The 57,671-nt window shown below is 49.3% G+C and carries 52 protein-coding genes, 4 tRNA genes and 1 other RNA gene (1 of these 57 running past the window's edge); 24 read left to right on the forward strand and 33 right to left on the reverse strand.

From position 1 onward, the window contains the following. From cydB to BZG83_RS00830, 3 genes are all read right to left on the reverse strand, one after another. The coding region (cydB, locus tag BZG83_RS00820; protein WP_108744042.1) for a cytochrome d ubiquinol oxidase subunit II at positions 1-684 on the reverse strand (684 nt) is incomplete at its 3' end. Between the two features lie 2 nt (positions 685-686). Continuing rightward, positions 687-2,030 carry a cytochrome ubiquinol oxidase subunit I gene (locus BZG83_RS00825; RefSeq protein WP_077478999.1) on the reverse strand — a complete coding sequence of 448 codons (1,344 nt, stop codon included), beginning with the start codon at positions 2,028-2,030 and terminating at the stop codon, positions 687-689. A gap of 18 nt (positions 2,031-2,048) precedes the next feature. Continuing rightward, entirely contained in the window at positions 2,049-2,612 is a 564-nt protein-coding gene (locus tag BZG83_RS00830) for a GbsR/MarR family transcriptional regulator (protein ID WP_069588024.1), read from the reverse strand. Between the two features lie 422 nt (positions 2,613-3,034). Here BZG83_RS00830 and BZG83_RS17080 point away from each other — a divergent pair, with 422 nt between their 5' ends. From BZG83_RS17080 to BZG83_RS00845, 3 genes are all read left to right on the forward strand, one after another. Next, positions 3,035-4,330, forward strand: a complete 1,296-nt coding sequence (locus BZG83_RS17080; RefSeq protein WP_077479000.1) for a methyl-accepting chemotaxis protein — start codon at positions 3,035-3,037, stop codon at positions 4,328-4,330. 168 nt (positions 4,331-4,498) lie between these two features. Next, positions 4,499-5,815, forward strand: coding sequence for an HD-GYP domain-containing protein (locus BZG83_RS00840; RefSeq protein WP_241825788.1), 1,317 nt, complete (start codon positions 4,499-4,501; stop codon positions 5,813-5,815). 156 nt (positions 5,816-5,971) lie between these two features. Next, positions 5,972-6,448 carry a Dps family protein gene (locus BZG83_RS00845; RefSeq protein WP_069588020.1) on the forward strand — a complete coding sequence of 159 codons (477 nt, stop codon included), beginning with the start codon at positions 5,972-5,974 and terminating at the stop codon, positions 6,446-6,448. 74 nt (positions 6,449-6,522) lie between these two features. Here the strand turns inward: BZG83_RS00845 and BZG83_RS00850 are convergent, their stop codons facing one another. The 7 genes from BZG83_RS00850 to BZG83_RS00880 all read right to left on the reverse strand — a co-directional run bounded on the left by BZG83_RS00850 (position 6,523) and on the right by BZG83_RS00880 (position 13,364). Continuing rightward, positions 6,523-8,784 carry a glycoside hydrolase gene (locus tag BZG83_RS00850; protein ID WP_108743618.1) on the reverse strand — a complete coding sequence of 754 codons (2,262 nt, stop codon included), beginning with the start codon at positions 8,782-8,784 and terminating at the stop codon, positions 6,523-6,525. Positions 8,785-8,857: 73 nt separating this feature from the next. Beyond that, positions 8,858-9,736: a DUF2861 family protein gene (locus BZG83_RS00855; RefSeq protein ID WP_077479003.1), complete on the reverse strand. Its 879-nt coding sequence runs from the start codon at positions 9,734-9,736 to the stop codon at positions 8,858-8,860. After that, positions 9,733-10,377, reverse strand: a complete 645-nt coding sequence (locus tag BZG83_RS00860; protein ID WP_077479004.1) for a response regulator transcription factor — start codon at positions 10,375-10,377, stop codon at positions 9,733-9,735. Before BZG83_RS00860 ends, BZG83_RS00855 begins: the two co-directional genes overlap by 4 nt. Next, positions 10,374-11,771, reverse strand: a complete 1,398-nt coding sequence (locus BZG83_RS00865) for an ATP-binding protein (RefSeq protein WP_077479005.1) — start codon at positions 11,769-11,771, stop codon at positions 10,374-10,376. The genes BZG83_RS00860 and BZG83_RS00865 overlap by 4 nt, the downstream gene beginning before the upstream one ends. 178 nt (positions 11,772-11,949) lie before the next feature. Then, positions 11,950-12,046, reverse strand: an RNA gene (gene ffs, locus BZG83_RS00870) — signal recognition particle sRNA small type. Between the two features lie 128 nt (positions 12,047-12,174). Next, positions 12,175-12,903 carry a hypothetical protein gene (locus BZG83_RS00875; protein WP_077479006.1) on the reverse strand — a complete coding sequence of 243 codons (729 nt, stop codon included), beginning with the start codon at positions 12,901-12,903 and terminating at the stop codon, positions 12,175-12,177. Positions 12,904-12,944: 41 nt separating this feature from the next. Continuing rightward, positions 12,945-13,364, reverse strand: a complete 420-nt coding sequence (locus tag BZG83_RS00880; RefSeq protein ID WP_077479007.1) for a YbaY family lipoprotein — start codon at positions 13,362-13,364, stop codon at positions 12,945-12,947. A gap of 99 nt (positions 13,365-13,463) precedes the next feature. Here BZG83_RS00880 and tesB point away from each other — a divergent pair, with 99 nt between their 5' ends. Continuing rightward, positions 13,464-14,327 (forward strand): acyl-CoA thioesterase II, encoded by an 864-nt coding sequence (gene tesB / locus BZG83_RS00885; RefSeq protein ID WP_077479008.1) that lies wholly within the window; start codon positions 13,464-13,466, stop codon positions 14,325-14,327. Positions 14,328-14,416: 89 nt separating this feature from the next. On the opposite strand, the gene BZG83_RS00890 is transcribed toward tesB, so the two are convergent. Genes BZG83_RS00890 through BZG83_RS00900 form a run of 3 tightly spaced genes read right to left on the reverse strand, consistent with a single transcriptional unit; the run spans position 14,417 to position 18,440 of the window. Then, positions 14,417-16,177 carry an ABC transporter transmembrane domain-containing protein gene (locus BZG83_RS00890; protein WP_069588012.1) on the reverse strand — a complete coding sequence of 587 codons (1,761 nt, stop codon included), beginning with the start codon at positions 16,175-16,177 and terminating at the stop codon, positions 14,417-14,419. Beyond that, a complete protein-coding gene (locus BZG83_RS00895; RefSeq protein ID WP_077479009.1) occupies positions 16,170-17,930 on the reverse strand; it encodes an ABC transporter transmembrane domain-containing protein in 1,761 nt (586 codons plus the stop codon). Before BZG83_RS00895 ends, BZG83_RS00890 begins: the two co-directional genes overlap by 8 nt. A 42-nt stretch (positions 17,931-17,972) precedes the next feature. Next, positions 17,973-18,440, reverse strand: a complete 468-nt coding sequence (locus BZG83_RS00900; protein ID WP_077479010.1) for an Lrp/AsnC family transcriptional regulator — start codon at positions 18,438-18,440, stop codon at positions 17,973-17,975. A 133-nt stretch (positions 18,441-18,573) separates the two neighbouring features. Between BZG83_RS00900 and BZG83_RS00905 the strand changes: the two genes are divergently transcribed. Continuing rightward, positions 18,574-19,635, forward strand: coding sequence for a PLP-dependent cysteine synthase family protein (locus tag BZG83_RS00905; RefSeq protein ID WP_077479011.1), 1,062 nt, complete (start codon positions 18,574-18,576; stop codon positions 19,633-19,635). Between the two features lie 42 nt (positions 19,636-19,677). On the opposite strand, the gene BZG83_RS00910 is transcribed toward BZG83_RS00905, so the two are convergent. From BZG83_RS00910 to dbpA, 4 genes are all read right to left on the reverse strand, one after another. Further along, positions 19,678-20,175, reverse strand: coding sequence for a DUF1003 domain-containing protein (locus tag BZG83_RS00910; RefSeq protein ID WP_077479012.1), 498 nt, complete (start codon positions 20,173-20,175; stop codon positions 19,678-19,680). Between the two features lie 79 nt (positions 20,176-20,254). Further along, entirely contained in the window at positions 20,255-21,058 is an 804-nt protein-coding gene (locus BZG83_RS00915) for a phosphotransferase family protein (RefSeq protein ID WP_108743619.1), read from the reverse strand. Then, complete coding sequence (locus tag BZG83_RS00920) at positions 21,051-21,434, reverse strand: nuclear transport factor 2 family protein (protein WP_077479014.1); 384 nt, start codon at positions 21,432-21,434, stop codon at positions 21,051-21,053. Before BZG83_RS00920 ends, BZG83_RS00915 begins: the two co-directional genes overlap by 8 nt. A gap of 39 nt (positions 21,435-21,473) precedes the next feature. Beyond that, entirely contained in the window at positions 21,474-22,856 is a 1,383-nt protein-coding gene (gene dbpA / locus BZG83_RS00925; protein WP_077479052.1) for an ATP-dependent RNA helicase DbpA, read from the reverse strand. Positions 22,857-23,100: 244 nt separating this feature from the next. On the opposite strand from dbpA, the gene BZG83_RS00930 reads away from it, so the two are divergent. Next, the gene (locus BZG83_RS00930) at positions 23,101-23,535 is read left to right on the forward strand and encodes an acyl-CoA thioesterase (RefSeq protein WP_231637397.1); all 435 of its coding nucleotides are present in this window, start codon (positions 23,101-23,103) and stop codon (positions 23,533-23,535) included. A gap of 2 nt (positions 23,536-23,537) precedes the next feature. Here the strand turns inward: BZG83_RS00930 and BZG83_RS00935 are convergent, their stop codons facing one another. After that, on the reverse strand, positions 23,538-24,062 hold the full coding sequence (locus tag BZG83_RS00935) for an RES family NAD+ phosphorylase (RefSeq protein ID WP_077479015.1): 525 nt from the start codon (positions 24,060-24,062) through the stop codon (positions 23,538-23,540). A 181-nt stretch (positions 24,063-24,243) separates the two neighbouring features. On the opposite strand from BZG83_RS00935, the gene queC reads away from it, so the two are divergent. Then, the gene (gene queC, locus BZG83_RS00940) at positions 24,244-24,939 is read left to right on the forward strand and encodes a 7-cyano-7-deazaguanine synthase QueC (RefSeq protein ID WP_077479016.1); all 696 of its coding nucleotides are present in this window, start codon (positions 24,244-24,246) and stop codon (positions 24,937-24,939) included. Between the two features lie 73 nt (positions 24,940-25,012). On the opposite strand, the gene BZG83_RS00945 is transcribed toward queC, so the two are convergent. Continuing rightward, the gene (locus BZG83_RS00945; RefSeq protein ID WP_077479017.1) at positions 25,013-28,162 is read right to left on the reverse strand and encodes a multidrug efflux RND transporter permease subunit; all 3,150 of its coding nucleotides are present in this window, start codon (positions 28,160-28,162) and stop codon (positions 25,013-25,015) included. After that, positions 28,162-29,283, reverse strand: coding sequence for an efflux RND transporter periplasmic adaptor subunit (locus BZG83_RS00950; RefSeq protein ID WP_077479018.1), 1,122 nt, complete (start codon positions 29,281-29,283; stop codon positions 28,162-28,164). The genes BZG83_RS00945 and BZG83_RS00950 overlap by 1 nt, the downstream gene beginning before the upstream one ends. Positions 29,284-29,639: 356 nt before the next feature. Here BZG83_RS00950 and BZG83_RS00955 point away from each other — a divergent pair. From BZG83_RS00955 to BZG83_RS00970, 4 genes are all read left to right on the forward strand, one after another. Continuing rightward, positions 29,640-29,724, forward strand: a tRNA-Tyr gene (locus BZG83_RS00955). 22 nt (positions 29,725-29,746) lie between these two features. Next, positions 29,747-29,831: transfer RNA gene (locus tag BZG83_RS00960), tRNA-Tyr, on the forward strand. 22 nt (positions 29,832-29,853) lie between these two features. Next, positions 29,854-29,938 (forward strand) — tRNA-Tyr (locus tag BZG83_RS00965). 19 nt (positions 29,939-29,957) lie between these two features. Next, a tRNA-Tyr gene (locus BZG83_RS00970) sits at positions 29,958-30,042 on the forward strand. A 57-nt stretch (positions 30,043-30,099) separates the two neighbouring features. Here the strand turns inward: BZG83_RS00970 and BZG83_RS00975 are convergent. Then, positions 30,100-31,074, reverse strand: a complete 975-nt coding sequence (locus BZG83_RS00975; protein WP_077479019.1) for a glutathione S-transferase family protein — start codon at positions 31,072-31,074, stop codon at positions 30,100-30,102. A 242-nt stretch (positions 31,075-31,316) separates the two neighbouring features. On the opposite strand from BZG83_RS00975, the gene BZG83_RS00980 reads away from it, so the two are divergent. Continuing rightward, on the forward strand, positions 31,317-33,245 hold the full coding sequence (locus BZG83_RS00980; protein ID WP_077479020.1) for a methyl-accepting chemotaxis protein: 1,929 nt from the start codon (positions 31,317-31,319) through the stop codon (positions 33,243-33,245). Positions 33,246-33,292: 47 nt separating this feature from the next. Here the strand turns inward: BZG83_RS00980 and arsJ are convergent, their stop codons facing one another. The 5 genes from arsJ to BZG83_RS01005 form a co-directional block, all read right to left on the reverse strand. Beyond that, positions 33,293-34,522, reverse strand: a complete 1,230-nt coding sequence (arsJ, locus tag BZG83_RS00985; RefSeq protein ID WP_077479053.1) for an organoarsenical effux MFS transporter ArsJ — start codon at positions 34,520-34,522, stop codon at positions 33,293-33,295. Between the two features lie 73 nt (positions 34,523-34,595). Beyond that, positions 34,596-35,603 carry an ArsJ-associated glyceraldehyde-3-phosphate dehydrogenase gene (locus BZG83_RS00990; protein WP_077479021.1) on the reverse strand — a complete coding sequence of 336 codons (1,008 nt, stop codon included), beginning with the start codon at positions 35,601-35,603 and terminating at the stop codon, positions 34,596-34,598. A gap of 11 nt (positions 35,604-35,614) precedes the next feature. After that, positions 35,615-35,956 carry a metalloregulator ArsR/SmtB family transcription factor gene (locus BZG83_RS00995; RefSeq protein WP_077479022.1) on the reverse strand — a complete coding sequence of 114 codons (342 nt, stop codon included), beginning with the start codon at positions 35,954-35,956 and terminating at the stop codon, positions 35,615-35,617. 225 nt (positions 35,957-36,181) lie between these two features. Further along, positions 36,182-36,751 carry a PIN domain-containing protein gene (locus BZG83_RS01000; protein ID WP_077479023.1) on the reverse strand — a complete coding sequence of 190 codons (570 nt, stop codon included), beginning with the start codon at positions 36,749-36,751 and terminating at the stop codon, positions 36,182-36,184. After that, a complete protein-coding gene (locus tag BZG83_RS01005; protein ID WP_077479024.1) occupies positions 36,751-37,200 on the reverse strand; it encodes a helix-turn-helix domain-containing protein in 450 nt (149 codons plus the stop codon). Before BZG83_RS01005 ends, BZG83_RS01000 begins: the two co-directional genes overlap by 1 nt. Before the next feature lie 568 nt (positions 37,201-37,768). Between BZG83_RS01005 and BZG83_RS01010 the strand changes: the two genes are divergently transcribed. The 5 genes from BZG83_RS01010 (at position 37,769) to BZG83_RS01030 (ending at position 41,456) form a co-directional block, all read left to right on the forward strand. Beyond that, positions 37,769-37,969, forward strand: a complete 201-nt coding sequence (locus BZG83_RS01010) for a hypothetical protein (RefSeq protein WP_046073639.1) — start codon at positions 37,769-37,771, stop codon at positions 37,967-37,969. An 845-nt stretch (positions 37,970-38,814) separates the two neighbouring features. Continuing rightward, entirely contained in the window at positions 38,815-40,047 is a 1,233-nt protein-coding gene (locus BZG83_RS01020; protein ID WP_077479025.1) for an ISL3 family transposase, read from the forward strand. Between the two features lie 221 nt (positions 40,048-40,268). After that, positions 40,269-40,622: a helix-turn-helix domain-containing protein gene (locus BZG83_RS01025; protein WP_077479026.1), complete on the forward strand. Its 354-nt coding sequence runs from the start codon at positions 40,269-40,271 to the stop codon at positions 40,620-40,622. Positions 40,623-40,791: 169 nt separating this feature from the next. Further along, positions 40,792-40,962, forward strand: a complete 171-nt coding sequence (locus BZG83_RS16685) for a hypothetical protein (RefSeq protein WP_158011493.1) — start codon at positions 40,792-40,794, stop codon at positions 40,960-40,962. 2 nt (positions 40,963-40,964) lie between these two features. Beyond that, positions 40,965-41,456 (forward strand): hypothetical protein, encoded by a 492-nt coding sequence (locus tag BZG83_RS01030; RefSeq protein ID WP_077479027.1) that lies wholly within the window; start codon positions 40,965-40,967, stop codon positions 41,454-41,456. Between the two features lie 42 nt (positions 41,457-41,498). On the opposite strand, the gene BZG83_RS01035 is transcribed toward BZG83_RS01030, so the two are convergent. Further along, a complete protein-coding gene (locus BZG83_RS01035; RefSeq protein WP_274532428.1) occupies positions 41,499-42,218 on the reverse strand; it encodes a phage antirepressor N-terminal domain-containing protein in 720 nt (239 codons plus the stop codon). Between the two features lie 148 nt (positions 42,219-42,366). Between BZG83_RS01035 and BZG83_RS01040 the strand changes: the two genes are divergently transcribed. The 5 genes from BZG83_RS01040 (at position 42,367) to xthA (ending at position 47,360) form a co-directional block, all read left to right on the forward strand. Then, positions 42,367-42,861 carry a helix-turn-helix domain-containing protein gene (locus BZG83_RS01040; RefSeq protein ID WP_077479029.1) on the forward strand — a complete coding sequence of 165 codons (495 nt, stop codon included), beginning with the start codon at positions 42,367-42,369 and terminating at the stop codon, positions 42,859-42,861. A gap of 800 nt (positions 42,862-43,661) precedes the next feature. Then, complete coding sequence (locus tag BZG83_RS01050) at positions 43,662-44,636, forward strand: hypothetical protein (RefSeq protein ID WP_077479031.1); 975 nt, start codon at positions 43,662-43,664, stop codon at positions 44,634-44,636. After that, positions 44,633-45,385, forward strand: a complete 753-nt coding sequence (locus BZG83_RS01055; protein ID WP_077479032.1) for an HIRAN domain-containing protein — start codon at positions 44,633-44,635, stop codon at positions 45,383-45,385. The genes BZG83_RS01050 and BZG83_RS01055 overlap by 4 nt, the downstream gene beginning before the upstream one ends. Further along, entirely contained in the window at positions 45,386-46,495 is a 1,110-nt protein-coding gene (locus BZG83_RS01060; protein WP_077479033.1) for a phage integrase, read from the forward strand. It begins immediately after the preceding gene. A gap of 61 nt (positions 46,496-46,556) precedes the next feature. Further along, positions 46,557-47,360, forward strand: coding sequence for an exodeoxyribonuclease III (gene xthA, locus BZG83_RS01065; RefSeq protein ID WP_077479034.1), 804 nt, complete (start codon positions 46,557-46,559; stop codon positions 47,358-47,360). A gap of 84 nt (positions 47,361-47,444) precedes the next feature. Here xthA and BZG83_RS01070 read toward each other — a convergent pair whose 3' ends face one another. The 5 genes from BZG83_RS01070 to BZG83_RS01090 form a co-directional block, all read right to left on the reverse strand. Further along, positions 47,445-48,122 carry an ABC transporter permease gene (locus tag BZG83_RS01070; protein WP_077479035.1) on the reverse strand — a complete coding sequence of 226 codons (678 nt, stop codon included), beginning with the start codon at positions 48,120-48,122 and terminating at the stop codon, positions 47,445-47,447. 6 nt (positions 48,123-48,128) lie between these two features. Continuing rightward, positions 48,129-48,869: an ABC transporter permease gene (locus BZG83_RS01075; protein ID WP_077479036.1), complete on the reverse strand. Its 741-nt coding sequence runs from the start codon at positions 48,867-48,869 to the stop codon at positions 48,129-48,131. 38 nt (positions 48,870-48,907) lie between these two features. Further along, positions 48,908-49,684: an ABC transporter substrate-binding protein gene (locus BZG83_RS01080; RefSeq protein ID WP_077479037.1), complete on the reverse strand. Its 777-nt coding sequence runs from the start codon at positions 49,682-49,684 to the stop codon at positions 48,908-48,910. A 76-nt stretch (positions 49,685-49,760) separates the two neighbouring features. Next, the gene (locus BZG83_RS01085; RefSeq protein WP_069589359.1) at positions 49,761-50,531 is read right to left on the reverse strand and encodes an ABC transporter ATP-binding protein; all 771 of its coding nucleotides are present in this window, start codon (positions 50,529-50,531) and stop codon (positions 49,761-49,763) included. Positions 50,532-51,104: 573 nt separating this feature from the next. Beyond that, positions 51,105-52,406, reverse strand: a complete 1,302-nt coding sequence (locus BZG83_RS01090; protein ID WP_077479038.1) for a tetratricopeptide repeat protein — start codon at positions 52,404-52,406, stop codon at positions 51,105-51,107. Between the two features lie 353 nt (positions 52,407-52,759). Between BZG83_RS01090 and BZG83_RS01095 the strand changes: the two genes are divergently transcribed. Next, complete coding sequence (locus BZG83_RS01095) at positions 52,760-54,271, forward strand: DUF3360 family protein (protein ID WP_077479039.1); 1,512 nt, start codon at positions 52,760-52,762, stop codon at positions 54,269-54,271. Positions 54,272-54,407: 136 nt separating this feature from the next. Then, positions 54,408-56,684, forward strand: a complete 2,277-nt coding sequence (gene pflB / locus BZG83_RS01100; protein ID WP_077456182.1) for a formate C-acetyltransferase — start codon at positions 54,408-54,410, stop codon at positions 56,682-56,684. Between the two features lie 168 nt (positions 56,685-56,852). Here the strand turns inward: pflB and BZG83_RS01105 are convergent, their stop codons facing one another. Further along, on the reverse strand, positions 56,853-57,671 hold the 3' portion of the coding sequence (locus tag BZG83_RS01105; protein WP_077479040.1) for a methyl-accepting chemotaxis protein. 804 nt of this gene lie beyond the right edge of the window; only the last 819 of its 1,623 coding nucleotides appear in the window; the start codon falls outside the window, past its right edge; its stop codon occupies positions 56,853-56,855.

Genomic DNA, 57,671 nt, shown 5'->3' on the forward strand with positions numbered 1-57,671 from the left:
CAGTGGCACGGGTGCCAGTAATAAAATCTCAGGGAAGCCAAACCAACGCTCGGCTACTGTCTCACTCACCAGCGGATTGACAATACTGATAGCTAATACGCCAAGCGCCGCAAGCCAGCCACCGCGGCGAGACCATTTCGCCGCGCGCTTTTGCAAGTCCCCTTCCGTTTTCATCACCAGCCAAGTGCCACCAATATAGATGTAGGCGGCGGTCACACAAAGGCCACTTAACAGTGCGAACAAATACGCCCCTGTGCTGTCATCAAACGCCAGTACATAGCGGCCAATCATGTAGCCTTGTGTCATCGACGCGATAAACGAGCCCGCTTTAAAGCAGCGATCCCAAAGGTCTTTGCGCTCTGGTTTCACTTTGGCACGAAAATCAAACGACACACCACGTAGAATAAGACCCGCCAGCATCACGGATGTAGGCAAATACAACTCGGTCAAAATCATGCTGTGTGCCGCAGGAAAGGCAATCAACAACAAACCTACCGCCAGTACCAACCACGTCTCGTTCGCATCCCAGAATGGGCCAATCGATGCAATCATACGGTCTCGCTGCGCTTGGTTGCAGCTCGGCAACAGCATCCCCACTCCAAGGTCGTAGCCATCGAGCACGGCATACATAAATACCGAGAAGCCAAACAGCAGCAGATAAATTTCAGGCAGATAAGGAGTTATGCTCATGCGTTCACCTCTTTATTCGGCTGAGCGTGGTTGTCTGACTGGTACTCGGGCAGACGTTTTTTGGCTAAGAAGAACAAGGTACGGATATACGCCACCATCAACACCGCGTAGAGCGTAAGGTAGATAGTTAACGTAATGCCGACATGCGAGCTTGCCACGGGTGTCACCGCATCCGCGGTTTTTAGCACCCCCTGCACTAGCCAAGGTTGACGACCGATCTCTGTGACATACCAGCCTGAAAGCGTGGCTACCCAACCCGAGAATGTCATGGCGACCAGCCCCATCAGATGCCACTTCGGCATCGGTTGATTACGCCATACGCGATAAGCGGTAAACCAGCTCACCACCAGCATAAGCACACCCACTCCGACCATAATGCGGAAGCCGAAGAACAATGGCTTCACCGGCGGATGATACTCAAAGCTTTCTAAGCCTTTGATCTCACCGTCGAGTTTGTGAGTCAAAATCAAGCTCGCCAGATTCGGGATCCCCACTTCAAAGTCGTTAGAGCGTGTTTCTTCGTTTGGAACCGCAAACAGCAGCAAAGGCGCGCCCTGCTCGGTTTCCCACACACCTTCCATCGCCGCGATTTTTTGTGGCTGATGCTCGAGTGTGTTTAGGCCGTGCATGTCACCAACAAGCACCTGCAATGGGATCAGAATTGCTGCAGCGGTAATACCCACTTTCAAAGGCTTGTCCGATACGCCTGAAGTCGGTGACTTTAATTTCTGATAAGCAGAGATCCCCGCGATTAAGAAAGAAGCGGTCAAACCAGACGCTAATAGCATATGGCTTAAGCGGTATGGCATCGACGGATTGAAAATCACTTCAAACCAGCTAGTTGGGTGCACCACACCATCAATGATTTCAAAACCGGTTGGGGTATGCATCCAGCTATTGAGCACCAAAATCCAGAATGCAGAAATGGTGGTACCAATCGCCACGAGCAGGGTTGCGAGGGTATGAACCCAATTCGGCACACGGTTCTTACCAAACAACATAATGCCAAGGAAGGTGGCTTCCATGAAAAATGCCGTCATCACTTCATAACCCAATAATGGGCCAGCGATGTTGCCGACTTTCTCCATAAATCCGGGCCAGTTGGTCCCGAATTGGAAGCTCATCGTGATGCCGGACACTACGCCCAGCGCGAAGGTCAACGCAAACACTTTGACCCAGAAGTAATAGGTATCTAGCCAGATTTGCTCACCGGTACGGTTATATCTGAACTTGAAAAACACCAGCATCCACCCTAAGGCGATCGTTATAGTGGGAAAAAGGATGTGAAAGCTGATGTTGGCCGCAAATTGGATCCGCGACAACATTAAGGTATCTAACATGACATTACCCTCAGGAGTTTAACTGCCCGATTGTTCGTTGGACTTACTGTGAAACAACTTGCCAGACAGCTCGAGAAGCTTGCCGACACTGCTGCCCAGTTTCATCAGGTTCTTCAAATGCTCAGGTTTCATTTGCTGAACATCGTCAAACCAATGGTTAAACAGCTCGAGAAGATCGTGGATCTCATGCAACTGCTTAACCGAATGACTCTCAGCGTCATCTTCACTTCGCATAAAGTGTGCACGCAGCATAGATAAGGTGGGATCCACCTCTCGCTTCTTCCTCTCAGCGAGTACCTGCTGCGCCAACTCCCAGATGGTGCCGTTAGGCACAAAGTAATCCTTTCTATCTCCGGGGGTACGCTGTGAGCGAATCAAGTTCCAGCCGTGCAATTCTTTGGTTGCCATGCTGACATTGCCACGAGATATATTGAGCGCCGACACAATGTCATCGGCACTTAACGGTTTTTCACTCAACACAATCAGTGCCAGCATTTCGCCGACCGAGCGGTTAAATCCCCACCGACTTCCCATTTCGCCGAAATGCATCACCACATTTCTTAGCTCTTGCGACAGCTCCATCTTGATCTCCCTCACAGTGCTTCTGGGGAATGATACGGAGTTTCTTTGCTGAGGATCAATGAATATTTCGAATTTTCAGAAATTATTGAAAATAAAAAAGTCGATTTGTAACAAGGAATGAAGGAGAGTTATGAATACGTTACRTTTGCGGGAAGGAGAATCGACTAAGACTGCATAGGTTAAGCGCTTTCGCCGCACAGCGAAAGAGCGATGACATACTCAGATACATATTTGATAGATTTATAAACAACGGTAGTCATTTGAATCACCAACAAATAAGGTAGCTATCATTATGAGCGATGAATAATTTTCTGGAAAAACTGCGCCTAGCCTTACTCGGACATCTACACTTTTACGAGCATATGTGGAGTCTATAAAAAGGTAATGACTCCGCGGGTTTGGACAACGGGAAGTAAGTAGTTATGTTCAAAAAGACTCAACGCGCGCTAGACGCTTGCCAGAAAGAAAAAGCAGAGCTTCAAGCAGAGCTTAATGCTCTCCAACAACACATCGCCTCAATTTTATTTACGCCCGACGGGACGGTCATCGATGTGAATGATCGTTTACTTGCCATTATCGGTTACCAGCGAGACGAGGTAATCGGTCAGCATCACCGCGCAGTCTGTTTTGAGGACACGGCAAACTCGTCAGAATATCGCCAATTCTGGCAAGCACTGGCGCAAGGAAAATCTCAGCAAGGCGTGTTTAGACGCCGCCACAAAGAGGGGCATGAAATCTGGATGGAAGCAACCTATGTGCCCATCAAAGATGAAAATGGGAAAGTCACCAAGATACGTAAACTTGCCGCTGACGTTACCCAGCGATACCAACAATCAAAGCGTCAAGACGCTATATTGGAAGCCATTGATCGCTCATTGGCAGTAATAGAATTTGAGCCGGACGGTACTATTATTCGCGCCAATAAAAATTTTCTTAGTACGGTCCACTATAAAGACAGTGAGATTATCGGTCAGCATCACCGTATTTTTTGCGACCAAGACTTCTACGATGAGCTCCCCCACTTTTGGCAATCACTGGCAGACGGTCAATTCACCGCAGGACAATATTTACGCCGCGATAAATACGGCAATGAGGTATGGCTAGAAGCCACGTACAACCCTGTGTTCGATGCCAATGGACGAGTAGTGAAAGTGATTAAATTTGCTACTAACATCACAGATACCGTCAAGAAAAATCAGGCTGTGAATCATGCAGCTGAACTGGCTCAAGCGTCGTCTGAGCAAACGCTAAAAGACAGTGAAAGCGGTAGCGTGCTATTGCAAGAAGCGGTGCAGCTATCGCAAAACGTTTCTGAACAAGCAATAGAAGCCTCCAACCAGGTCAATCAGCTGAACCAACATGCGCAAAGCATTGAAAACATCGTCACCACCATCAAACAAATTGCCGAGCAAACCAATTTGCTCGCATTGAATGCCGCTATTGAGGCTGCTCGAGCCGGTGAACAGGGACGTGGTTTTGCGGTCGTGGCAGATGAAGTACGCGGTTTATCACAGCGAACCAGTAAATCGACCACCGAAATCGCGGATGTGGTTGATGAAAACCTGCAACTGATTAAGGGGGTCAGTGAGGCGATGGAAAGAGTAAGTGAACAGTCCACGCTCGGACAAGAAAAAGTCACGGCGGTGGATGAAGTGATGAAAGATATCCATGCCGGTGCGCAAGAAGTCTCGGATACGGTTCGAGGACTGACTCACTGAATAAAATACACATCGTCAACGGCCGTATAGATAACTAATAACCTAACACCGAGCCATTGGATTATGCGTCAACAATCAGATGAGATTAGCGTGCCAGATATACCTTGCCAGCCATCGTCCGAGTTACGCCTATCGGAGCTCATTGTCGCGCTGAGTACGGCGCTCGACATGACCGAAGGTCAACCTCCCGAGCACTGTATGCGTTGTGCTTGGATGGGCATGAAGCTGGCCGATGCGCTCGATTTTTCGCCCCAGCAGCGTCACGATCTTTTCTATGCCTTGCTGTTAAAAGATGCGGGGTGCAGTAGCAATGCCGCACGGATCTGCGAGCTTTATCTCACTAACGATTTATCCTTTAAGCAACGCTATAAAATTGTCGATGGCAGTTTATCTAGCGTGCTCAATTTCGTGCTCAAAAATACCGGTGTTAAACGGAGCTTCATGGAAAAGCTTTCCACGACGTTAGATATCATACGAAACGGGGATATGTATGCCCAGGAGCTGATTGAAACCCGTTGTACGCGTGGTGCAGAAATTGTGCGTGAACTAAGGTTTAGCGAGGCAGTTGCCAACGCGGTTTACGCCCTAGACGAGCACTATGATGGAGGTGGACGCCCTGACAGTTTAAGCGGTGACGCGATCCCTCTTTATGCACGTATCGCTTTGATGACCCAAGTTATTGATGTTTTTCGCACCGAATCCGGCATTGAAGCGGCACTACAAGAAATCAAAGCGCGGCGAGGAACTTGGTTTGACCCTCACCTGGTAGATACATTTATTGAATGCGCTAACGCCCCCCACTTTTGGCAGCACCTTGATGCCCCCCAACTGAAAGAACAGGTCCTATCGATGGCTCCTGCTACCGCAACGGTGTGGGTGGATGACAACTACCTTGATGCGATAGCCGCTGCCTTTGGCCGTATTGTCGATGCCAAGAGCCCGTTCACGTCCGGCCATAGCGAGCGAGTAGCTGTGTATGCAAGCTTGATCGCAGACGAGCTTGGCGTGAGCGAGCAGGACAAAAAGTGGCTCAAGCGCGGCGCGTTGCTCCATGACGTCGGTAAACTGGGTGTTAGCAACGATATTCTTGATAAACCCGGTAAACTTGACGACGACGAGTGGGAGCAGGTCAAGCAACATGCCGCATTGAGTAAAACGATTCTCTCGAAGATCCAGCAATTCCACGATCTCGCCCAATTCGCGAGCGCGCACCATGAGAAGCTCGATGGTACCGGTTACCCCGATGGAGTACAGGGCGGGGATATATCACTTCTAACACGCATCATTACTACCGCGGATATATTCGACGCCATCACTGCAGAGCGGCCGTATCGTGGTCCTATTCCCGTGGATAAGGCGCTGAGTATCATGCGTGAAGAGGTGGATACGGCAATCGACCAACGGTGTTTGGATGCGCTCATTGCTGGACTCGATACCCTTCCCGATCACTTTATGGTCCACGACGCTACGTCGATCACATCATAGGCACGCCCTATCAGGTATATAGGTTTAACCCATTTTCTTTTTTGATATCGGGCAGTTATCCTATTTCCATCATTTGAAGCGACACCGTTTCCAGTGCTTGGCGTTTGCTATCTGTAGACGTCAAACACATTGATTTTGCCACTAAGGAGGCATTAGATGAGTAAACAAGCAGCATTGATTGGACTAGACAGCAGCAAAGCCGCCGAGCTAGGCGCGCGTTTGGACACACTATTGGCGAACTATCAAGTGCTTTACACCAATGTGCGTGGCTTTCACTGGAACATCAAAGGTAACGACTTTTTCGAGTTGCACACTAAATTTGAAGAAATTTACACCGATCTTCAAACCAAGATTGATGAAGTCGCTGAACGTATTCTCACTATCGGTGGTACTGCTGAGCACCGCTTTAGCGAGTATTTGAAAGTCAGTGAGATCAAAGAGCACGATCCTGAAGCGAATGGCCAAGCTGGTGTCCGCGCACTGGTTGAAGGCTTCAGTGTTTTGATCGCCCTGCAGCGCGACATCATGAACCTTGCTGGTGATGCAGGCGATGAAGGGACATCTGCGCTAATGAGTGATTACATCCGCGAGCAGGAAAAACTGATGTGGATGCTCAACGCTTACTTAAACTAACCATGAGTCAGTAGGATTCAGCAAAAAGCCCGCGTGATGCGGGCTTTTTTATATTCTGTTAGCGCACCTTAACCCTACTCAGACACAGACCAAACCACTTGCGTTCCATCACTCAACTGCGCCATCAAGCCTTTTGCGGGCACAGTGATGCCCGACATACCGACTGGTTGGTCGGTAAAGTTGGCGGTTAGCGTCGACCCATCGCTAAATTGGGTCTGCTGCACGCGTCCGCGTTCGTCCAACCAGCGAAAGTCCACCAAGGCTTTGTCCCAAAGGGCTTGATGAATTGGCATAAAGCCCTGTTGGTAATGTTTAATCGCACGAATCCGAGGTTGCGATGGCGACGTTGCTTCATCACGACTTAAATGCACCATGGCGGGTACATTATAGAGCATGGCCAATAAATCTCGCTCGGCTCGGACATTGGTAAACTTTAGGCTATCGCTATGCCAATGGTGGCTATTGATCACCTCATCATGGAACACCGCTTGATAAAGCGGGATACGAAATTGGGGCGCAAATAACAATGCTTGGTACAGCGGCTTCACTTTCGCCGGCTGAAAGAAAAAAGCGGGCTTGTTATCCGGATACCAAGGACCGAGATAATAGGGAGATGCACGATTAGACTTCATGTCTTTATCTGTCCATCCAAAACCAATCGTTTCTAGGCCATGAGCAAAAGCGATGCCCTGCGTGGTCAAACTGTTGCCATCTTCCGAGCCCAACACGACAGCCTGACGATCTACGATCGATTTCATCCGTTGATTGAACGCCGCCAGCATATCGACTTCGCGAGTATCCCGGCGATAATCTTCTCGCGCCATCGCAGTCGCATCCACATCAATAAACAAGCTATTGAAATGTCCATATTTAATGATATCGGCGATACGCTGAGCGACATAATCAACATCACAGGCAGGATTGAGATAGAAGCCGTTGCCGCGAAACCCTTTTTTCAATTTGCCATTGCGCTGTTCAATCGCACACGATGTGCGCATCACATCCGGTAATTGTGCAGTCAGCCAGCTATCGTTCACGCCACGTGGGATCGCGGTATTGTAGGAGTCATAGGGGCCAATTAAATAGCCCGCTTGCTTGGCTTTTTCGACGACATGCGGCTGATAAAATGCCGGCATCCAATTGTCCAAGCCTAACCACAATTGACGGATACCCGCTTTGTGTAAACTGTCGAGCATCTCAGTGGAAAGCCCCTGCCCCCACTGGTCTGCCGGTTTAAGGTACTGTCCTGCCCTCGAAGCTAACCACTTTTTACGTTGCTGCGCGGCCTGATACTGCTGTTTGATGGTATTGTCTTTTTCGGTGGGAGCGGTCGCCGAAAAGATCTCTGCCAATGCACGATTAATGCCATTCACCAAAGTGTTTTTATGATATTTGCTAAACCAGCCTTGGTCACCGGAAAGCTCTCGGAGCACCGCTTTGGTCTCATCATCAAGCGGCAATGGTGACGTATTCAGCGCCCAATGTTTAAGTCCCCACCAATCCTTCACATCATCACGCGCAAGCGGTCCTTGACCAAATAAATACACATGGGTCGCGCCAATTAGCTTGGCCGTTTCAGGGTTTTGTTGCACTTTTTTCGCCAACGAGGTTGCTTGATGCTGCCCTTGCCGCCACTGGCGATACCATTTAGCCCCATCCAATGGATGCTGACCCGGTTTAATCCTTACCACAAAGGGGTCATGGCGATTTAACGGCGTAAAGGTATGAACCGCGCCCGTCGCAAGTTTGTCATGTTTGCGAGCAAAACTCAGTCGGTTATTGGTGGCGGTGACTAGATGGTAACTGACATATTGACGACCTATCTGAGCTGTCCAAAACGGCATTTTTAGATCTTGCGTGGTATTCGCACCATCTCGGCTTGCCTGCAGATAGTCAATCCATTGCGGATGATCCGTGGGTATTCGCATTCCTTCGCTAAACGGCAATAATAAGGCTTGGGTGTCCTCGACCGGTAAATTAAACCAATTCACTGAAACGGGGCGTTGGCGTGTCACTTTAGCGTTGTCATCCAACGACATAGACAACGTCAACACGTTATCCAAGGTGGCAGATACCTCGATATTGGCAGGTACCCAGCGCCAGTTAACTTGATTTGGCGCTAGGTGACGTATATTCACCACCTGCTGGGGCTGCTGACCCACCGCCAAATTAGCGTCATTAATGGGTAGGCTGTCCCAGTGCATCCTCAGATCGCTAGGGTTAATGGTGACGTGTGTATCTTGATGGGTCAAAGTGAGAGGCGCTGCGTAGGGAGTTAAGCTGAATAGCGTTAGGCTCAACGCAACACAAGAACAATAAAAAGATGATAGGTTCACGCGATGTCTCCAGTTGATGTCAGCGCGCTATTAGATGTCAACTTCCTCCCTTATTTGTCACCTCGCTGTCTCTTTATTCGCTATTCACTGCGTCAGTGCGCTCGACAGCATTGGGTAGGGGTAGTGCTAATCGCTCAACATAGCTCACCTTGATCGAGCCTTGGTATTCAAAGTGACTCACGGTTGCACTCAAGTGGCTTGCAGTAGCAGGCGGAGACGTCGGCAAATCAACCTTAACGGGTAATGCACCCTCAGCGGTTCGTCCAGAGGCATAAATTGGCGCTTGATCCACCCAACGATAGGCATCGTCCAACCATAGCCAATACGCCGTGGCAGGGGCACAGCTTTGTGGCGTTGTCGGTAAATCAATCGCCAGTTGCATATCAGGATGGCCGGTGAGTTGTACCCAAGGACGACGCGGTAGTCCGTAAATCACCAAACTGTAATGCTGATCGCCAAGTTTGAGTTCGTAAACGCCCGGATCCACTTGGGTAAACAATTGGCCAGACTCAATCTCTTGATAGCTGGCTTGCGCCGTAAGTGTGGCGCTTAACACCGTTTGCCCACTAGGATCCATAAGTGTGACTCGCGTTGTTTTTACCACCTTCTCCGCCGAGAGCTTGATTTCATAGCCAAGGCTCGACGCCCCCGCGCGACGTACAAAAGAAATGGTCAAACCATGAGGGATCCCTTTGCCATTAGGCTCGGTCAAACGCTGTCCGCAATCAGTTTGATTAATAATGGCGTGTTTTAGTGCCGCCCAGTGCGACTCGTCAACGGGCGCTTGCGTCAGCGCAAACATCAACTCTTGCCAAGCTAATGTGGGCTGTTCGACCAACAGCGCCTGATAAGCCTCGCGCATGGGCGTATCCATAAACCAAGATTGTTCAGCCTGCGCGCTGATACTAGTCAAGCCCCAAAGGGCTGCGATACCGATACGGTGCCACATCATTGTGCTATCAACCTATACCCCACCCCACGGTGAGTTTCGATGGCAAGATCAGGGAGTTTTTGCCGTAAACGCAAGACATGATTATCCACGGTTCGAGTTGTCGGAAAGGCTTGATAACCCCAGATTTTATTAAGCAGCTCCTCGCGGTGAAACACCCGACCTTGGTTTTGTAAAAGCAACAATAATAAATCAAACTCTTTGGGCTTTAGCGTGACCGCTTCATTTTGCCAATATACCGCGCGTGAACCGGGCTCGACCTTGATACTGCCATACAGCAGTTGACTCTCTCCCAAGGGACGAAGCTGGGCATAAATACGGGCCAACAGTTCCTGATGTGCAAATGGCTTGACCACATAGTCTTTAGCGCCCGCCATCAAACCTTCAACCCGTTGCTCCACTTCAATTTTAGCGGTTAATACAATGACAGGTAACGCTTTCAATGCCAGCCAAGTAGGGAGATGCGCCAAGCTGTCGCCGTCTGCCAATTGGCGATCCAAGATCACTAAGTCCGCGTGATACCAATGCTTCTCAACCTTTGCGCTTTCCATCAACCAAGTACAGTTAAAACCTTGTGTTTCTAAAAACTGACGTAGGCCCTCACCCAATAATTTATCGTCTTCAATCAATAATAAGTGGCTCATTGGGGTAACTCCAAGATACAGCAAGTCGGGTGCCGTTTTATCAATAGCTTTCCGCCCATTTGACGCATTAAACGCGCCACCAAGAACAATCCAATGCCCATATTGTGTTCCGAGGTTGGCGCTTGACAGCGCCGCCATAATCGCTGCCACCATGACGGAAACACGCCATCATCGTAAACACAAACACGGACACGTTTTCCCACACACACACGAATCCATACGGTTTCCCCACCATGTTGATGCGCGTTTTTAATCAAATTTTCCAAGCAAATCGATAACCAATAGAAGGGTAACGTCAGCGTGCGATCGTCCTCGAGGGTATAGTCAATATCAAAGGGGTCACATACGTGATCGAGCCAATCAGACAGCGATGCCGTTTGGGTCTTAAACTGCTCACTCTTATCCGTACTCAAGTAGCCTTTGCTGGTTTCGGTCAATTGACTCAACCTTTGATGATCGGCCAACAGTCGCCACAATACATCTTGCGCATCTTCGCTGAGTTGGTCGAATTGATTACGCAGCATTTCGACGGTTAACCCCAAGCTGGCAATCGGCGTGCGTAACTCATGCGTCAGCAGTTGAAGTATAAATTGTCGCTCTCGACGCTGTTGATAACGATCATACACACTACGCGCTAGCCCGATCACTAAAGCAATACAGACCAGCACGAGTATCGCGGTAAATACACCTTGATAAGCCGGGTGGAGTTGGTTGCAAATATTGCCATAGCGATAGTCACAGCCGGTCGACTCAGTCGACAAACTGAGTCGATAATGCTCCGCAATCGGCGACCACACAGATTGAGGCAATACCTTCCACCCCAATTCGCCATTCAACCACAACTGGTGATTATCTAGATAGGCACGATAACCACTCAGTAACGCGTCACGCCCTTGCGCACTCAGGTCATTCAATGACTGGTGTAGGGGGTGCTGTGCGTTATCGAGTGTCAGCCGTTGGATAATTTCAGGTGGTGGTGATGTCATCGGATAAGCGGCAAGATAACGGTCCGCATAACTGCCTCCCGCTGGATGCAATAACGGATTTTCCACAAACCATGCTGGCGGTAATGATTGACCGTTACACAAAGCAAGTTCAAAGCGCTGCGCAATCAATAACTGGGGATCGACAATGCGGGGATTGGCTTGACACCGCTGCGCCGCCTGATGCAATGCAGCCAGATCTTGCCAGTTAAAATGCGTAAAATCGGGGTACTGTGCTTGGCTTTGCAGCAGGTTTTGCGAGTATGCATTGAGCGAAGGCTGAGCCACCACCAAATGACCGGCCTGCCACGCTTCATCATAAAAGCCCTTGAGTTGCGTTTGTAGCTCACTGGCCGCCACTTGACTGCTTAGTAAAGCGAACAGTAACGCGGCTAACGCTCGAAAACCCAATCGATTCTCCCCAGACCTATCATTGCGACTAATGATTAAATCATAGCTAAGCGGTAAGGGGCTGTGTCACCCGAGTGTCAACATCAACGTTATCAATGAAGCGTGTCGCATAAATGGATTAAAAGAAGGGTACGCGACGAAGAATAAGAGAAAAAGCGAAGAGCAGAAAGGGCGGAGGCCTCCCCAGCTGCATCCCGGCACACACGTCCCAAGCGCGGGCTGCTTCCTTCCGGACCTGACCCAGTACACAAGATAGTGTTGCGGGAGAACCAAGGAGGCCTCCATCGATATGTCGTTAAGCTTGCTTAACTGCGGGGCATTATGTGGCATGGCTGGATGCAATGCAAGGAGGATTGATAGCTTCGCCGCTTAACTGTTGATCTTATGAGCAATATCCACCCAGTCAGTCGTCCGGCTCTTCCAAAAACAAGTATTCCCCGATCCAAATTGCCGCTAGCATCGTTGCCCACGCGACCAAAAGCGACATGGTAAGTTGTGAGGGTGTCACTAGCGTGATCACCAAAAAAGGAACGCAAGGTAATACATGTAAAGCGATGGGACGCGAGGAGGCAAACCGTGGAGTCAGCCCTATCCACTGCAATAACCAGATCACCGCCACAACAGAAACACACCAAAGCGCAGTCGGCCAACCAAGCAGCACGGCAAGCACTGGTAGCAAAAGCCATGCACTTTGCCGAGGTGGCATGTACGAGCGCCATTGCTGTAGCGCGCCCCATGCCACGACTAATCCCAGCAATAAGACAGTGAATAGCCAAGGTGAACCGGCGAGTTTTGCCTCCGATTGCAGTGCCATAATGCCGGTCAACATTGCAACCATCACTGAACCCAGCAATAGTTTGACATGTATATGACGCAAGGGGTTCATCAACAATGACAAGGCGGGCAGCATCAGTAAACTGGTTGCACTGAGCAATGCAGGCAGCTGGGGCATGGCATAGGCAAACGCCCCCATCGCCAACACAAGTAACCAACTCGTGAGTGTCTCGGGGTAAAAGAAAAAAACAGCCGGGACGAAAATCGCCCAACTGGATAACGAAAAACCGGAGACCAAACTGGCTGCCGCTGCAATAGCGACAAGCAACGCAGGCCAAAGCAAAGAAGAGATCCGCATGCACACTCCTTGTGCTCCACTGACTCTTCTCAGTGTAGTGATTAGTTGCCGACTCGCACCAGTGTCAGGGTGGGATCAAAGGTATGATTCGTATCCGTGATCACCTTATTGACGGTATTGGTGATAAACAGCGGGCGTTCGTTCACATCAATTTGTGCCGTGACGACGTATGTGTGTATTGGAGAAATTTGGCTCGGATCGTAATTCAGTGAAAAGAGAATAGGCACTTGCTGGCCTTCGGTTACGAATGATTGTCGGCTAATCTCTTTACCGGGTGAACCCATTTTTTTCATTTCTACCAAACGGACCGTGACGCTGGCATTCTCAGGTAAAGCAAGTCGCTCACGATACACTAAAGTGCCGGAAACACTCGCTAAATCATTAGGTTGGCTATTCCCTGAACAGGCAGTAAACACTAAGGCAGTGAATAAGGCGAACAACAGAAACGATAGTTTCTTCATTAAAGAATCCTCACTGGTACGCGTTTGAATGCGGCAAAAACGCTAAGGTTATGATAGCTTGATCAATAACACTGGAAGCATAGCACGTATCAAAGACTTATGAGCCAACCACTGACAGAACTCTTACAATTACTGCAGCTTGAGCGGTTAGATACTGGCCTTTACCGAGGTCAAAGTGAAAACCTTGGACTGCCACAGGTGTATGGTGGGCAGGTCATTGGGCAGGCCCTATCGGCCTCTAAAACCTCGGTCGACCCTGATCGCTTTTTGCATTCATTCCACAGTTATTTTCTGCGCCCAGGCGATCCTGAGCAGCCGATCATCTACGACGTTGAGATACTCAGAGACGGAAAAAGTTTCAGTACGCGACGGATCAAAGCGGTGCAAAACGGCAAACCCATCTTCTATTTGACGGCGTCTTATCAAGAGGAGGAAGAAAGCTTTGAGCATCAAAACACCATGCCAACCGACGTGCCAGCGCCCGAGACCTTGCGCTCTGAGCAGTCACTTGTCAATGATATCGCTCACAAGCTTCCCCCCAATGTGGTCAAAGCCTTTGGGGGTGACAAGCCAATTGAAGTGCGACCTGCCACGGTGATCAACCCACTTAAGCCCCATGCCGCGCCGGCTAAGCAATATCTATGGATCCGCGCCAATGGTGAAGCGGGAGACGATTTTCATGTCCATCAGTATTTACTCGGCTATGCCGCCGATTGGGGCTTTTTGGTCACGGCCTTGCAGCCTCACGCAGTGACGCTGCTTACGCCGGGCATGAAAGTGGCCACCATTGATCACTCCATGTGGTTCCACCGTCCGTTTAGAATGGATGAGTGGCTGTTGTTTGCGATTGAAAGCCCCTCCGCCAGTGGTGCGCGTGGCTTTGTACGCGGCGAACTTTTCAATCAGCAAGGCGATCTTATCGCCTCAGCCACCCAAGAAGGCTTGATGCGTAAACTCTCCTAGCCATCAACGTCTCGAGTGTGAACGAGTCTGAGCAATACAAAAAAGGGGCATTGCGCCCCTTTTTATCTGTTTCACCCATGACTGGACCGCTACACCTGCGCCTCTTCCTCTAATGCGGCTAAATGCGCGCTGGCTTGCTGGAGTTGATACATCTGCCAGTAGCGGCCTTGCTGACGCAGCAGGCTTTGATGACGTCCTTGCTCAATCACGCGGCCACGATGCAAGACAAGGATGTTATCGGCCTCGGCAATGGTCGATAAGCGGTGCGCAATCACCACCACCGTCATCTGTTGGCGTAACCGATTCAGCGCCTGTTGTACAAGCTCTTCAGTACCGGAGTCGATATTGGCGGTGGCTTCATCAAGGATCAGAATTTTAGGCTGACGCACCAACACGCGCGCCAGAGCCAACAACTGGCGCTGACCGGCAGAAAAGGTCATCCCGCCCTCGCCAAGTAAGGTATCCAGCCCCGCTGGCAACCCTTTCACGTAATCTGCCAGCGCCACTTGTTCGAGCGCATGCCAGATTTTTTCATCGTCCAGCGTCTGCCCCAGCGCGATGTTTTCTCGCAAACTCCCCGTCAGCATGTGCGGATCTTGTTGCACCATGGCAACGCCCTCACGCAAGCTTTGATGACTCAAGCTTTCAATTGGTAATCCACCCAGCGTCAGCGTCCCCTCACCTGCGCGATAAAATCCCATCAGTAACGACGCCAAAGTTGATTTACCGCTGCCCGTATGTCCCACCAACGCCAGAAAGCCGCCGGCCGGGACGTCTACATTCACGTCTGACAACACCGGTGTTTCACCATCATAGGAAAACGACACATTCTGCAGTGCAATGGCACCATCAGGGATCGGCGTGGTGTCATGACCATATTGCTCAGGCGGCGTATCCATCATTTCGAAAAGCCGCTCACCGGCCGAGATAGCCTGCTGAAGCAGTGACAGTTGCTGCATCATTTCAATTAATGGCTCGGTGATCCGCCCCAAATAGCTTAAAAAGGCGTACAGCACCCCAACACCAATCACTGCTGTGCCGCTAAAGCCGAAGATAGCCACCAAAGACAGCAAGGCGGCCCCCGCCAATAAATCAATCAAAGGGCGGAGATAGATCCCGTTCAGGCGCTGAATGGTGACCATGGCATCCAAGTGATCCGCAGTCATATCACTGAATCGCGAGGAGAACGCCCGCTCTTGCTGCATTAGCTGGATCAAATTCATACCGAGCACAGATTCATTCATCACCCCGTTGATATCTGCTAGCCGATCTCGCGCCCGACGATACGCAGGCGCTGAGCGTTTTTGATAGCGCGCCATCACCAGCACCACACACGGCAGTAGCACCAAAACCACCATTGTCAGTTGCACACTGAGCATCAGCATCGCCACCAGCATCACACCAATCAGTGCGATGTTGCGTAAAAAGGTAGAAAGCACCGACACATACAGCTCTTTCAACGACTCGGTGTCATTGGTCAAGCGCGATACAATCCGCCCCATTGGCACATAATCAAAAGCTGACAGAGGCTGTTTAATCACATTGGCGAACACCGCTTTGCGAATACGTTGAATGATGGCCACCGCCATAGTGTTAAAACGCAGCTCGTACTGATACTGAAAGCCCGCGGAGACAATGGTCGATACGATATAACCGACTGCCAGTGCCCACATGATCATCGCCGGATAATGGTCTTTGGCGACATAATTATCGAGAAAGATTTGCACCAAATAAGGCCCTGTTACTTCGGCCACAGCCGCCACCAGCAAGAAAATCGTGGCAATCACAAATTGACGCCTGTCGCGGCGCATGTAGCTTAGCAATCGAAATAAGATCTCTCGCTTAGTCATGGCGCGGCTCCTCATCGGCTTCCAATGCCGCTTCCAGCTGCTGATATTGGTGCATTTCTTGATACCATCCTGGCTGTTGAATCAATTGGCGATGCTGGCCACGCTCTCGGACTTGCCCGTGGCTGAGTACCACAATTTCATCGGCGTTTTCGAGTGCCGATAAGCGGTGGGCAATCACTATCGTGGTACGGGTATGCTGATGCTGTTGCAGGTTCTGCAAAATGCGGTGCTCGGTGTCACCATCAACCGCCGACAAGGCATCATCCAAAATCAAGCACTCCGCTTCCACCAACAAGGCGCGGGCAATGGAAATACGCTGCTTTTGACCGCCAGATAAGGTGATCCCTTTTTCACCCACCGCGGTTTCATACCCGTGCGGCAGCTGACGGATGTCTTCATCAATGCAGGCAAGTGTCGCCGCCTGCTCGATTTCTGCTTGGGTCGCATCCGGACGACCAAGGGCGATGTTTTCCGCAATCGAGCGCGAAAACAAAAACGGCGTTTGCGTCACCACCGCGAAACGTTGTCGCCATGACGACAAGTCAGCCTCCGCTATCGACACATCACCATAGCGAATATCGCCCTTTTCAAGCTGGGTCAGATGAAGCAGCAATTGCAATAAGGTTGATTTACCACTGCCGACTGGGCCGGCAATCCCCAGCATGGCCCCAGGCGGAAGCGTCACATGGATATCTTTGAGGGCAAAACTGTCAYCCGGTTGCCACTTAAACTGCTCAATGGCCAGTGCTAGCGGCTGCATGGTGTCAGGCAGCGGCGTGTCACCGCCAACAATGTCTGGTTGCTCTTGCAGCAACGCATCAATCCGCGTCCAAGCCGCGCGCCCACGCTCAATGATATTAAACAGCCACGCCACCGCGAGCATCGGCCAGATCATCAAGCCTTGATACAAGGTAAAYGCGGTAAGATCCCCAAGCGAAATCTCACCGTTAGCGACCAAGTAGCCACCGCCAGACACGGTTAGGAAAAACGAGGCGCCAATGGTGCCTTGGATCACCGGCGAAAACAGCGCATCAACCCGTGCCACCGCGAGGTTTTTCTCCCCAGTACGATCGGCAACTTGATCAAACTGATTCATCTGGTGCTGCTCTAAGCCGAATGCACGTACCATACGCACCGCCGACAGTGAGGACTGACTCACCTCTGACAGCTCAGAAAACGCAGCTTGTGATTCGGTGAAGGTATGGTGCAAACGACGGCCAAAGCGATTGACCAGTACTGCCATTACCGGCATCGGTAACAGGGCTAAGAGTGTGAGCTGCCAGCTAATTTGGCTCACCATCACAATGAGCACGGCCGCACCTGTGATAATAGAATCCCCAGCGGTCAGGACTCCTTCACCGGCGGTCATTACCACTGCTTTTACATCATTGGTAGAGCGAGCCATGATATCGCCACTCGGATAGCGACGGAAAAAATGCGGTGATTGGCGAGTAAAATGATCATAAAGCCGGTTGYGCAGCACAGTACCTAGCTCGGCCGCGGCACCAAATAGCCAGACTCGCCACACAATGCGTAGCACATATACCACCACCCAAATGGCTAGCATACCCGCAAGTAACCACATCAATAGCTCAGTGGAAATCTCGCCCGCGACCACGCCATCGACCACATGGCCCACAGCCATCGGTGGAATGAGCTCGAAGACAGAGACAAATACCAAAATAATCATGGCGCCGACATAACGACGCCATTCACGTTTAAAAAACCAGCCTAACTGCCAAAACACCTTCATGAGGTCTCCTTTTTATCCCCGCCTTTTTATCATCAGAACGACCTATCGGATCGGTAAGGCGGTGGTGTACTTAAGCGCTTCCATGGCGAATGTTGATGTCACATTATTCAGACTTGGCACAGAATTGACCAGCTTTTTATAAAAATGATCAAATCGAGTCATATCAGCCACCTGCACCTTCATCATGTAATCATATTCTCCCGCCATACGGTAGAATTCCATCACCTCAGGGAACTCGGTCACCACCTCGGTAAAGGTCTTGTACCACTGCTCACTGTGGTCATTGGTTTTGATATGGACGAAAGCGGTAAATGCGAGGCCAACGGTTTCGGGGTCAAGCAATGCCACCCGCCCGCGGATCACCCCTTGTGATTCCAGCCGTTTCAGCCGCTTCCAACAGGGAGTCGTGGTTAAATTCACCCGTTCGGCCAACGCAGCCACAGACCAGTTGGCATCTTCCTGTAGCGCCGCGAGTAAAGTGCGATCTATCTCATCTAAAGTGACAGTCATGAAAAATTATTTCCATTAAGTGCTATACGTGAGTTTATTTTTCTCTTTTGGTGGCATTATAGAGCAAAAATAGCAAGGTTTTTATCCCACACTTTACGTAAACTGGTGCTAATTACGCATTCGGAGACGCATGATGACAACCTCACATCCTTGCCATACTTGGGTCGGTAACGCGATTCGCCTGATTGAAGCCGACTTTAAACGCTCTGCAGATACCCATTTAATTAAGCTCGATCTCCCTAGCTTTACAGACATTGATATTTATCTGAAAGACGAAAGCACCCATCCAACCGGTAGCTTGAAGCACCGCTTGGCGCGTTCTTTGTTTTTGTACGGCTTGTGTAATGGTTGGATTGATGAGCACACCACCATCATTGAAAGCTCGTCAGGCAGTACTGCCATTTCCGAAGCGTATTTTGCCCGTCTGCTTGGCTTACGTTTTATTGCCGTAGTGCCCAAAAACACCGCGTGTAAGAAGATTGAGCAAATCCGTTTTTATGGCGGTGAAGCGCACTTTGTCGAGCGGTCAGATCAGATCTATGCCGAGTCTCGTCGCCTTGCTAAGGAGCTCAATGGCCATTACATGGACCAGTTTACCTATGCCGAGCGAGCGACCGACTGGCGTAGCAATAACAACATTGCCAACCGCATTTTTGATCAAATGCAGTACGAGCGCTTTCCGATCCCTAGCTGGATTGTGATGAGCCCGGGCACCGGTGGCACCTCAGCGACCATTGGCCGCTACATTCGTTATCGTTGTCAACCGACTCAGCTGATGGTGGCCGATGCTGAGCATTCGGTGTTTCACGATTACTACCTCACTGGCGACAGTGCATTAACCACCGATAAAAGCAGCCGCATTGAAGGGATTGGACGGCCACGTGTCGAGCCCAGCTTTATTCCCGGCGTGATTGATAGAATGACCACAGTGCCGGACACTCACAGTATCGCCACCATTCACTGGCTAGAAAGCCAGCTTGGCCGCAAAGCCGGCGCGTCTACCGGTACCAACCTGTACGGCGTCTTGATGTTAGCAAATGAAATGCGCGCCAACGGCGAGAAAGGCTCTATTGTCACCTTGCTGTGTGACAGCGGCGAGCGCTACCTAGACACCTATTACAACCCTGATTGGGTACGCGAGCACATTGGGGATCTCGACCAAGCGACCCATGATTTGCAGACGGTGTTGGGGTAACGCGTCATCGTCTCCAACTAGGTTCACAAAAAGGCGAGTGAATTATTCTCGCTCGCCTCGACGGACATCGGCCTGCAAGGCATCAAATTTGTCGTGCAGGCGCATTAGTTCAAGCTCGAGTTTTAGATTGATCTCGTAGGTGGCTTTTTGCTCCATCCTGTCTTTTGCCGCTTGGCGGTTTTGCGACATCATGATGATCGGCGCTTGGAAAGCCGCCAGACTGGATAACCCAAGGTTCAGTAAAATAAAGGGATAGGGATCGAATGACGCGTCTCCCACTAACCAAGCCGTATTCACGACAATCCAGCCAATGATGAATGCGAAGAAAAGCCCGATAAATGACCAAGAGCCACCAAATGAGGCAATTTTGTCCGCCACCATTTGCCCAGTGGTCAAACTTTCGTGGAAGGACTTGTTGACGTTCTCAGACACTGCGGTGTTATTGGCAATGCTTTCAATAACTTTTTGTTCTCCCGAACTAAGGCTACCAAATGGCTGGCCGAGCAAAGCTTTGGCTAAGTTCTCAAAATATTTTTTCATCTATGACTCCATGCCAACACGCACAATACCAACGGGGTATGATGCAGCGCTTATCATTAAGCGATTGAAATAGAGTAGATTARCGTAGGGACTCCGCAAGTGATGCCCACCCGAAAGCCTGAGGCAACCACTGCGGTAAGACTGAATTATACCAATTAAAATAGCGGTCGCGATTGGGTGTGCCACGCTGGGTCAATAGGTTAACGACTTCTACAACTATCCATGCTTTTGCCAAGACAAGCTCAACAAACAGTGAATGACTATCCACACTTGGAATTGCTGCTTTGTAGAGCGCGATTATCGCTTGATAGGCTGTTTTATCTCCCATTCCCGCGACCAAAGGTGCTAAATCAATCACTGGTGAACCTTGCCCAAAGCGCTCCCAATCAAACAGCACTAATGTACCGTCTTCACGTCTTCCCCAGTTGCCCGGATTAGTATCACCAGAGAGTACACAACGGGGCGTGAACAATACATCGCTGTGATGTTGTAACTGATACAGCATACTTTCAAGCTCGGGAGTCAAGCTGAGCTGTTCAAGCGCGAATTGTGTTTGCGGTAAAGACCATTGGTGGTGTTTGAAGTGTGGCTGGATAGGTAGCTCGATACCATGTAGGCGAGCTAATTGCTCAAACGTATTGGTATCTTGCGCAAGTTCTTCTATYGAAACCGCATGTGGAATCCATTCCATACAGAGAGTCGTCTCACTCACCTCGAACAAGGCTGGCGTGTTCACACCGACTTCGTTGATATAAGGCGCAACGGATAGGTAAAAGTCCCGCTCAACTGAGGTTGCATGAGTTTTGGTGATACAAGCCCGACCCTGATACGTTGAACGGCAGACCGACGCCTCCCCCATTTGAGCTAGGTTTTGTCTATTCATTGCCAACACACCTCACCCAGTTGGATCGCCATTCAGGTGCTGGCATGTCGTCAGGCCAAAACTCTTGTTGATACGCGATACGACCAGCCTTCAGTGTATGAAAAGTAATTACTCGATCGTTAACAACACCATCAGTCACTCCAACATCTGTCACCACCCTATCGCCTTCAGCAATACAAGAGTAAACGGAGAATGTCCATAGACCATTTGCAGGATAGGCCGTGTTTAGTGCGACAAAGTCATCGCGCCCAACGATCAATTCTCCTGACTGAGGCCAGAAGCATTGATAGTCATCACTGAAGTACTCACTCGCTTTTGAGAAGTCATTTCGTTGCATGGCTTCCCAAAACGCGAGAACAACATCCTTGTTCGTCATGCTTATTCCTTGGTTATGTCTTTGATAYGTCCTTACAAACTAAATCCGGCGGGCGCGGATGGTGCGGCCTTTCACTTTTCCATCATTGAGCTTACGCAATGCAGCTTTAACGCAAGATTGTGACACGGCAATAAACGCCACATTGTCGAGTACATTGATTTTGCCGACCTGCTTACCATCAATGCCCGCTTGGCCCGTCAGCGCGCCCAAAATATCACCCGCGCGTACTTTTTGTTTTTTACCTGAGTCAATCATCAAGGTTGCCATTTCAGGCTGGTAAGGCGCAGTGTCGAGCAAATCTTGCGGCGGCAGGGCTTCGGGGAGAAAATCACGATCATATTGATCGCCAATCATCGCCAATTTATAGTGCTCGGCATCGTTATATAACGAACACGCCACCCCTTTTTTGCCAGCGCGACCGGTACGGCCGACACGGTGTACATGAGTTTGTGGATCGTGGGCGAGTTGATAGTTGATCACCATATCCATGTCATCAATGTCTAAGCCGCGCGCGGCCACATCAGTGGCCACCAGCACAGACGCACTTTTGTTGGCAAATTTTACCAAGGTGCGCTCACGGCCACGCTGTTCAATATCGCCATGCAAGGCAACGGCGCTAAAACCATCATCTTCTAGGTTATCGCAAACTTGTTGTGTTTGAGCTTTGGTCGTACAGAACACCACGCAGCTTTGCGGCTGAAAGTGCAATAACAGTAGCTTTAACGCTTGATAACGTTGCTTATTGTCATCGACTTTATAAACGTGTTGCGAGATTGTACTTTGCGTTTGCACCTCATCCACTTTAACGGAGACAGGGTGGCTCAGCACTCGCTGGGYAATCGCATTGATCGAGCGCGGGAAAGTGGCGCTAAATAACAAGGTTTGGCGATGAGCTGGAACACGCGCAATGATAGCATCCAAGGTATCTTGGAAGCCCATATCCAGCATCTGATCGGCTTCATCCAACACCAAGGTCTCAACATCATCAAGGCGCAAGGTGCCTTTGCGTAAATGGTCATCCACACGCCCTGGAGTGCCGACAATAATGTGTGCACCATGCTCCAATGAGCCAATTTGTGGGCCAATCGATACACCGCCACACAGCGTCAGCGCTTTGACATTATGGCGACCACGCGCCAACTTACGCATCTCAACCGCCACTTGCTCGGCCAGCTCACGGGTTGGACACAGCACCAAAGATTGCACGCGAAAGCGTTTTACGTTCAGTTTGGCTAACACACCTAAGCTAAATGCCGCCGTTTTCCCCGAGCCAGTTTTAGCTTGGGCAATAATGTCTTTGCCACTGAGCACAGACGGTAAACTCTGCGCCTGAATGGGCGTCATCTGCGTATAACCCAAGGTTGCCAAGTTATCGAGTAAATCAGCAGGTAACGCGAGCGAGGAAAAAGCGGTATCAGTCAAAGTCGTATCCACAGCAAAAGTAAATCATGCCGCGCCCAAGCACGGCCAAAAAGGGGGCGTATCATACCAGAGTCTGATTGCTGCCACATTAACCAATTAGCGCCACACTCTTGATAACCGCTTTGTCGCCTCATGTATTTTGTTGCGTAATTGTTAGACCAAGCTCCGTATTTACCTTTGCGCGGCTTGTCTTGTCATTGTGCTTGGTGTGCAATCAAGACACACAATTAAGGAGGATTGTCTTGTGGCAAATATCCCAGTAGAAAACTACCCGCTCTCTCATACGCAGGCGATTGTCTGGAACGACATGGATGCCCTGCAACACATCAATAACACCGTGTACTTTCGCTATTTTGAAGATGTGCGTGTGGTGATGCTTGAAAAACTGGAAGTATTCGAGCTAGCCAAACGGCTGCATGTAGGCCCCGTGGTCGCCTCAACTCGCTGCGATTATCGCGCCCCTTTGGTGTATCCAGATACCATCACCACCGTCGCTTGGGTCGAGGATATTCAAGAAAAGCGCTATGCGATGAAGTATGAAATCTACAGTCACAATCAAGAACGCTGTGTGGCCGAGGGCGAGGCCTTGATTGTCTATTGCGATTTTAAAACCGGTAAAAGCTGCCCTATCCCAGCCGAGACGCTCGAAGGGTTAAAAGCTTTTGTGGCGAAACAGTAACTTTATTCCAAACTAACCTCTTCAGGCTCGCCCACTCTGGTTACAGACGGCGCGCCTGGGGCGTTCCAGCGAAACAAGGTGATATGCCAAGTGCTGGGATCTTTTCGCGACGGGTCAATCAAGCCAATTTCATTACCACTTCTCAGCGTATCGGCCACCAACCAACTGGATGGTGATTCGCCTTTTGCTAAGGCCGCTTGCCAATCAACGCTGGATAAGATTTTGTATTGCTGGAGTTCAGGATGACGCAAATCTACCAGCTCACAGGGGTCAACCTGATACCGCACAAGCACGCGTGGCGTTGTGATCTGGCTGGCGTACTTTTGCATGGCTACGCGCGCACTCTCTGCACTCTCGGTTAAATACAGCGCACTTTCACCCTGACGATTATACCGACCGTTCGGTCTGTATTTACTTTCTCGCATCAAGGCAGCGTCGATATGCTCAGGGTGACATACTCTGACAAAAATACCCGAGATAGGTGTGCGGCACAGGYGGGGGATTGCTTGCGGTTCAAGTACGTCCATAACTTGTGAATGTCCTTTATAAATCAACCATCAAGGCGTAGCTTAGCAAACAAAGAGGACGCAAATTGCGTGCCGACTAACGGATTGCATCATCGCATCTGGCTTGCTGTCGATACCGCACAGGGGTACCATCCGTGCTCTGTGTAACACTGGGTAAGTAGCACCGCCAAAGGACAAACCAATGAAAAAAGCCGTTGTGGTATTTAGCGGAGGACAGGATTCAACCACCTGTTTGATTCAAGCGCAGGCAGAATACGACGAAGTGCATTGCCTCACTTTCGACTATAACCAGCGCCACAAGCAAGAAATTGATGTTGCCCGTGAGATTGCTGCAAACCGCAACGTCAGTGCGCACAAGGTACTGGATGTTGGTTTGCTCAATGAATTGGCGATTAGCTCGCTCACACGCGACAATATTCCTGTTTCCAATGCACTGAACGAAAACGGCCTGCCCAATTCCTTTGTGCCGGGTCGTAATATCTTGTTTTTGACTTTGGCGGGCATTTACGCCTATCAAATTGGCGCTGAGGCGGTGATCACCGGTGTCTGCGAAACTGACTTTTCTGGCTACCCAGATTGTCGTAACGATTTTATTCAATCAATGCAGCAAGCCCTTGAGCAAGGCATGGATAGAAAACTCGCCTTAGTCACACCACTGATGTGGCTGAATAAAGCCGAGACTTGGGCACTGGCCGACCAGTATCACGCCCTCGATTTTGTACGCGACCACACCCTAACCTGTTATAACGGCATTAAAGGCACTGGCTGTGGCGAGTGTCCAGCCTGTCACTTGCGTCAGCGTGGCTTAGATGAGTACCTCGCCAACCAAGCAGACGTACAAGCCGCGCTGCAACGCAAACAAGCCGAAAACGCGTAATAGCGCAGCGACAAGAAATAAAAAACCGCCTCATTATGAAGAGGCGGTTTTTGTATCGAGAATACAACAGCGGTTATTTATGCGGCTCATCATGCGGATGGGTATCAAACTCACCATGACTGGCCCGATGCACAGTTTCCACCGCGAGCGCTTTATCCAATTGCTGCGCCACATACTCAGGCGAGTGAGTATGAATGGAGAGTAAGCGATACATCGCAGGGATCACCAGCAAGGTAACAAAGGTCGCAAAGGCCATGCCGGTGAAGATCACTGTCCCAACCGCAATACGACTTTCCGCCCCCGCGCCAGTGGAGAGGATCAGTGGGATCATCCCTGCCAAGGTGGTAAACGCCGTCATCAGAATCGGTCGCAAGCGACGGACTGACGCATCGATAATCGCTTTTTCAAATGCAATGCCACGGTCACGCAGTTGGTTAGCAAACTCCACGATCAAGATACCGTTTTTCGTCACCATCCCAATCAGCATAATCAAACCAATTTGACTGTAGATATTGATCCCTTGGTTGGTCAGCCACAGGCCTAAAAAGCCGCCTAGCATCCCCATGGGCACCGTCAACATCACCACCAAGGGGTTAATAAAGCTTTCAAATTGCGCCGCTAACACCAAGTAAGACACCAAGAGCGCTAAACCGAACACCACCAGCACACTGGTTTGGTTGTCACGAAAATCTTTCGACTCCCCTGAATAGCCCACCGAGATATCGGCCGGCAAGTTCTCAGCCGCGATTTGATCCAGATAATCGAGTGCTTGACCCAGTGTCACATCATCGCCTAAATGCGCCGATAAGGTGATCGACTTTTGCTTGTTGGTATGGCTCAAGCGCTGCGCGGATGCTGTTTCTTCCACCGTGCTCACTGCATCGAGCGAGACCAACTTGCCGCTGCGGCTGCGCATATAAATACGACTGAGATCCCCTTTGCTGCTAAAGGCCTTTTCATCGCCGCGTACATACACATCGTATTCTTCACCACGATCCACATAGCTGGTCTGGGCCCGGCCACCGAGCATCACCTCTAAGGTATCGGAGACATCCCGCACCGAAATCCCAAGTTCTGAGGCGCGACGACGGTCTACTTTGACCACCAACTCAGGGGTGTTTTGGTTGTAGTCATAATCAGGGCTGTCAATCATGCCTGCCTCGCGGCCCATTTCGCCCAATTTTTCCGCCCAGCGATGAAGTTCAGGATAGTCTGGACCACTTAACACAAACTGCACGGGCTCTGAACTACCGCCCCCAAAGCCAGGCGCAAACGGGAACACTTGCACATCTGGCACACCATTTAACACCTGCCGGACTTCCGCCAAGATATCTTGTGCGGAGCGATCGCGCTCATCCCAATCCGGCAATAGCATGATCACAAAGCCTGTTTGATCCCCAGCTCGGCCACCAAACGCTGGTGTTTGTAAGCTAACCGAGCTCAGAGTACCCGCCTCGACCAAGGGCATTAAACGCTGCTCAATTTGCTCGATATTGCCCACCATACGGTTGTACGCCGTGCCTTCCGCACCACGGACAAACGCCAGCAGCACCCCGCGATCTTCTTGTGGCACTAATTGCGACGGTAAGTGCTGCATCAGCACGCCACTGCCACCAATACAAAGCAGAATTACTACCGGAGCCACCCAACGCCAACGCAGGACATGTGCCAGCACTCGGCGATAGTAACTTTCAAGCACATCAAACCCACGGGTGATCACGCGGTTCACGGGAGTAGATGCCACATTTAAGCGCAGTAATTTACTACCAAGCACCGGCGTGAGCGTTAACGCTATTAAGGACGAACAGAGCACGGTGACAGCAAGCATCACGGCAAACTCGGTGAACAACTTACCAATCATGCCATCCATATAGGTAATGGGGAGAAACACCATCACCAACACCGCGGTGGTGGCGATCACCGCAAAGCCCACTTCCCGTGCACCACGGTAAGCGGCCACCAAGGGTGGATCGCCTTGTTGTAAGTGGTGGAAGATATTTTCGACCACCACAATGGCATCATCCACCACCAGACCAATCGCGAGAATGAGCGCCATTAAAGTCAATAGGTTAATCGAAAAGCCCATTGCTGAGGCAACGATAAAGGCGGAAATCAAGGATACCGGCACAGTCACTGCTGGGATCAAGGTGGCGCGCGCTTGGCCAATAAAGATATACAACACTAATACCACCAGCGCCCCAGTAATAAATAGCGTGCTATACACTTCCTCAATCGAGCGATCAATAAATACCGTGGTATCGTAATCCACCCAAAGACGTGTACCTTCGGGCAGGAAGGCCTGCATCTCATCGACAAGTTTATGCGCCCGTGCGGATATATCGAGCGGATTGGCATCGGATTGTGGGATCAGCGCCAAACTTAAATTATTAATACCATTGTTTTTATAGGTGGCATCTTCATTACGTGAACCAATTGCCACCTCCGCGACATCCGACAAATAAATCGCAGTGCCGTTCGCCGTGGTGCGTACCACCAGTTGTTTAAAGTCCTCTGCGTCACGATATAAACGATCGCTACGTACCGGCATGGTCATCACGTCATTGCGGATTTCCCCGCCCGGACTTTCTAAGTTTTCATCCCGCAATGCGTCAAGAATATCTTGGGTGGTGACACCGTGCCCCGCCATTTGGGTAGGATCCAGCTTCACATACATCACTTTATACAGCGCGCCGTATAAATCGACCGAGCTCACCCCAGAGATCAAGCTGAATCTATCTTCCAACGTACGTTGGGCATATTCCGTCAGTTGGTTACGGTCCATCTCTGACGAGGCTAAGTTAATATAGACCGCCGCTTCGCCAGTGCCGTTGTCTTTGTACACAATCGGATCGTTGGCATCATCAGGCAATCCCCCTTGCGCGCGCGCCACGGCATCACGCACATCACTCACCCCCTCGGTCAGCGGGTGATCGAGTTTAAATTCCACCGTGATCCGTGATGAGCCATTGCGGCTGACCGAGGTGATCTCTTCAATGCCACTGATGCCAGAAAGCTCATCTTCAATCAACTGCGTGACTTGGCTTTCCATAATGCTGGCCGAGGCGCCAGAATAGCCGGTGTAAATACTCACCACCGGGCTATCGATATCAGGCATTTCACGCACTGATAAGGTCGAGAAAGAAACCGCGCCAAAGACACATAACAGCAAACTCAATACGATCGCCATCACTGGCCGTTTTACCGAGACATCAGACAACCACATTAGCTGGCCTCCGTCTCAGAAACGGTCTCAGTCACACGGCTTTGATCATCAGCTTGGTTTTTACGCGCTTCCGCATTTAATACCGAGACTTGCGCCCCATCACGCATGTTCACTAAACCTTGCACCACAATGTGCTGACCCGGCTCGAGTCCTTTACTCACCACTACCTGATTATCAATCCGCGCGCCAAGGGTAATTTCGGTACGATGGGCAATGCCTTCGTTATCAACGCGGAAGACATAGCGGCGCGTACCGGAATACTGCAGAGCTTGTACAGGCACTATCACCGCGTATTGCTCAGGCAAAGTCAGTTTCGCCTCCATCAGCATACCGGGCTGCAATTGGCGTTCAGGGTTATCCAGCGCAACGCGAACACTGACCGATAACGCGTCTTTATCTACCCGAGAGTCCACCACACTCACCGTGCCGGTAAAGGCCTCATCGGGATAGGCTTGCGACGTGACGGCCACTGGCATATTGGGATAAAGCAGTCCGATGTATTGCTCTGGCACCTGAATATCGAGGTTCATGCGTGACAGGTTGTCGAGACTAAAAAGAGTTTCGCCCACATCCACGCGCTGGCCGACGCTTAAATCAAACAAACCAATGCGACCAGAAAAAGGCGCGATTAAACGATGATCATCTAGATCAGATTGCGCCGATTGCAAACGGGCCTTGGCAATATTGACACTGGCTTGCTGCGCATCCAACTCGGTTTGTGTTAAGGCACCACGTTGCGCCAGCTTGGTGTACTCCTTTAGCTTGCGCTGCTCATCATTGAGGTAAGCCGACGCCTCCAGCACCGCGGCTTGAGCTTTGGCGCGATTAAAGGTCACCAAAGGCGCCCCTTTTTCAACCGTCTCGCCCGGTTTTACATGCACAGTTTCAATGCGCGCCGAGACTTCTGATTCAATATCAATCTGCTGATGGGCTTTAACATTGCCCACCAATGACAACGACGGCGCAATCGGTTTGGTTTCCACTTCCGCCGTCATCACATCCACAGATCGTGCCCCCGGTGCTGAGGCTACGATATCTTCGTTCGTGGGCCCCGACCCATTCCATAACCAGAACGCAACGCCGCCCAATATCACGGCGCCCACTAGCATCCCTTTTTTCATTGCATCACACCTCATAATTTGAATAGCACCAGTGTACTGATCTGCTTCTTTTTGTCCTTAAAGAATTGTAAAGACGCTATTTTTTATACTTATTACATTGAAATATGAGATTCGATCAGAACTCATAATTGCTTTATGATTGATCTTTCTGCGATATATGGGTTGTGACCTACCCACGCATCATCGAGACTGGGCATGAGACTGCGGCAATAAGCAACGGTTTCAAAAAACGCATAAAATTCGATGTTGGCGGTCAAAAACACCGTAAAGCGTTGAAAAAAACATCAACCGCTACACGGGATCAAGAAAATCCTTTACAGCACCAATCGGTTTGATAATATTCGCCCCGTTCGCGTGGTGGGATTCCCGAGCGGTCAAAGGGATCAGACTGTAAATCTGACGGCTCAGCCTTCGAAGGTTCGAATCCTTCTCCCACCACCATTTTTACCAAGCAATACTCCGTGGTGGAGTTCCCGAGCGGTCAAAGGGATCAGACTGTAAATCTGACGGCTCAGCCTTCGAAGGTTCGAATCCTTCCTCCACCACCACTTTTACAAAGCAATACCCCGTGGTGGGATTCCCGAGCGGTCAAAGGGATCAGACTGTAAATCTGACGGCTCAGCCTTCGAAGGTTCGAATCCTTCTCCCACCACCACTTTACAAAGTAAGACTCCGGTGGAGTTCCCGAGCGGTCAAAGGGATCAGACTGTAAATCTGACGGCTCAGCCTTCGAAGGTTCGAATCCTTCCTCCACCACCATCTTTAAGGGCCAGCATCTGCTGGCCCTTTTTCGTTGTTGTGTCGTTAGCAGCCCTATTATTTCCCGCATGTTAGTGATGCTCGCCCATGCGGCGACCATAAATCTTGCTCCGGTCCTTTCGGTACAATTCGGGTTGGATTGATATTCCCGTGGCTGTAATAGTAATGGGTTTTGATGTGCTGCATATCGACGGTCTCAGCCACCCCTGGCACTTGAAACAGCTCTTTCATGTAGCAAAACAAATTGCAGTAATCGGCAATACGTTGCTTGTTACATTTAAAGTGGCCCACGTAGACAGGATCAAAACGAATCAGGGTGGTGAACAAACGCCAATCGGCTTCTGTGATCTGGTTTCCGGCAAGATAACGGTTGCGACTTAAATGATCATCCAACACCGTCAAGGCAGTAAATAACTTATCAAAAGCGTCTTCATAGGCCGCTTGCTCGGTGGCAAAGCCACATTTGTACACGCCATTGTTTACATTGGGGTAAACAAATTCATTCCACTGATCAATCGCCGCACGTAGGTTTTCTGGGTAATAATCGTCATGATTGCCCGTAATACCATTAAACGCCGAATTGAACATTCGAATAATGTCGGCGGATTCATTACTGACAATCGTCTCGGTTTGCTTGTCCCATAAAATTGGCACAGTGACCCGTCCGGTGTAGTCAGGTTTGGCTTTGGTATACAACTGGTGCGCGTAGTCAAACCCATATAAGGGCTCTGGCTTCGAAAACGTCCAGCCATGTTCTAGCATCTCAGGCGCCACCACAGTGACAGCAATATGAGGCTCAAGCCCTTTCAAATGACGCATAATCAGGGTGCGATGCGCCCACGGGCATGCCAAAGAGACATAGAGATGATAACGTCCTGATTCTGCTTTAAAGCCCGCGCTCCCGCTGGACTCTGAATCACCATCAGGCGTTATCCAATGACGAAACCCTGCGTCTTCACGGATAAATCGGCCGCCGGATGATTGGGTGTCATACCACACATCGTGCCACACACCATCGATCAGWTTTCCCATACGTCCTCCTTTTTCTCTTTGCAGTATAAAAAGCCACAACGAGAAAGTCGGCCATTCAACTTGTTGGAGTTATTCGAAAAAGCTGTTCAAGTGGCTGATCGTCGCAGAATGAAAGGAGTACGAGGCCACCGAAAAATCATAAGCCATAGCACGCACCATAGTGACCTGTCAGACTGAAAACATGCCAGTTAGTAAAATTCCACTATATTAAATAGGTCCGATCTTAACTGAATAGGCGCCCAATGAAATGGATGTATAACCTTAAAGTGCGGCTTAAGCTCATGATCGCATTTGGTATTTTGGTGTTATTAACTGCATTAGTGACGCTGAACGCTGTCACAGGTGTGGATGAGCTGAATGATGATGTCTCGGCTGCCGATGATCTCAATCGAATTGTTAAATACATAAAAGAAGTGCGGATTACCGAAAAGAATTATATTTTACGTCGCGATAACAGCTACGTGGATGAAATCAAACAACTTACTGACACCATCAATCAGCAAGTAACCACCACAACCGCCAAAGTCAATGAGCAAGAAATCCTCACACTGCTTTCGCAAATCATGACTGAAAATAAAGCCTACCAAGCGGCGATGGATCAGTATGTGGCGCAGTTTGATAAGCTCGCGCAAGCGGAAACAGGGATGCGCGATCAGGCTCGGCGGGTTGAGCAAGCGCTGATAGACATTCGCCAAACACAAAAGGATCGCGTCAACCGTTATCTTGCCCAAGGGCGCGCGCCGGAAGTGGTCATCGATACTTTGAAAATTGCCGATGAAGCAAATCGCTTAATTAAATGGATGCTCGAATCTCGTCGCGCCGAGAAGAATTTTCTTCTTTCGAACGATACGCAGTTCATGGATGCCGTCAATAAAACCTTGGTCGACATGGACAAGTTGATCGATACCCTTCCGGATGAAATAGACAAGTCAGCCGTTCGACAAGGCATCGCGTCCTATCGCAACGCATTCCAAACCTACGTCAGCACATATCAACAAAGCCAAACAATTAACGACACCATGTTAACCAAAGCGAGAGCCGTGGAAGATCTCGCCGAGAAAGGCCGTGATATAGGCAAACAAGAGCTCTCTGAAAATGAGCAAAGTTTACTGGTTAGTAATGTCGTGCTAGCCGTCGCCGCAGTTGTAATCGGTATCGGTGTCTCTTGGCTGATGACTGCCATGATCGTGCCACCCTTACAGCGCGCAGTGGCAGCCAGCCAACAAATCGCCAATGGCGATTTAAGCGTCAACATTGCGACCGACAGGAAAGATGAAATTGGTGAGCTGCTCGGATCCATTTCCACCATGTCGACCCGTCTAAAAACCATGATTGGCGATTTGTCGGACAACATTACCCGCATCGCCAACTCGTCAGAGGAATTATCTTCGCTGACCAACGAAACCTCCCACGGCGTGAAGACGCAGAAACAGGACATTGAACAAGTGGCCGCAGCAGCAACACAAATGAGCGCCTCGGCACAAGAAGTGGCGCATAAAGCCGAGGCAACCTCGGACTCCGCCCATCAGGCGAACGATCAAGCGCAACGCGGTAACGCGTTAGTGAGCACCACAGTCGCCGGTATTTCGACCTTAGCGGAAGCCATTGGACAGTCCGAGTCGGTCATTAACACGGTGAAAGACGACAGTGAAAACATCGCGTCTATCTTGGATGTGATCAAAGGAATTTCGGATCAAACCAACTTACTCGCACTCAATGCCGCCATCGAAGCCGCCCGCGCGGGTGAGCAAGGTCGTGGCTTTGCGGTAGTGGCCGACGAAGTCCGTTCACTGGCACAGAAAACCCAAGAATCGACCGTCGAGATTGAAAAAATGATCGAGACCCTTAAAGCAGGTGCCGAATCCGCCGTGAGTGAAATGGTGAAAAGTAAGCAACAAGTCGAAGAAGTGGTCGAGCAAACCGAACAAGTTCGTGAAGCCCTTGAGTCTATTTCAGCAGAAATTAGCAATATCACGGAAATGAACACCCAAATCGCACAAGCCGTCAAAGAGCAAGGGCACGCGGCGGAAGATGTCAGCCAACGCATGAATACCATTCAAGATGTGGCCGACCAAACCTCGCAAGCCTCCGAGCAGACCTCGGTGGCCAGCCAAGACTTGGCATCCGTCGGCGAAGAGCTGCGTCGCCTCAGTACCGTGTTTAAATGGTAACCGAATTGCCACCCAGCCTGCTGGGTGGCATTTATCTCATTCTGCGCTTATGACGAAGGCTGCAGAGGCTGTGGTTGACGGTTCGGTAACCACAGCGAAATGACCGTGGTTACGGTGAGAAATCCAAACGACACCCAAAGGCATGCCGCCAGCCCCCACACTTGGAACACCCAACCGGATAACACAGTACCAATTAAGCGTCCCATGGCGTTTGCCATATAATAGAACCCCACATCCAGCGACACGCCGTCGCCTTTGGCGTAGCTGACAATCAAGTAAGAATGCAGTGAAGAGTTAATCGCAAAGATCGCTCCGAACACCATAAGCCCGACGATAATCACCCCTTGCGGATGCCACTGTTCGCCAATTGCGTAAGCAATGATGCCAGTTACCACCGCCAGTAAACATGACCAACCGAGCGCCGCCTTACTGCCCGGCGAATGGCCAGCTTGGCGCCCAGTGATTTTCGGCGCAATCCCTTGCACCATGCCGTAAGCGATCACCCAAAGGGCAAGAAAGCCGCCCACCGCACTGTGGCTCCAACCAAATGTGGTGCCAAGATAAATTGGCAACGCCACCACAAACCACACATCTCGCGCGCCGAAAAGGAACATCCGTGCCGCTGAGAGGATATTCACACTACGAGACTTAGAAAAAATTTCCGAAAACTTGGGCTTACTTTTGGCTTTTCCCAACTCCGCATTGAGCGACACCACACTGCCGATAAACACGAGGCTCAAGACGCCAGCCATCGCCGCCACCGCGTACTGAAAGCCAATCAGAGAAAGCAATGCGCCACCGACAAAAAAGCCCACACCTTTGAGTGCATTCTTCGAGCCGGTCAAGATCGCAATCCACTTAAACAGCGCCCCCTCTGCGTTGTCAGGCACCAAGGTTTTAATCGCGCTTTTGGCACTCATTTTATTCAGATCTTTCGCAATCCCAGACAAGGCTTGAGCTGTCATCACCCAGGGAATGGTGAGCCAAACGGCTGGCACCGCTAACATGGCGAGCGCCACAATTTGCATACCAAGGCCAATATTCATGGTGCGATTAAGGCCTAAACGCGCACCGAGCCATCCACCGATAAGGTTGGTGACCACGCCGAAGAATTCGTAAAACAAAAACAGCGAGGCGATTTCTAACGTGCCGTAGCCCAGCTCATAAAAATACAGCACCACCAGCATCCGCAGTGCACCGTCGGTGATGGTGAAATTCCAATAGTTAAAGGTGACCAGCATATACTGGCGCACGGATTGGCTTAATTGAGCAAACATAGTGGTCATCGATTCACATACAAAAAAGGGCGATGCGGTACGGGGCACGCATCGCTACCCTATAAAAAAGCGATTACTGATCAACGCGGCCGACGTTGCGCACCAACTCAGCGGTGCGCGTGGCATACCCCATTTCGTTGTCATACCACGCATAGATTTTGACCATACGCTTACCCACCACCATGGTGGATAAACCATCGACAATCGTGGAGCGCTGATCGCCACGGTAATCAATCGAGACTAAAGGACGCGCCTCAAAGCCAAGAATGCCGTTGAGCTCGCCATCCGCGGCCTCTTGCAACAGGGCGTTCACCTCATCAGCAGTGGTATCGGTTTCCACGTCAAAGATCACATCCGTTAGCGACGCATTGGCGAGTGGCACACGCACCGCATGGCCATTAATCTTACCTTTTAGATCCGGGAAAATTTCCACGATGGCTGTCGCCGATCCTGTGGTGGTCGGGATCAAGCTCATGCCGCACGCGCGGGCACGACGTAAGTCTTTATGCGGCGCATCTAAAATCGTTTGAGTATTGGTTAAATCATGAATGGTGGTGAAGGTCGACTGCGCAATTCCCAGTTTTTCATGGATCACTTTCACAATCGGAGCCAAGCAGTTCGTGGTACACGACGCTGCGGTAACGATTCGATGTTTACTCGGATCAAATATCGCGTCATTCACTCCCACCACAATATTCGCCACTCGCTCATCTTTGACTGGCGCAGAGACAACCACACGCTTTACGCCTTGGTCCAAGTATTTTTGCAGCAAATCCGCGTCACGGTGTTTTCCCGTTGCCTCAATCACCACATCGCAGCCTGACCAATCGACTGCATCAATCGCTTTTTCTTGGCTTGTCGTCAGTGAGTGACCGTTAATCTGCACGCGGTTTCCTTCTGCACTCACCGCGTGATGCCAACGCCCTTGTACCGAATCAAACTCCAGCAAATGCGCCAGTGTTTCCGTATCTCCCGCCACATCATTAATGTGGACAAATTCGAGCTCTGGCCAGTCAAACGCAGCCCGCAGTGCCAAACGGCCGATACGGCCAAACCCATTGATCCCGATTTTAATTGTCATTGCTTTCTCCCTTACACGCAGCAGGTGGGGCGAGACGCCATCTTGGCAAGCCGCGTGAGATCTTCTTGATAAGTGTCTTTTAGGCAGTTGGAGTCCACCAGCCCTTGAATTTGTTTGCGCATCCAGCCGGGTAAATCGGCAGCTAAACGATAAAACACCCACTGCCCTTGGCGCGTATCAACCAACACCCCGCTGGCACGCAATTGCGCCAAGTGGCGTGAAATCTTTGGCTGCGAGGTATCTAGCGCTTCAGTCAGTTCGCACACACATAACTGCCCTTCACGGGCAATAAGCAGTAAACACCGCACACGTGTTTCATCGGCCAATAATTTGAAAAACTGATGAGGCAACATAGGCTCTCTCACTACACTTCATTAACTGTATATATGCATATGCGTATATTATAAAATCTAAGCATGCACGCAACCCTGACAGACAGGAGTTCATAAAAGCTTCATGTTAAATCGTATAGCGTCGCTTCATCCTTAGCGCGACATTCACCAATGCAATCAACACGAGCACGTGATAGGTATAACGCTAGACAAGCACTGACGCTTAATATTGATGAACGAACTCGACTAAAGCATGCAGCTGAAGCTTCTTAGCTTTGAGACAAAGCTAGGCAGTTTTTGCCGTTGCAAACAGGCTAAAAAGTCATCTGAAGTCATGGGAGGGTTTTTCAGGGCGCGTTTTTGTTGCTGAGCAGCTCTCACGCAAGCACTGCTGTCTAGCTCAAACATATCACAGAGAAACTCATCAGGATGGATTACCGATAGGCCAAGCGGATCGAGTAATTTTGAAGGGAAGTCTTTGAGATTAAAGGTGATGATAGACTCCGCTTGACCTTTGATAGCAGCGGCAACGACATGTCTATCATCTACATCAGGTAACGTTAACCCGTCTATTAATGGCTCATATCCTTCAATCAAGCAGTCAGGAACATGCGCATTCATCAACTGTTTGGTTCTCTCTAATCGCTCTGGGTCGATATCTGGATTATTTTTGAGAAGATTTCTGATCCATTCATCATGTATTTGTTCTGTCCATCGTGCTCTAAATAACCCCGTGTTGGACAAATACATTAGATAGCTGCGAAGTGGCGCGGGGTACATAACACATGCGTCTAAAATTACTGTATAGGATGTCATCAATACCCCATATCCATTTCTTGATCTAATGCTGATAGTTCAGCAAGTGCTGCTAGCCGTTTCTCTTCTAAGCGATTCTTATACGCCATCAAATCGGCATAGGCCACCTTCCTACGGTTACCTTTACGACTATATGGGATCTCATTAGCATCAAGCAGTTTGATAAATGTCGGACGAGACATATTGAGCATATCAGCCCCTTCTTGCGTGGTAAGCTCAGCATGGATAGGGGTAATACTCACTGAGTTACCATGGCCTAATTGCGTCAGCACCTCAATCATCATGTTTAGTGCACTTGATGGAATAGTGACTTCATGACTCTGACCAGACTTATCGACGACATGAATTTTTTGCGCTTCACCATTGGTTTCTATAACGGCTGATAACGCTTGGCTACTAAGCTTAGCCAGTGTGATTTCTTCGGCACTTGGCAGTGTTTTCATATTCATCGTATTTTTCTCAGCTTTGATTTCAGGCTGTATAAGCCTATGCACTGTTCAGTATCTGAAATATTCGAAAATATGTCAACATTCGAAATTTTCGAAAGCCATTTAAACGCTCATTGCCGATTGAGTCGAACACGAAACATAAAGGCACCGGGTTTCTAAAAAGCCCTTTACATCCGTAAGAAATGCTGTAGTGTGACCAAAGCTCTAGATACGGAGCATCAAAAGACATCAAGTCAAAGTCGAGACAGACCACGCTATTTCCCGCATAGACTCTCTGCAGTAATCCACTTTCGCTTTTTTCCTAGATTGATAACCCGTTAAACGCCCTTTTGCTATCTCTCATTGGTGGGTATAACTGTATTAATGGTGATCGTTCACGCCAAAGAAACCGACGCATCTGCGTGGCCCATGATGGATAACCACTGAGGGGCAGAGCAATAATCATTTAACTCATGGAGATAAAATATGGCCGCGACTAACGGCAGACTGCGTCACTGGTATCATTTACGCCGTGCGCAAACACAAACGAAAACCGCTAACAACACAACCAAAACAGTAAGGAACGCCATTGATAGTTAACTTTTCACTCCCTAATCTTGCCAACTGGCAGGTCGCGATTCATCAATTTAATGGGGATATTATCCTCAAGCACTTGCTCCATCGCCTACCAACATTATCCCAACCGACGCTACAGTTTGATCCCAGTACCGAGCTTGGCGCCATTTTTAGCCAAGGTGAATGCTTGGGTGAATTCTCTCTTGCGCACTAACGCTTAGACAATATCGCGCGTTTCCATAACCTACAGAGATAGAGGCCGCCTTTCCGTTCATTGAACGAAGCTGGTAAAGTGTCTTGCTATTAACAAAACAACAAAGGCAGCCTCACACGTGAAAATCATTTCCTTGAATATTCTTGATGGTTTTTAGTCATTTAAAAACAAACACTTAAACATTATTCAGTCCTTCCATGGCGACAAAGTGGCGACAGTCTCAAAGCCCATACACTTCCCTGATCGCTTCGTGGGCCTTCTCAAGTTTATGAACCGCTGCAGCGATGCGCTTCCTCGTCACCCCTGTTTTAACTTCCGCCAGTTCATAGTAAATCCATTGATGACCCGCAACCTGACAGCTTCTCGTGTTGTCTCAGGCAAGTCACGCTGTGAGTAAATACTCATGAGCACATCTAACTGGGGTGGTTTAATGATTTGTCTCAGCATATTATTTTATGAGTAGTCTAGAATACCCATAAATTTATGGCTTATATTCACCAAGGTTCAATAGCAAGCGGCTGAATCCAGCGATTTCGTGGCTTGAAAACTCTTCAATGTCACAGTTCACACCCCACCAAATCCCGTGATCTAAATTGAAATTATGATCTTTTCATCAAACCACCACAAAACAAATAATATCAATCACTTACACACCACCACTTCAACCTAATGAGATCATCAGGTGATCATTGAGATCGTGACGAAATCTATTCCCGTCCCTTTTATTTCAATTACTTACCTGTGCACACATGGCTCTTCACCGGATGTAGTGGGAAGTGTTTCTTTTCAAGTTTTCCGATTAATTGGACAATAAGGAAACACTCTGCACTTGAGCCCTGAATCAGATGAAAGATACAGCACTCTATCAAGCGATCCTTGGACTGATTCCGCCATGGACTGTCGACTCTGTCCAGGTGGATAAAAAGAGCCAACGTATTACCGTGACCATCATGTACGAAAGTCCTTCAGGCGTTGCTTGTCCAACATGTTCGAAAGCGGTAAGAAAGCATGACTCTCGAAAGCGGATATGGCGTCATTTGGATACATGCCAGTACGAAACATATCTTGAGGCCCAAGTCCCACGTGCTGACTGTCCAAAGCACGGGGTTCAGACCGTTTCTGTTCCTTGGGCATCTCCTGGAAGTCGCTATACCGAACTCTTCGAGACAAAGATTATTGAAACACTTCAGTTCACTTCTCTTCACTCTGTATCTAAAGCCTTTCGACTGAGTTGGGGAGCCATTGATCGGATAATGAAAAGGGCTGTTTCACGAGGGCTCGCCCGGAGAAATTTAGATAAGGTAGAAGCTTTGTTGGTAGACGAAACTGCCTTTTGCCGAGGGCATGATTATGTCACTGTGATGTCGAGCCGAACGGGCCAAGTTCTCGCTGTTGCCGACGGTAAAAGTGAACAAAGCTTAGCAAACTGCTATCGAGTGCTGCCTAACATCGCTAAACAACAGGTCCGCTCAGTCTCGATGGATATGAGCCAAGCTTTTATGAATGCAACCGAGTCCTTCTTTGGCTCACGATCTAAACGCCTGATTGCAGTTGATCATTTCCACGTAGCAAAAGTGCTCACCAAAGCTGTTGACGATGTTCGCAAGCAAGAGGTTAACCGTCTACCGCCATACCTTAAACGAGAGTGCTACAGAACGCGTTATGGCTGGCTCAAAAGAAATAGAAACCTCACAGGTCGCCTGAGGGAGCGTATAAACAGATTGGCCAAGCTCATGATAGATACAAGCCTTAGCTGGTTGCTCAAAGAGCAAGCAAGACTGATCTGGTACGGAGGTTCGATCAGAAGCGCAAGGAATCAATGGCTAGAGTGGCTTACTTTAGTTAAAGCAAGTGGAATTAAACCATTGATGGCAGCAGCGGCGACAGTGAAAAAGCACTTACCAGCAATCCTTAATGCAATGCGGCTTAAGGCATCGAATGGCTTGGCGGAGGCTATAAATGCCAAAATCCAATACATGAAGCTTAGAGCTAAAGGCTTTAGAAACAAACAAAGGCTCAAGACAGCGATACTGTTCTATTTTGGGGGACTTGATATGACTTTCCACCACGAACGATGAAGAGCCATATAAACACAGTAATTTTAATCATATCAACAAATAAGCCTTTTTTACACGCCGTAATGCAGTGTTTATCACACACGTTTCTTATGGTTTGGGCCAAAACCTACAGGAACCAAGATCACAAATATGTGACCAGGCTCGTATCAGCCTTTGTACTACTCTTAAATGGCATATTTGGTGCAGTAATAAATCAGATTTGACGTGTAGATTTGATACCAATGCCTAAAAAACCTAACAAACCCGACCCTATCGTGCTGTTTTTAGTCACGATTCGGGTGCAGAAAAAGATGACGCAGAATGCCGTTGCGAACCAGTGCCATGGCATTTCGCTCAGCRCTTTGCGACGGATTGAGCAAGGCAAGAYGGATATGACCCTTTCTCAATACCGGGCCTTATGTGAGTTGTACGGGCTGACGTCGCTGGATGTGTCGCTGGGCGAAATGCGGCATCGGCACACGTCGGCGGGGGATATTGCGGCCACCGCCCGGCTGCTGCCAAAGCGGGTTCGGGAAAGCTTTGTCGATTTGATAGTGACGGTGGCCGAGGAGTTGCAAAGTAGGGATGCCGGATAGCCCGGCAAAGCTGTCAAACGGGGCATATCGTGTCAAATCGTTCTATATTGTGCCTATCTGGAGCTGTGAATATTGTCTGATTTTTACAACTCATGTATAGTTTGCGTCCCTCAATACGGTATATTGTACTTTACTTTTATTATGGTTTTTCAGACGACAAGGAGGCTGTATGAGTATGAACCTTGCAGCAAAAGCTAACGCCGCAATGAGAAGTGGTAAAAAGCTGTCTTCCTATGATCTGCCTACTGAAGTGAAACGAAAGATTGCTGCTCGCCGCTACTCACAAGAAGAAATCAACAGCAAATATGCAGAATACCGTGCTGCTAAGGCTGCTGGTTAACCATGTGGGCACACAATACTTATGGTGATATGGTAGAGGGAGATGGGGACTTTGTTGGTTTTGTAGCCTACTCCCTCTACAAAGAGCAAAAGGTCAAATGGATCAAAGCTCATAAGGCAAAAACCGGTAAGTTCCCGACCTCAGATGAAATTCATGATTTTTTCACTCATTACCAATCCTCACCGGACTGCGTCGCTAAATATCGTGAAGATGCGGAACGTATGCTCAATGACTATTTCGATTTCTGCTTTTCTGAAGAGCTAAACGTTTACAAAGAGACGGTGAAAGAAGAGGCTATAGTTCAACGAGTTCACAAACCATTTAAAGTCTCAGTCTGGGAGAACTTGGCGGCTGGGCTTATTGCTTCTTTCATAACAATAGTTCTATCCATGACTTTTTGGCTCTATTCGGAAATGAAATTTTCAGAACGAAGAGAAGAGCTTCTGAAGTCAGCACCTATTGCTGAAGAGCTTAAACAGCTGATAAACGAATAAATTTTAGTCATGAAGCCCGACACTGCCGGGCTCTTTTATACTTCACCCCCAAACCGGGCTGTTCAGGATCAGGCTTTGCTGTCGGGCCAGTTTCATGAGCGCCTTGTTCACTTCGTCGATTTCTTCCTGCTGCCGGCTCACCAACCGGTGCAGCGCCTGCAAATCGTATTCGCTGATCACCTTCATCCCCACTTGCTCGGCCAGTGCTTGCAGTTCCGCCACCGGGGCTGCTTTGTATTTCCGGGCTTCTTCAATGTCGTGCTTGAGTTTGACGTTCGCCAGCGCGATCGACACTTCATCCCCTTCCGGCCAGCACGGGTTGCTAAAAACCTGGCTGTAGTGAATGCGGATTTCCTGCGTGGTAACGCCGCGCAGTTCGGCCAGTTCGAACATCAGTTCGGTGAGTTTTACCCGGCGGTTGGGTTGTGGTGCGGAAAGAGTGAGTTGCTTGGGTGTTGGGGCGGTTTGGTTGGTCCAGTGTTGCCAGAGTACGTCGTCACATTCGTTTTGATACTGGATGACTTTATCGCGGATGGAGGATTTGACCTTGTTGGGCGATATGGTTTGTAGCCAGCCGAACAGCTTGCGGAGCGGTAAGCAAACCGCCTCTTGGTTTCCGCCAACTGAAGGGATCACCATTTTGGTGATACCCCATCTTTCGGGGTTCGATGCGAGTTTTCTTTTCTCTTTTCTTGAAGATGACTTTGCCTTCGCGTTCCCAGTCTCGAAGGAGGCGTTTGGACATGCCGGAGTAACGTGAATACTCCTCCAATGTCATAAAGGGTGCGTTCACGACTATTTGAAATGAGAGCATGGTGTTATCCTTACTAGTTGGTTTTGAGTTCCGATTTGTTCCGGTGTACGGCATCCTGTGCCGAAAACCGAACTTGACAACAATGGCAGATCGAAAATGACAACACTACAAGCTGAAATCCCGGCTTTTGATTATGTTTCCGGGAAGGAATTCACAGAAAAGCTTCGAGAAATAACCGGAGCTTCGACTAATTACATGCTGGCTGACAAGTTTGGAATCCCAAGCTCAACCATTCAGACTTGGCACAGCCATGATCGGACCGCTTTTGAGTTAATTGTCAGAACGCATTTAGCAACCGGTGCGTCGGTTCGCTATATGGCACTGGGTGAAGGAGAACCTTTTGAAGGTAAAGTCGACCCAGTTGAAGGGCTACAAACTCACCGCTTGGTTGACGGGGCATTGGTTGAGGCAGGAAGAATTTCGCTAGACTTAAGCACGCTGGACCGATTTGGCTTGAAACCATCGATCACCAAAGTCATTGAAGATGATGCCGCGATTTATTACGTAAACACAGAATCCACCAATCCGACTTCAGGCAAGTACCTGATCGATATTGACGGCCAGCTGTCAATCAACTTCATCCTGCGTTAAAGTGCTTGGCCGCGTGGCCATGACGATGAGTAAGGAATAATTCCTCACAGCTCACACATATGCACCACGTTTGATGCGTATGGAGCAACTAACACAAGATTCTAGCTAGAATTTGACTTCATAAATAAGCACGGAGGCAATATGGAATTAGATGATCAAATTATCTGTACATACCTGTCACAGAGGATGCGACTGTCGATTCAGACTATCGTGAAACCAAAGGTTATCCTGGATGACACAGATCAGCCTATTCATATTCAAGGTTGGTGTGCAAACAATGGCTCCCCCCCGAACCCTGCGTTTCGATCATGTATTGGAAATGCATAGCACTCAGAATGAAGCCGAAGCCTACTTCGAACTCGCAAAAAGAAAATTAGAACAAGAAGGCTTCGAGTTCGAGACTAAACGCTCTCCAGGTGCAAGCAGGTACTCAAGCCCTGAAACTATAGACATTTGTTTCACTGGCTTCAAAAAGGCAGATAAAGATCAACTCATCACGTTTGATAAGGAAAATGGTATGTATGTTCGAGGGGAAGTCACCAAGCATCTGGATATTCTTTGTTATGGCTATAACGCTGGTCCCAAAAAACTCGAAAAGGCCCTATCGCAAGGCGCCATGATTCTTAATAAAGAACAACTGGAAACGTTGATTGAAACTGGTGAAGTTCCCGAGGATGTTTARACAGCCTTTATGACTGTACGTAAATTAGAAGTCGGCAGCCATAGGCCTTGGCTCTGCAAGTGCTAAGTGCCTGTTTTCACTCACAGTAGCATGACGAATAAAAATGAGATATTAACTCATGGAAGAATACCCGATTTTAGACATTTCAGATCAGAGTGTTGATGATTTCGAATCGATGGGCACGAAGTCCAAGTTTTGGTATACGGACTCTAATGATGGTCAAGAGTACATCTTTAAGTCTATTCATACCCTCGATAAACGTGGTAACCCAACCGTACGTCATGGCGAGAACTGGTCTGAGAAAGTTGCTTGCGAGCTTGCTGAACTGTTAGGAATCCCTCATGCCCATTACGACTTAGCATTCAATTCAGGCCAGCATGGCACCCGAAGTCCAAACTTCATCCAAACAGGTGAAAATATGGTGTTTGGCAACCAGTTACTAGAAAAGGTTGCTACGACTTTGGCAACACCATTAGGTAAAGGTGAGCGAGCACAACGGATTGAGTTCATTACGACTATTCTTGAGCGAATCATTGTTAATCCGCCAAAGGGCTGGCAGCCCACAGCCTGCATCAATAATGCATTTGATGTTTTTTTAGGCTACCTGATGCTGGATACATTGATCTCAAACCAAGATCGCCACAGTCAAAACTGGGCAATGATCGAAGCCCTTGATGGCACAACATATTTAGCGCCAAGTTTTGATCACGGTGCTAGTCTCGGCCGTAATGAGCGAGATGAGGTCAGAATTGAGCGATTAACGTCCAAAGACTCAGGGCGCCAAATTCCGCAATATGTAACCAAGTGCAAGTCACACTTTTACTTCCATGATAAACGAAGAAAAACTTTAGAGGCATTCTTGGTTTTTAGTGCCAATAGCCCTGATGCCGCGCTAGAATGGCTAGAGAGGTTAGAATCCATCGACAACAGTCAAATCATTGAGGTTGTTACTGCGGTTCCCTCAGAAATTATGACTGACGTAGCAAAGATTTTTTGTTACTCGATAATTATTGCGAACAAGGCACGTTTGTTAAGCAATAAAGAATTAATCGAAAGATTTAAAAGTTTAGTTAAAAAGAGAGCAACGCAATGAAAAGCGTATTTGTAATTTGGAAAGACTTGGACGATGGTATGTGGCACCCAGTAGCCAAACTCACTCGTACGGATACTTTTTATCGTTTAAATTACACCAAAGGCGCTTCTCATCCAAACTTTATAGCTTTCCCTCGTATGGAGGATAAAACTAAAGCCTATTTATCGACAGGTCTTTTCTCATTCTTCAAAAACAGGATCATCCCAACAAACCGGCCTGAATTTAGAATGATGCTGGAATGGTCTGATATTGACTTTGAACTTTATGATGAGCTCGACTTATTAGGCGTTTCAGGTGGCGCACGAAAAACTGATCAGTTTCGTATTATTTCGCAACCGGAGATTACAAAGTCTGGTGAGTATAAAATCAGATTCTTTTCCAGTGGAATTAGCCATTTAGATAAAGAAGCTATTGATCGAATTTCAAAGTTGCGGCCTAAAGAATTGTTAGACTTAGAGTTTGAGGATTCAAACCCATATGACAGTAATGCTGTTATGGTAATGACTTCCGATAACGAGAAAGTGAAAGTTGGATATTTACCTAAATATTTTAATTGTGACATTCGTTCATTATTAAGCAACCCTCACTTGAACGAATACAGAATTAATGTTGTTAAGGTTAATAAAGATGCGCCTGCTCAGTTTAGATTGCTTTGTGAATTCACAGCCAAATGGCCAGATAACTTTATTCCATTGGTCTCTAAAGATTATTCAAACTTTACTGAGTCGGAACAACTTCGCGTCGTATAAATGTCAGTTCGAAACCTTAAAGACGGCAGCAAAAAGCCTTGGCTCTGCGAGTGTTACCCGCAGGGCCGAAAAGGGAAACGTATTCGCAAGCGCTTTGCCACCAAAGGCGAAGCGGTCACGTTTGAGCGTTACACTATGCAAGCGGTGGACGACAAACCCTGGCTGGGTGACAAGCCAGATCACCGCCGACTGTCGGACCTGATTGAGCTTTGGTATCAACTGCACGGAAAGAACCTCAAATCCGGCGACCATTCCCTGCGCCGGTTGCTGATGATTAGCGAGGAACAGGGCAACCCTGTCGCCAGTACCTTCACCGCGCGGGACTTTGTGCATTATCGCGCCAACCGCAGAACCAAGGGCCGGGGTGAAACCCGCAACGGCACTGAGCTTTCGGCATCGTCCCACAATAAAGATCAGTTGTGGCTGCAATCCGTGTTCAATTACCTGATTGATATTGGTGAGTGGAAGCAGCCCAACCCGATGCATTCGGTGAAGAAAATCAAGCTCAGTGAGAACGAGCTGACCTATCTGACCGACGAACAAATCCTCCACCTGTTTGATGTGATTCAGGCTAGCCCGGTTGCCGACCAGCTATGCAAAATTATTCAAATCTGCCTGGCGACTGGCGCCCGCATTATGGAAGCTGTTAACCTACGGGGTTCACAGTTATCGCAGTACAAAATTACGTACGTGCAAACCAAGGGGAAACGCAACCGCACGGTGCCGATTTCAAAATCACTGTATGACGACCTTTATCAACCGATGTCAGATCGACTGTTCACCGTTGGCTATGGTGTGGTGCATAAGTGGATTGACCGTACATTGCCGGATTTACCCAAGGGACAAACCACCCATGTGCTTCGCCACACGTTCGCCAGTCACTTTATGATGAATGGCGGCAACATCCTGGCACTGAAAGAAGCACTAGGGCATACGGACATTAAGCAGACAATGGTGTATGCGCACTTCTCGCCGGATCACCTGGTTGAAGTGGTCGAATTGAACCCGCTCAGCCAGCTAAAAGTGCTCAAAAATGATGGCGGCAAGTGGCGACAAAATGGCGACAGCCATCGCCAAACACCGTTAAATATCGTCGCACATCGTAACTGACGATATTGAAGAACCCAGTAAAACAGCGCCATACGGCGGTATACAAGAGTTTAAAAATTATATGAAAGTAATTTCATTCAATATCAATGGTATTCGTGCTCGTTTGCATCAATTGCAAGCCTTGATTGAAAAACATCAACCTGACGTGATCGGGTTACAAGAAACCAAAGTCCATGATGACGCCTTTCCGCTCGCGGATGTCGAAGCCATGGGTTACGAAGTGCACTTTCATGGCCAAAAAGCCCATTATGGCGTGGCAATGCTATGTAAAAAGTCCCCTATCAGCGTGCAAAAAGGCTTTCCTACTGACGATGAGGACGCTCAACGCCGGATGATCATGGCGACCTTTGAAGACGAAAACGGCAAGCCAATCACTGTGCTCAACGGTTACTTCCCGCAAGGGGAAAACCGCAGCCATGAAACCAAATTCCCCGCCAAGCGTAAGTTTTATCAAGACTTAATGACCTATTTAGCTGACCGTGATCCCAGTGAGCAGCTGGTGGTGATGGGCGACATTAATATCAGCCCGAAAGACGATGACATCGGTATTGGTGAGCAAAACGCCAAACGCTGGCTACGCACCGGTAAGTGCTCTTTCTTACCCGAAGAGCGTGAGTGGCTGGGCACTCTGATGGACTGGGGGTTTGTTGACACCTTCCGAGCCCTGCACCCAACCGTGAACGATCAGTTCTCGTGGTTTGACTACCGCTCACGCGGCTTTGACGATAACCGTGGCCTGCGTATTGACGTGATTCTGGCCACTCCAGATCTGGCGAGCCAATGCATCGATGCCGGCATTGACTACGAACTCCGTGCGATTGAAAAACCGTCAGATCACGCGCCGATTTGGGCAACCTTTAAGTAAGCCCCAAGGCGCACACGTTGGATAAAAAAACGCCGCAGATGATCAGGTGATCACTGCGGCGTTTCTTATTTGAGATTGAGCCGATTAGCTCAGCGGCCTTAAATGGCGTAGGAAGCGGCGCTCCGCTAAGCGGAACATCCAAAGGATGCTAAATGTCAGCGCCATATAAAACACGCCGGCGGTCAAAAACGACTCGAACGGCGCATAATAGCGAGAGTTCACTATCCGAGCGGCACCGGTTAAATCGACAATGGTGATAATCCCAGCCACCGCTGAGCCGTGTAGCATAAACACCACTTCGTTACTGTACGCCGGCAACGCACGACGCATCGCACTCGGCAACACAATGCGCGAAAAGGCTTTATAGGGGCTCATGCCATAAGCGATCGCCGCCTCGACTTCCCCTTTAGGAAGGCCATTAATCGCGCCACGGATGATTTCCGCTGTGTAAGCGGCTGTGTTCAGCACAAAGGCCACTAAGGCGCAGAACCAAGCGTGCTGCCACAAAGTGTCTTCAACATTAATTACCTGACTTAAGCCATAATAAATCAGATACAGCTGGATCAGCAGCGGTGTGCCACGGAAAAAATAAATAAACGCCCACGCTGGGTAGCGCCATAAAGGGAATTGCGCGTTGCGTGCTACCGCGACCGGCACCGCCACCACTAAACCAATCACCAATGCCAGTGATACCAGCCATACAGTGGTCCACAATCCCTCGAGGTAGATGGGCCACGTTTCTAGAACAAGTGAAAAATCCATAAGCACCTACCGCGTGTGAATACTAAAGCGACGCTCCATCCAACGCAGTCCCGTGGTCGAGATACTGGTGAAGAGCAAGAAAATCAGCGCGACAGTAAAATAGAAGGTAAATGGCATCTGGGTGGATCCGGCCGCCAATGCCCCTTTGCGCACCATGTCATCAAGACCGATGATTGACACCAGCGCGGTAGTTTTAAGTAGCACCAGCCAGTTGTTACCGAAGCCTGGTAACGCATGACGGATCATCTGCGGTAAAAGAATACGGCGAAACGCTAAACTGCTGCTCATGCCATAGGCACGTGCCGCTTCCATTTCCCCTGCGTCCACCGCCATAATCGCGCCACGGAAGGTTTCCGCCATGYAAGCGCCAAAGATAAACCCGATGGTTAGGATCCCGGCGATAAATGGGCTGACATCGACGTAATCCGGCAAATAAGACGTCCATTCATGGCTAGGGTTCTGCCCCGCCATATACTCATTGAGCCACTCATTCATCCCATACAGACTGTTATTGAGAAGCATTTGTCCGCCATAAAAAATTAGCATCATCAAGACAAGGTCAGGGATACCGCGGATCACAGTCGTATAAAGGGTGGCAACACCACGCAACGTTGAGAATTTTGACAATTTTGCCAACGCCCCGAGCATACCCAGTAGCATGGCAAGACCTAACGAGAGCAGCGCAACCTGAAGGGTCACCCATGCACCTTCGAGCAGGGACCACTCGTAACCTTTCAAATCAATCATATGATTCGGGCAGCACTTTCATGCTGCCCGCCTGCCTATTACTCGCCGTATACGTCGTAGTTGAAGTACTTGGCTGCAATCTCGTCATACACGCCTTTTTCACGCAACGAATCGATCGCTTGGTTAAGCTTCTCAGTCAGCGCTTTGTCTTGCTTGCGTGTCGCAATGCCAAAACCTTCACCAAACCACTCAGGATCGGTTAATGACGGACCAATAAACTCAAACGCATCACCGCCTTCTTTATCAAGCAGGCCTTGCTGCAGTGCTGACGCATCGCCAAGAATTGATTCGATACGGCCTGCTTTCAAATCAAGGTAAGCTTCATCGAAAGTGCCATAGCGAACGATATCGACCGCATCGCCATAGTTATCCGTCAGGTATTTATCATGGGTGGTTGCGCGCTGAACACCGATTTTAACGCCCTCTAACCCCTCTTTGGTAAAGGTCAGATCCGTGCCTTTTTCAGCTACAAATTTGTTCGGGATGAGGGCGTACTTGTTGGTGAAATCGACTTTCTTTTTACGCTCTTCGGTGATAGACATCGCTGCGATGATGGCATCGTATTTACGCGCTAACAGTGAGGGAATGATGCCATCCCAGTCCTGAGCGACGATTTTACACTTTGCTTGCATCTCTTCGCACAGCGCATTGGCCATATCCACATCAAAGCCTTTCAGCTCGCCTTCATTGGTGGTCCAACTAAATGGAGGGTACGCCCCTTCGATACCAAAACGTACGACCTTCCAATCCTTGGCTGCTACGGAGGTTGACCCAACCGCGGCCATCACGGCGGCGGCAACTAGCCATTTTTTCATTTTCCTTTCTCCTGTCGTTTTTACGATGTTGTGCGGGCTACGCCCATTTGCATGGTTATGCTATTGATATATTTAATTAGTAGATTGATGAGATAAACTGCTTCAGGCGCTCAGATTCCGGAGCATTAAACAACTCTTTCGGATCACCCTGCTCCTCGACCAACCCTTGATGTAAAAACATCACATGATTCGACACATCACGCGCGAAGCTCATTTCGTGGGTAACCACCAGCATAGTTCGCCCTTCTTCCGCCAGTGAACGCATCACCCCCAGCACTTCTCCCACTAATTCAGGATCCAGCGCGGAGGTTGGCTCATCAAACAGCAACACTTCTGGCTCGACGGCGAGCGCACGCGCAATCGCAGCACGCTGTTGTTGACCACCGGATAAATGGCCTGGGTAGTAATCGCGCCGCTCATACAATCCAACGCGATGCAACAAGGCCTCAGCTTGTTCAATCGCTTCCGCCTTGGGCACACCCAATACATGAACAGGCGCTTCAATAACATTTTGCATCACCGTCATGTGTGACCAAAGGTTGAAGCCTTGAAATACCATGGCCAGACGCGAGCGAATGCGTTGCACTTGTTTGTCACTGACGGGAACAGGCTCACCAGCACGGTTGTTTTTCATTTTGATCAACTCACCATTGACCCAAATTTCGCCGCCGGTGGGCGTCTCAAGTAAATTGATACAACGCAAAAAGGTGCTTTTCCCGGATCCGGAAGAGCCAATAATAGAGATAACGTCGCCACGGTGGGCGTCGAGAGAAATGCCTTTGAGCACTTGGTGCTGCCCAAAGCTTTTTTTGAGTGACTTAACCTGTAGCGCTACAGCTTCCGTCATGCGCTAGCTCCTATCATCCATGAAATCTGTTGTGTTTACGTACCGCCCACATCAAATGCGCGCTTATTATTACTCACGGTTGGGTGAGTGCCTGACCCCTCACCATCGTTGGTGATTAATTCGACATCTTGCAATCGAAAATWTCACCCCTCCCTCTAATGAGCAACATTTTGTTAACCTTAAAAATGGAATTATTATAGTCAATATTATTGCATAAAAAGTCAAACGCAAAATTAACTGCTGAAAAAACAACCAGCACATTCGTCACATCGAGATCGTCGACATACCAACAAAGTTACAACTGTCATATTTCTCTACTCTGCTTCCAACAGCCAACCGTCGGCAGTATGGGCGAGATACAAAAGGGCGAACGTGAGGTATCGCTTAACAACAAGCATAGCGCAGCACATTGTTTTTAAGGAAATAAAGTAGGCGCTGAATAGAAACCCATACTCTCACGCACGGGTGGTGAACGCTTTTCAGTGTTAATACGCACCAAGAAGTAACAAAACTGTGAAGGGGCGAACGCTAAGACCATGATGGCAGACAAAAGCGCCCGCATTGTAAGACAGATTAGGAAATAGATAGATCAGACAAGCTCGCGCGACCTGCTTTAAGTAATTCCAACGTCTCTCGCCAACGTTCAGCCAAGCCTGAGGTATCCCTTGCTTGCCACTCATTTAAGGCAAAGTCAGCCAAGGCATAATCTCCCGCTTTGATAGCGCTAATAGATAACCACTGCCAAAGCATCCTATCTTCTTTTAAACCATGAGAAAGCGCCACTTGGGACGTATCAATCACCTCTTGCCAGCGCTTGAGCTGATACGCCAACATCACTTGAAGCTTAAGGGTTTGTGTATCAGGCGCGCTCAGGTTGATCTCGCTGACCCGATTAAGTGCCGCGACACGCTGGTTGTTTTGCAGCAGACACTGCACCAACAAAAGTTGCTCATCTCGTGTGGGAACGCGATCCAATTGGCTTAACCCTTGCTGCCAATAAGCCAGCGCTTCTTGAGGTTGGGTTTGTTCGAGTTGCTCTAGCGCCAATGTGCGATACAACGCAATATCGGCCCTCGCTCTCGCTAAGTATTGACGGGCTTGAGAGTGCGATCCGGCATGCGCATGTGCTCGCGCAGCCTGAGCCAACCATTTCGGCGCAACATCGTCTTGCTGAGCCAGTGCATCAAAGGTACGTGCCGCGGCGGAAAACTGCGACAAGGCCATTTCACTCAACCCTTTGGTTTGCAGAGTAAACGCATCCGCATTGCCGCTCTTTTGTAGTCGCGACGCATAGTCTATCGCCACATCATAGCGAGATAATGCGTAAGCCGACTGCATCGCCAAACGGTTGGCATGCGGCAGTAATTCATGGTGCTCGGCCATCTGCCGCGCATAGCGAAGGACTTCATCATATTGTTTAACGCGGTAGGCTAAAGTAATCACTGCCGATAAGGCGTCCGCTTCGCTGTCTTTACTTAATGCATTGAGCGCGAGTGCCTGACGATAACTGCGATAAGCCTCTGCCCGTTGCTGTAAATACAAATGCGCTACGCCTTGCAGACGCAATAACTCGGCACGTGCTGAATTATCCAGTGCTGCATCATCCTTCGCGGTCAGCAACGTTTGGCTATTTTGCAACGCCTGCTGATACGCCCCTTGTTGAATCAGACCACTGACGGCATCTACACTGGCGGTTTGTTGTCCGTACGCGGGTGCCAACACCAACATACTTGCCAGCATACAAGCGTGAATTCCCTTACTCGAAAAAGCGCTTCCTAAGCTCGAAATCAGTCGCCGCACCAAACTTATCCATTGTTCAACCATGATGGGATGACTATAACGTAATTTTTCTTTGTCAGCAGCGCTAGCTGTCATGCTGTCTACATTCCTTGGCGTGTGATCGCGTTCCTCGACACAGTCACCCACTTTCACCCTCGATATTCGCCTGTTTTGTAGCACATTTTAGGCGTGATTTTTGGTAAAAAAATTACAAAACTCCGACATGGGTGGCTTTTTAGGCACATTTGGCGCGCTAAAAAGCGCCGATAACCGGCCGTGGCACGTAAAAAAATTACACGGTAATGATCTAAGTCAACATTCAGAAAATCCTCTATTGTTAGCATGCTGATAACGAAACAGAACACGGCCACAAGGCCAGCGTAAAAACAATATAAAGACTGGCTAAACCACTGTTTCGAAAGCTTTTGCTTTCTGTAGACGAGGAAATTATGGCAACACATGCTCAAGACCGCAGTGTGAGTCACGAAGAAAAAAGCGAATATCAAAAGAAGCACAAGCCGGCTTCATCATTCGCCTCCCGCGCTGACTACCTGAATCACGAACTACAAATCATGCGTCCGCGCCGTTGGGGGCTAAACCTGCCCGGCCGTGACTTCCGTTTTGAACTTGAAGATCTTGTTCCCGCGCTAGCTGGTACCATCGGCATCATCGCAATGTATTCTGCGGTAATGATGTCATGGGCTGAGGGGCTAACCGCAGCGTGGGATCACATCACACTTGGTAAAGCATTTGCCGTCGAGGTTGCTCGCGTGGAAATGTTAATACCTGCTTTATTGTTTTGTGTGTTACTGTGCGGCTTTATCAACCCCCGCGCGAACTTAGCCGGTAACCACGGTCCGATGATCCCGTTGGTCGGAACCATCGCCTTGGCCGGTGCTCACCCACTTGCTCTCGGTATTCTGATCGGCGTATTTGGCCTGACCTTAAGCTACCTCAAAGGTGGGTCCAAACTGGTAAATCTTACTAGTCAGGGCGTGGCCGGTGGCTTGCTGATTTTCCTCGGCTTTGGTGGCGCAAAAGGACAAATTGAGAGCCTGTTGGCTTGGGGCGCAGAGATCAACATGGGCTATGTCTCCATCTTGATTCTTGCCGTGTCGATTGTGATTTATGCCTTCTTGGCTCGGATTGGTAAGCGCTGGCTGGCGATCCCTGTATGCGCCATTACTGGTGGTTTGATTGCCACTGCACTTGGTGCGGGCTCGTCATTAGAGTTTGTCACCCAGCCCGGTATCCCAAACCTTAACCCTGTGTACTGGTGGGGATCGACTGAACAAGGTTGGCAGCTAGGTTTACCTAATGTATCGCACTTCTTAGCGTCATTGCCATTTGCTTTGCTCGCGGTTGCGATGTGGTCGCCAGACTTCCTTGGTCACCGTATTTTCCAGGAACTAAACTATCCTAAGAAAGCCGAAAAAGTACTGATGGATGTGGATGACACCATGACAGGGTGCTCAATTCGCCAAATGGTCGGCGCCTCTGTAGGTGGCGGTAACATCACCTCATCATGGGGCACCTATATGATCCCGGCTGCGATAGCTCGCCGCCCGATCCCAGGTGGTGCCATTATTCTCGGTTTACTGTGTATCGGTGTGGCTTTAATTGGTTACCCAATGGACGTTGCCACTTGGCCTCCAGTGATGACTATCGCACTGCTTTCAGGGGTATTCCTGCCCTTGCTTGAAGCAGGCATGCAGATGGTCAAAGACGCCAAGTCAAGTCAGTCAGCCGGTATTTGTATTTTCGCCTCCATGGCTGTTAACCCAGTCTTTGGTTGGGCAGTCACAATGCTTTTGGACAACAACGGCCTTATCGGTGACAAAGAGCGTCCTAAAACGCTGTCAGCGGTTGACCGTCTGGTGATTCCAACCGCCACTGTGATTATTTGTATTGCTGCCATGTTGGCAGTTGGAATGATTCCCGGCATTCCAGCGTTATTGTAATAACTCAGCCCCGCTTACGGGCGGGGCAATCCGGATTTAAATCGATGGGTCGCAGGCGTCAGCCATACTGACAAACACTATGACTGAACCTGGTCCCGATAAACTTCTTTTTGAAAAGAGTACAGGTAGGTGCAACATGTCTGAGCACGTTTCTAATGCATGGGAAGGATTTGTTGAAGGTAACTGGAGCAAAGCCGTTGATGTTCGCGACTTTATCCAAAAAAACTATACCCCTTACGAGGGCGACGAATCATTCCTAGTCTCTGAGCCAACTAACGCGACTAGCCAGCTGTGGGCGCGCGTGATGGAAGGCATCAAGCAAGAGAACGCGACGCATGCACCGGTTGACTTTGATACGTCTGTGGTTTCTACCCTGACTTCTCATGACGCCGGCTACATCGAAAAAGATCTGGAAAAGATTGTTGGTCTACAGACTGACGCGCCGCTAAAACGCGCCATGCTGCCTTACGGCGGTATCCGCATGGTAGAAGGTTCATGCCACGCTTATGGCCGTGAGCTTGACCCACAAGTGAAGAAAGTTTTCACCGAGTATCGTAAAACCCATAACCAAGGTGTTTTCGATATCTACACCCCTGAAATCATGAAGTGTCGTAAGTCTGGCGTATTGACCGGTCTTCCTGATGCCTACGGCCGTGGTCGTATCATCGGTGATTACCGTCGCGTCGCGCTATACGGTATCGACTTCTTGATGAAAGACAAAAAAGCGCAGTTCGATTCTCTGCAAGAGAAATTCGAAAACGGCGAAGATCTGCAAATGACCATGCAACTGCGTGAAGAAATTGCAGAGCAGTACCGTGCACTGGGCCAACTTAAAGAAATGGCAGCGAAATACGGCTGTGATATTTCTCGCCCAGCAGAAAATGCGCAAGAAGCCATTCAGTGGACTTACTTCGGCTACCTAGGTGCAGTAAAAACCCAGAACGGTGCAGCAATGTCACTGGGCCGCACGTCAACCTTCCTAGATATTTATCTAGAGCGCGACATGGCCGCTGGCAAACTGACTGAAGAACAAGCGCAAGAGCTGATCGACCACTTCGTGATGAAACTGCGTATGGTTCGTTTCCTACGTACGCCTGAGTATGATGATCTCTTCTCTGGCGACCCAATTTGGGCAACTGAATCAGTAGCCGGTATGGGTCTAGACGGTCGTACTCTGGTATCTCGTACCAGCTTCCGTTTCCTTAACAGCCTATACACCATGGGTCCAAGCCCAGAGCCAAACATCACTGTGCTTTGGTCTGAAAAACTGCCTGAAGGCTTCAAAAAATTCTGTGCCAAAGTGTCTATCGATACCTCGTCTATCCAGTACGAGAACGATGATCTGATGCGCCCAGACTTTGAGTCAGACGACTATGCAATTGCATGTTGTGTATCACCAATGGTGGTTGGTAAACATATGCAGTTCTTCGGTGCTCGTGCCAACTTGGCGAAAACCCTGCTTTATACCATCAACGGTGGTATCGATGAGAAGCTGAAAATCCAAGTTGCGCCTGAACACGCGCCAATGACTGACGAAGTGTTGGACTATGACAAAGTCATGGACCGCATGGATCACCTGATGGACTGGCTGGCGAAGCAATATGTAACTGCCCTGAACAGCATCCACTTCATGCACGACAAATACAGCTACGAAGCGGCGCTGATGGCACTGCACGATCGTGACGTACGTCGTACCATGGCATGTGGTATTGCGGGTCTATCGGTAGCGGCTGACTCACTGTCTGCGATCAAATACGCAAAAGTGAAACCTGTTCGTGACGAAGACGGTATTGCAATCGACTTTGAAATCGAAGGCGAATACCCAACCTTCGGTAACAACGATGAGCGTGTTGACCAAATCGCTTGTGACCTAGTTGAGCGTTTCATGAACAAAATCCGTTCACTGAAAACATACCGTGACGCTGTCCCAACGCAATCTATCCTGACTATCACCTCAAACGTGGTATACGGTAAGAAAACCGGTAACACGCCAGATGGTCGTAAAGCAGGTATGCCTTTCGCACCAGGTGCTAACCCAATGCACGGCCGTGACGAAAAAGGCGCGGTTGCGTCACTGACTTCGGTTGGTAAACTGCCATTTGCCCACGCCAAAGACGGTATCTCTTATACCTTCTCTATCGTGCCAAATGCTCTGGGTAAAGATGAAAACACCCAGCGCGCTAACCTTGCCGGTCTAATGGATGGTTACTTCCACCATGAAAGCGGTCAAGAAGGCGGCCAACACTTGAACGTGAACGTGATGAACCGTGAAATGCTACTCGACGCGATGGAACATCCTGAGAACTATCCTCAGCTGACTATCCGTGTTTCTGGTTACGCGGTACGTTTTAACTCGCTGACCAAAGAGCAGCAGCAAGACGTCATCACTCGTACCTTCACCTCTTCACTGTAAGAGATGATCAAGAGCCCTTCACACAATAAGGGCTTCTAAAAAGAAAAAACCGCCGGCAATGCTGGCGGTTTTTATTTATCACTCTTTCCCTTTCACGATTTAATCCGCAACCCACCTCAGTGCCAACCAAAGCCCATCCGTTGCTAACGTCGCTTGTTTACTCAGGTGCTACACCACCTCAAAGTGATCGAGTTTGCTATCTAACTCTCGCGCGGAGTCAGCCAGTAGCTGGCTTTGTTCGGCAAGGTGAGTGGCCGCACCGCTCACTTCATTGGCCGAGTTATGAATGTTACTCACATTCTGGTTCATCTCTTCTGAGACAGTGCCTTGCTGCTCTGCAGCCGCCGCAATTTGCACCACACGATCGTTAGACTGATGCAAGGCCGCCACCATGTCTTTAAGCTGCTGCTGTGTTTCGAGCGCTGTCGCCACACTTGCTTCACTGGATTGATGGCTCGAAGTCATCGCTTCGGCTGCCTCAATCGCGTTATTGGTCAGCTCCTCAATGGTGCCTTGAATTTCAGTGGTCGACTTCTGGGTGCCTTGCGCCAACGAGCGCACCTCATCGGCAACCACCGCAAAGCCACGGCCTTGCTCACCCGCTCGCGCCGCTTCAATCGCCGCATTCAATGCCAACAGGTTGGTTTGCTCAGAGATGCCTTGGATCACTCCCGCCACATCACTGATTTGCATCACACCTTGTTTCACTTGGTTCACTAGCTTATCGGCACTGGCAATACGCTCCGCCACCTCGCGAATACTCGCCACCGTACTGTCTAATTTGTGGTTACCCACTTCGGCCATATCGGCAATTTCATTGGTCGCTTGGGCGGTTTGCTCTGCATGGTCAGCCACATCCGCCACCGTTGCTGTCATTTCGTTCATCGCCGCCGCCAGTTGCTCCAATTCAGCGCGCTGCGACTGGATACTTTGCGCACTTTGCTCACTGGCCGACGCAATCGACGACGCCATCGTCGACGATTGTTT

The organism is Salinivibrio sp. PR919 (genome assembly GCF_001995355.1).
GTDB lineage: Bacteria > Pseudomonadota > Gammaproteobacteria > Enterobacterales > Vibrionaceae > Salinivibrio > Salinivibrio proteolyticus.

Coding starts and splice junctions, on each gene's coding strand:
- BZG83_RS00825 (WP_077478999.1), bottom strand. CDS start 2,030: ATGTTAGATACCTTAATGTTGTCGCGGATCCAATTTGCGGCCAACATC.
- BZG83_RS00830 (WP_069588024.1), bottom strand. CDS start 2,612: ATGGAGCTGTCGCAAGAGCTAAGAAATGTGGTGATGCATTTCGGCGAA.
- BZG83_RS17080 (WP_077479000.1), top strand. CDS start 3,035: ATGTTCAAAAAGACTCAACGCGCGCTAGACGCTTGCCAGAAAGAAAAA.
- BZG83_RS00840 (WP_241825788.1), top strand. CDS start 4,499: ATGACCGAAGGTCAACCTCCCGAGCACTGTATGCGTTGTGCTTGGATG.
- BZG83_RS00845 (WP_069588020.1), top strand. CDS start 5,972: ATGAGTAAACAAGCAGCATTGATTGGACTAGACAGCAGCAAAGCCGCC.
- BZG83_RS00855 (WP_077479003.1), bottom strand. CDS start 9,736: ATGATGTGGCACCGTATCGGTATCGCAGCCCTTTGGGGCTTGACTAGT.
- BZG83_RS00860 (WP_077479004.1), bottom strand. CDS start 10,377: ATGAGCCACTTATTATTGATTGAAGACGATAAATTATTGGGTGAGGGC.
- BZG83_RS00875 (WP_077479006.1), bottom strand. CDS start 12,903: ATGCGGATCTCTTCTTTGCTTTGGCCTGCGTTGCTTGTCGCTATTGCA.
- BZG83_RS00880 (WP_077479007.1), bottom strand. CDS start 13,364: ATGAAGAAACTATCGTTTCTGTTGTTCGCCTTATTCACTGCCTTAGTG.
- tesB (WP_077479008.1), top strand. CDS start 13,464: ATGAGCCAACCACTGACAGAACTCTTACAATTACTGCAGCTTGAGCGG.
- BZG83_RS00890 (WP_069588012.1), bottom strand. CDS start 16,177: ATGACTAAGCGAGAGATCTTATTTCGATTGCTAAGCTACATGCGCCGC.
- BZG83_RS00900 (WP_077479010.1), bottom strand. CDS start 18,440: ATGACTGTCACTTTAGATGAGATAGATCGCACTTTACTCGCGGCGCTA.
- BZG83_RS00905 (WP_077479011.1), top strand. CDS start 18,574: ATGACAACCTCACATCCTTGCCATACTTGGGTCGGTAACGCGATTCGC.
- BZG83_RS00910 (WP_077479012.1), bottom strand. CDS start 20,175: ATGAAAAAATATTTTGAGAACTTAGCCAAAGCTTTGCTCGGCCAGCCA.
- BZG83_RS00920 (WP_077479014.1), bottom strand. CDS start 21,434: ATGACGAACAAGGATGTTGTTCTCGCGTTTTGGGAAGCCATGCAACGA.
- queC (WP_077479016.1), top strand. CDS start 24,244: ATGAAAAAAGCCGTTGTGGTATTTAGCGGAGGACAGGATTCAACCACC.
- BZG83_RS00945 (WP_077479017.1), bottom strand. CDS start 28,162: ATGTGGTTGTCTGATGTCTCGGTAAAACGGCCAGTGATGGCGATCGTA.
- BZG83_RS00950 (WP_077479018.1), bottom strand. CDS start 29,283: ATGAAAAAAGGGATGCTAGTGGGCGCCGTGATATTGGGCGGCGTTGCG.
- BZG83_RS00980 (WP_077479020.1), top strand. CDS start 31,317: ATGAAATGGATGTATAACCTTAAAGTGCGGCTTAAGCTCATGATCGCA.
- arsJ (WP_077479053.1), bottom strand. CDS start 34,522: ATGTTTGCTCAATTAAGCCAATCCGTGCGCCAGTATATGCTGGTCACC.
- BZG83_RS00990 (WP_077479021.1), bottom strand. CDS start 35,603: ATGACAATTAAAATCGGGATCAATGGGTTTGGCCGTATCGGCCGTTTG.
- BZG83_RS00995 (WP_077479022.1), bottom strand. CDS start 35,956: ATGTTGCCTCATCAGTTTTTCAAATTATTGGCCGATGAAACACGTGTG.
- BZG83_RS01000 (WP_077479023.1), bottom strand. CDS start 36,751: ATGACATCCTATACAGTAATTTTAGACGCATGTGTTATGTACCCCGCG.
- BZG83_RS01005 (WP_077479024.1), bottom strand. CDS start 37,200: ATGAATATGAAAACACTGCCAAGTGCCGAAGAAATCACACTGGCTAAG.
- BZG83_RS01020 (WP_077479025.1), top strand. CDS start 38,815: ATGAAAGATACAGCACTCTATCAAGCGATCCTTGGACTGATTCCGCCA.
- BZG83_RS16685 (WP_158011493.1), top strand. CDS start 40,792: ATGAGTATGAACCTTGCAGCAAAAGCTAACGCCGCAATGAGAAGTGGT.
- BZG83_RS01030 (WP_077479027.1), top strand. CDS start 40,965: ATGTGGGCACACAATACTTATGGTGATATGGTAGAGGGAGATGGGGAC.
- BZG83_RS01040 (WP_077479029.1), top strand. CDS start 42,367: ATGACAACACTACAAGCTGAAATCCCGGCTTTTGATTATGTTTCCGGG.
- BZG83_RS01050 (WP_077479031.1), top strand. CDS start 43,662: ATGGAAGAATACCCGATTTTAGACATTTCAGATCAGAGTGTTGATGAT.
- BZG83_RS01055 (WP_077479032.1), top strand. CDS start 44,633: ATGAAAAGCGTATTTGTAATTTGGAAAGACTTGGACGATGGTATGTGG.
- BZG83_RS01060 (WP_077479033.1), top strand. CDS start 45,386: ATGTCAGTTCGAAACCTTAAAGACGGCAGCAAAAAGCCTTGGCTCTGC.
- xthA (WP_077479034.1), top strand. CDS start 46,557: ATGAAAGTAATTTCATTCAATATCAATGGTATTCGTGCTCGTTTGCAT.
- BZG83_RS01070 (WP_077479035.1), bottom strand. CDS start 48,122: ATGGATTTTTCACTTGTTCTAGAAACGTGGCCCATCTACCTCGAGGGA.
- BZG83_RS01080 (WP_077479037.1), bottom strand. CDS start 49,684: ATGAAAAAATGGCTAGTTGCCGCCGCCGTGATGGCCGCGGTTGGGTCA.
- BZG83_RS01085 (WP_069589359.1), bottom strand. CDS start 50,531: ATGACGGAAGCTGTAGCGCTACAGGTTAAGTCACTCAAAAAAAGCTTT.
- BZG83_RS01090 (WP_077479038.1), bottom strand. CDS start 52,406: ATGACAGCTAGCGCTGCTGACAAAGAAAAATTACGTTATAGTCATCCC.
- BZG83_RS01095 (WP_077479039.1), top strand. CDS start 52,760: ATGGCAACACATGCTCAAGACCGCAGTGTGAGTCACGAAGAAAAAAGC.
- pflB (WP_077456182.1), top strand. CDS start 54,408: ATGTCTGAGCACGTTTCTAATGCATGGGAAGGATTTGTTGAAGGTAAC.